This window comes from Paraburkholderia sp. RL17-347-BIC-D (genome assembly GCF_046027915.1).
Taxonomy (GTDB): domain Bacteria; phylum Pseudomonadota; class Gammaproteobacteria; order Burkholderiales; family Burkholderiaceae; genus Paraburkholderia.
The window spans coordinates 1-56064 of record NZ_JARESS010000044.1; the positions used below are offsets into that span (position 1 = coordinate 1).

The window sequence follows — 56064 nt, forward strand, 5'->3', positions numbered from 1 at the left end:
ATTCGACCGACGGTGACGGCACCGACATCAACGGCTCGATCAACACGAGCGGTAATGGTTCGACCAACATCGACGGCAACTCGACCAACGGTAACGGCACGGTCATCGACCCGAACGCGTCGATCAACACCACCGATAACGGCACCACGAATATTTCGGGTAACTCGACCAATGGCAGTGGCGTGATCAATGATGGCACGATCAACACCACCGACAATGGCACGACCAATATCTCGGGCAATTCGACCAACGGTACGGGCACCGACAACAACGGAACGATCGACAACTCGGGTAATGGCACGACCAACATCTCGGGTGATTCGACCAACGGTACGGGTATCGACAACAATGGCACGATCAACACGTCGGACAACGGCACGACGATCATCGACGGTAACTCGACCAATGCCTCGGGTGTGATCGACAACGGCACGATCAACACCACGGACAACGGTACGACTGTGATCATCGACAACGGCAACATTGCCGGTGGCGATAGCAACGGTACGGCCAATGGCTCGACCAATACCACCGGCGGTGGCGATAGCAACGGTACGGCCAATGGCTCGACCAATACCACCGGCGGCGGCGATAGCAACGGTACCGACAACGGTTCGACCAACATCTCGGGTGGCGGCGACAGCAACGGTACGGACAACGGTTCGACCAACATCTCGAATGGCGGTCAAACGGGCGGTACCGACAACGGCTCGACCAGCATCCCGGGCGGCGGCAGCGATGTCACCGCAGACAGCAGCGGCCACGGCGATTCGGTCGGTGCGGCTGGCGCAGCAATCGGTGCAATCGGTGCGGGCGGTCTGGCTGCATTCATCTGGGCCGATGTGGATGCGCACTGGTACCTCGACCAGGTGCAACCGCTGACGGTGGCGGCAGGTGATGCCGCGCTCTGGACCGACGCCGAAGTCGAGCATGTGAACGTCGACATGCTGATGCACTATGCCGATGTGCGTTTGCTCACGCACTCGGGGCCGGTGGACCGTCATCTGGTCTTGCGCGATGGCGCCGACGGCGTGAAGCATTTCACGTCCGAGGACAAGCAGTCGCAGATGAAGGCGGATCTGTCGGTCAATGCGCAGACGCATGAGTTCTTCTACACGGAGAGCGGCGTTAAGGATGGCAAGCCGTACGTCATCAACTCGCATGGCTGGTTGAAGCACGGCGTAGATCATGCGTTCCCGGTTCATGCCCCGGCAGCCGGCGTCTGATCCTGCGTCCGCACTACTGGCGCCCTGCGCCAGTAGTGCGACCAACGGGACTGCGGGGTAATCGGTCACCTACAGCACGATCTACTCCCGCGCGTTGATCTAGCTGATTGAAAGGCGGTGCTCTACGCACCGCCTTTTTTTGTTCGGGCTAAGGATTGGTACATATTTGAGATTATTCTTAACTGCAAAATCTAGGATTAATCCTATGCGCGAAAATTGAAATGGATGCGAATAACATTAATAAAAATATAAGAATCGTCATTTCAGACAGAATTTTAGGAATTGTCCCATCGCGCTATCGCCGCATAAACGGCAGTCGCATGCCGCCGATCGGCTTTTGCGGCGGAAACGCAGGGCTGGAAAGACCCAACCACGTCACCGACTCCTAAAAGTCGGGGCGCTTTTTTGGAATAGTCCTATTCGCTTCTGATCATCAAACTTTTACTCTTTCCAGTGTCGGCGGTACGAATCACTGGGATAAAAAACAATCCACAAAGAGCGTGTCGCCACCCTGTTTTAATCAAAGCAAGGATTGCTTCCATGTTGTGGCGTAGAAACTCAGTAAATCGGCAGATCACTCAAGCAATGTGGGTCTTGCCGTTGTTGATGACCGGCGTAGTCCACGCCGAGCCCGTCGCCGATGCGAGCGCGGTGGTGACGGCGCAAAAAGCCATCGTCGATTTCAAACTTCTCCCCGCAGGTGGTCAGGACGAAGCAGCGGTGATCCAGTTGCTGCGCACTCAAGCACAGCAACTGGGCGCCGCGCCCCACTCGCTCGACGAAGTCAACCGCTGGTCGGATCGACTGACGGATGCGTTGCGTCAAGGCGGATTCCCGATTGGCCAGGTGCTGATGACCGAGTCGGACTGGCATGCGCTGCAACAAGGCGGCCAGCCGATGTTTTCCGTCTTTCCTGGCCGCATCAGCGAGATCGAAATCCATAACAAATCGCGCGTCGCGGATTCCCGTCTGCGCAAGCTGATCACACACGCACTGTGCGGGAGCGATACGCTCCCGGGCGCCTGCTACCTGAAGACGTCGCGTCTTGAACGTTCGACGCAGCTTCTGCAAGACGTGCCGGGCGTCGCACTCGACAATGCGCCGCAATTCGGTCCCGGCGCCGGTACAGGCGACGTGAAGGTCGTGTACGGCGTCGCGCAGAAGGGCAAACCTCTCGCGGCCAATCTGATCTTCGACAACCAGGGCGTGCCGACGACGGGCACGTACCGCATGGGCGGCACCGTCTCCGGAAACAACTTTTTTGGCGCGGGCGAAAGCTACGCATTCACACTGCTCGCCACCGACAAAAAGATGTGGACCGGCGAACTGGACGGCAGCGTGCCGATCTTGAACGACGGATTACGTCTGACCGGTGGTATCAGCCGCCAGCAATACACGACGAACACGATTACGCCGATGGCCGGCGTGGCCACCACGGCCTCCGCGGGCGTACTGTATCCGTTCACCCGCGGACTCGATGCCAATGTCTGGGGCGGTGTCTCGCTGCTGCACAGCCAGACCTCGACGGACATGAAAGAGTACGACACCTCGACGCACAGCAAGCTCGACTCCGTTCGCTTCTCCGTGCAGGCCGACAACGGCGACCGCGCCCAGCAACTGCGTACGAACATCCTGACCGGTCAAGGCGCGATCACGCTCGGCCATCAGAGCAACGACTTTCCATACGGAGACTCGGTCGCCAACCCCGCCGGCAACTACGCGAAGTTCACGGGCAGCAGTTTCGGCACGTACGCCCTGACTCGCAGCGGCAATCTGTTCCTGTCGGGTCGCATCAACGGGCAGATGACAAACCGCAACCTCGACCCGAGTGAAAAGCTGGCCGCAGGCGGCCCCAATGCCGTGCGCGCGTACCGCTCCGACGAAATCTCGTTTGACGACGGCGTCGTCATCAACGCGGGCCTGTACCAGCGTTTCCCTGTCGCGACAGGTCACCAGATCCAACTCGGCGTGTTCTCGGATTTCGCTATCGGCCGCGTTAACCACACGCCTTGGGCCGGCTGGGAACAGAGCTATCCGGGCGTATCGGACGTCACCAACACGCGCACGCTCGCCGGCTACGGCGCCAGTGTCGACTGGCTCACGCCGATCGGCGCGACGGTCTCGGCGTCGGTATCGAAACCCTTTGGCTTCTCGTCGGCTTCCTGGGTTGAGCCCGGCAAAAAGCCGCTGCAGTACTGGCTGTCGGTCACCTGGAATCACTAACACGCATTGCATGAGACGGGGCCGCCGCGGTCCCGCCCATCACTCGCTCACGCTTTAACGATATTCAATCATCCGGAGAACATCATGAAATTCAGCATCAACAAGTTCGAACACCTCTGCTATCGCCGTGAACATGAGAAGGCGGGCCGCATGCTACTGGAGTTGCTCAACAAGATCGATCAAAACTATGGCGTATTGATGGACGTCGATACGTGGGCCCAGTCGGGCGAAGCGCACAACATCATGGACGAACACCTGCTCGCACGAATCACGTCTGCGATCACCGCACTGGCCACGGATCCGAAATTTACGATCTCGGACGTCGGGATCGGGCGTCTCATGCTGTTCCAGCGCTGGCTTGCCGCCATGTTTTCGGCAAGCCCATTCCGCAATGCGGACCACATTCTGCGTTCACTGGGCGTAGACGAAGAAGCGCGCAATGCGATTGAGCTTCGCAACAACGAATTCCGCAAGTTTCAGTTGTTCTATCTTCCGGAATCTGAGGTTCGCGTCGACTGGGACGTTCTGTGGAAAGCCAACAAGGTGATGGCCGCAAGCATGGCGACGACGATCATGTCTTCGCGCTTCCTCGGCACACCGTCCGCGCATCAGAAGCGCGAGATGCTGCTGCGCTGGTTGCCTGAGCGGCTTGCGGAAATCGAAAACATCGACGCGCTTCCGATGGGCGTGCTGCACGACATGTACATGCACTGCAGCTACGCGGACCTGCCGGGCAAGCACGACATCAAGAAGCCGATCAACACGCTGATCCGTCGCAAGCTCGTAAGCCTGGACATCCACGACGTGCAGCGTGCCGCCGCTCCGGCTGTCGCCGGCGAAAAGCCGGTGGTGATCGTGGTGCTGGAATGGTTCTCGAAGAACCACTCGATCTATCGCACGCACTCGCAAACGATGGTCGCGATGCGCGACAAGTTCCACCTCGTCGGTATGGGCTACAACGGCCGCGTGGACGATGCGGGCAAGGCTGTCTTCCATGAGTTCATTCCGCTCGAAGGCGCAAACCTGTGGGAAACCGCCCGGCAAGTCCGCGATACCAGCGAAGCACGCCAGGCACAGATGATGTACATGCCGAGCGTTGGCATGTTCCCGATCACGATGGTGCTTGCCTGCCTACGCGTCGCCCCGATGCAATTGATGGCGCTGGGTCACCCCGCCACGACGCACGGTCATGCAATGGACTATGTGGTGGTCGAAGAAGATTACGTCGGCGACGAGGCCTGCTTCAGTGAGAAGCTGCTGAAGCTGCCTTCGGACGGCATGCCGTATCGCGCCCCCGCCGCGCTGCTCGAGTTGAATCTGCCGGAGAAAGCGCCCTCGGACGGCGTCGTGAAGATCGCCATCGCCGGTACGACGATCAAGCAGAACCCGGGCTTCCTCAATACGTGCGCCCAGATTGCGCGCGAATCGAAAGTGCCGGTGAAGTTCCATTTCCTGATGGGCCAGGCGAACGGCCTGATCTATCCGCAAGTGCGCAATCTCATTCGCCGTCTGATGGGCGATGCGGCTGTCGTGCACAAGCATCAGAACTACGCGGGCTATATGAAGGTGATCGCGGGTTGCGATCTGTTCCTGAATCCGTTCCCGTTCGGCAATACGAATGGCATCGTCGATACGGTGTGGGCAGGTCTCGTCGGCGTGTGCAAGACCGGCCGCGAAGTGCACGAACATATCGACGAAGGCATGTTCCGCCGTCTCGGCTTCCCCGAGTGGATGGTCACGAAGACCAACGAAGAGTACAAGGCAGCGGCACTGCGTCTGATCGAAAACGCTGAAGAGCGTAACGAACTCTCGGCGAGGCTGGCGGGTCCTCAGGCTATCGAAAAGCTGATCTTCGCGGGCCGTCCGGAAATCCTCGGCGAGCGCATGCAGGCACTGTGGCAAGAACAGATCGACGTAGCAACGCCGGCAGCGGCTGCATGAGGCGAAGATGAACGAAACGAGCAAATCGGCACTGCGCCGCTCGCACGATCCGGCCTTCATACAACACTACTTCGTGGGCGAAGGCCTCGACATCGGCGCCGGGGAGGATCCACTGGCAGCGCACACGCATCTCTTTCCTCGGGCTCGCCGCATCCAGTCGTGGGGCGAGCAGCAAGGCGACGTGGTGCAGATGAAGGGCGCAGACGACGGGTCATTCGACTTCGTGCATGCCAGCCACGTCCTCGCCGAAGTCACCAATCCGGGCAAGGCGCTGGCAAGGTGGCTGGATCTGCTGAAGCCCGGTGGCTACGCGGTCCTGACTCTCCCCGACGAGGACCTGTACGGAAAGGGTGCTTGGCCGAACCGCTTCAACAAGCGGCACAAGGCGAGCTTCACGATCTGCAAGCCCGAAAAACAGTTGGCGCAATCGATCAACATCCTGGACCTGATACAGACGCTGTCGCACGTCGCATCTTGCGAACGTGTAAACCTGGTGCGCGATCACTACGATGAAGCGCGCAACGACGCGGATCAGACCGCACGCGGTCTCGCGGAATGCGCGATCGAAGTCGTGTTGCGCAAGCGTGCCGTGCCGACGGCGCAGAACATGCTCGACGCCATCGTGAAGGCGCGTAGCGCGGAGGCGAGCATCGACGCTGGCCGACGCGCGGTGAAGACTTATCCGTACCGGTTTATGGTCTACCATCGGTCAATGATGGAGTGGCTCCGCTGGGACCGGGAGAATGAGGTCGATCGTATTTTGGAACAATGTGTCGTGCGTCTTCCCAATGAGCATCTGCCGCGTTTATATCGCGCGTTGCATGCAATTTCGCGCGGTAAGCTACACCACGGCTTCCGGTTGCGCGAAGCGGCGATGGCGTCGTTCGGCTGGCAACGCCGCACGACGGCGCAACCGCCTGCCACGTTTCCCGAGTGGAAGGGCGAATCGCTTGAGGGCAAGTCGATCGTGATCTGGAGCGAGTTCGGGCTAGGCGACGAGATTTTCTTCTTGCGTTTCGCTCGCATGCTGCGCGAGCGCTGCGGCGCCGCGCGCGTGACAGTGATGTGCCAGACGCCGCTCGTGTCGCTTTTCGAAGTCTCCCGCGAAGCCGACGCCGTCATCGACGTGAAACATGCCGCACAACTGCCGGCGCACGATTGCTGGGTGTTCCCGCATGCCATTCCTGCGCATCTGCCGTTGGAACTAGACGCACTACCCGTATCGGTGCCCTTCCTGCGCGCGCCGTCCGACGAGGCGCCTGCTTTACTGCGGACCGAGTCGCATGCGCTGAAGGTCGGCGTGGTATTCAAAGGTGCGCCGACGCACGAAAACGACCACGCGCGCTCGCTGCCGTCATTGTCCGTGCTCGACGAACTGTTCCAGCTCGAAGGTGTCCAGTTCTTCAGTCTGCAAAAAGGCGCGGGTGCCGACGAGGCCGCGCAGTGCGCGCAACGATTGTCGAACTTTCATGATCTGGGCGCCGACATTCGCAGCATGGACGAGACTGCCAGTGCCATCGCGGCACTGGATCTCGTGCTGACGGTCGATACGTCGGTTGCGCACGTCGCGGGCGCGATGGGCAAGCCAACGTGGCTGATGTTGCCTTCGTACGGCGACTGGCGTTGGCACTACACGCGGGAAGACAGCCCTTGGTATCCAACGATGCGCCTCTTTCGCCGGCGCTTCGACGGCAACTGGCCCGAAGTCGTCGCGCGCATTCGCGGCCATCTGCTGACGCTGATCGCATCGAACCTGGACAGCGCAGGCTCGTCAGCCCTTCCTGCACCTGCGATTTCCAGGTGACCGTGCGGCGGTTGCGTCCCTCTCAGGTGACCGAGTGAAGCGCGCTGTCGGCGTGCGCGAAGACTCTGGTGCAAATAGGTGGATGGGTCGAAAGTTTCGTATAGACCTGGATAGGCTCTTCAACCTTCGCCGTCGATCCTCAACCGGCCAATCACCCCTTTCGCCTGTCCAACCCGCTCGACCAACTCGGGCCCGCGCTTGAGCGCGACGCCGACCGCCAGAATGTCGCCGATCGCCAGATGCGACATGCGCGACGTCATCGGCGAAAACACGTCGTTTTCCTCGACCACGTTCGAGAACAGGCAGATCGACGCGACGCGCGCAAGCGGTGAACTGCCATGCGTGATCGCGATCACCTTCGCGCCGCGAGCGAGCGCTGAGCGCGCCGCTTCGATGATGTCGCGGGTTCGGCCGGTATTCGACACCGTGACCACGACATCGCCGGGTCCGAGCAGCGCCGCCGACATCGAGTAAGTATGCGGATCGGAGTACGCGACGCTCGGCATGCCGAGCCGGAAAAACTTGTGCTGGATATCCTGCGCGGCAATGCCTGAGCCGCCCGCTCCATAGAACTCGATGCGCGCCGCGTTCGCCAGCAGATCGACAGCCGCTTCGATGCTATCCGGCGACAGGCTGTTACGCACCTCGATCAGCGTGCCAATGGTCCGGTCGAATACTTTGGCGATCAGTCCGGGCGCGCCCTCATCCGGCCGCACATCCCGATAGACGGTCGGCACGCCCGACGCAATCCCTTGCGCCAGCCGGATCTTGAACTCACGAAACCCCGAAAACCCGAGCGCATGACAGAACCGCGCGATGGTCGGCTGGCTCACGCCCGCGCGGGCGGCCACTTCCGTCATCGACAGATCGAGCACTTCGCGCGGCGCCTCGATCACGTAGTCGGCGAGTTTGCGCTCGGACGGCCGCAACTGCTCGCGCATCTCTTCCACCTGAGACAGCATCATTGGAAAACTCGCACTATGCTGAAGAATGCGTGGACTATAGCTGATTGCTGAGAAGGTACAAAAACTACATTTATGCCTGTAGGTGTAATCCCTAGGTTTTAGGCGTAACGCACGAAAGCTAAGCCGGTTGGGCGTTTCAGGCAATCAAAACATGCCGCAGCGCAGCACCAGAGAACATTGCGATCATGTAGTTTTTCTACTAAGATGGCGTCGTCAACTGATTCGACATCCCCGCGATACCTACCTGGCATAGTGCGCGCACGCTCACGCCAGCGACGAAGGAGCTCCGATGGTTTCCCCGCATTCGCAATTGTTGAAGGTCACGCAACGCGTGGTCGAGCGCAGCAAACCCACTCGTGAGGCGTATCTCGCCCGCATCCACCATGCGCAGGGCAAGTTTCCGGCGCGCGGCGCGCTCTCCTGCGCCAATCTCGCGCACGGTTTCGCGGGCCTCGAAGGCAACGACAAACTCGTCATCAAGCAGATTCGCGAGCCGAACATCGGCATCGTGTCCTCGTACAACGAGATGCTGTCGGCCCACGCGCCGTACAAAAACTACCCCGACATCATCAAGCAGGCCGCGCGTGAAAACGGCGGCGTCGCGCAATTCGCGGGCGGCGTGCCGGCCATGTGCGACGGCGTCACGCAAGGCAATGCCGGCATGGAACTGTCGCTGTTCTCGCGCGAAGTCATTGCGATGAGCACGGCGGTCGCGCTCACGCACAACATGTTCGACGCGGCACTGTGCCTCGGCATTTGCGACAAGATCGTGCCGGGCCTGTTGATCGGCGCGCTGCAATTCGGCCATATCCCGACCATCTTCGTGCCGGCCGGCCCGATGGGCAGCGGCCTGTCCAACGACGACAAAGCCAAGACCCGCCAGCTCTTCGCCACCGGCCAGTGCGACCGCGGCGCGCTGCTCGAAGCGGAAGCCGCCGCGTATCACAGCCACGGCACCTGCACGTTCTACGGCACCGCGAACAGCAACCAGATGCTGATGGAAGTGATGGGTTTGCATCTGCCCAGTTCAGCTTTTGTGCATCCGCATACGCCGCTGCGCGACGCGCTGACGGCGCAGGCCGCGCGCCGCGTGCTCGATCTGACGGTCGAGCGCGGCAACTACATGCCGATCGGCCATGTGGTCGACGAAAAGGCGATCGTCAACGGCATCGTCGCGTTGCTGGCGACGGGCGGCTCGACCAACCACACGCTGCATCTGGTCGCGATTGCACGCGCGGCGGGCATCGTGATCGATTGGGACGACTTCGACACGCTGTCGCAAGCGGTGCCTCTGCTCGCGAAGATTTACCCGAACGGCAAGGCCGACGTGAACCACTTCCACGCGGCAGGCGGCGTCGCGTTCCTGGTGCGCAATCTGCTGGAAGGCGGCTTGCTGCACGAAGACGTCAACACTGTCGCGGGCAAGGGCCTGAAGCACTACACGGAAGAGCCCAAGCTGATCGACGGCAAGCTGCAATGGGTGCCGGGCGCGCAAACGAGCGAAGACACGGCGGTGTTGCGCGGCATCAAGGAACCGTTCCAGCCGGACGGCGGTTTGCGCCTGATGCAGGGCAAGCTCGGCCGCGGCGTCATCAAGATTTCCGCGGTCGCGGCGCAGCATCGCAAGGTCAAGGCGCCGGCCATCGTGTTCGATTCGCAGGAAGCCGTGCAGGAAGCGTTCGACAAGCACGAACTGAAGCGCGACTTCATCGCGGTGGTGCGCTTCCAGGGCGCGCGGGCAAACGGCATGCCTGAACTGCATCGTTTGACGCCGCTGCTCGGTGTGTTGCAGGATCAAGGTTTCCATGTTGCATTGGTCACGGATGGCCGCATGTCCGGCGCGTCGGGCAAAGTGCCGGCGGTGATTCACCTGTCGCCGGAAGCGTTGCTGCAAGGGCCGATCGGCAAGGTGCGCACGGGCGACATGCTGGTGATCGACGCCGAAGCCGGCGTGCTCGACATCGAGATCGACGCGGCCGAATGGGCAGCGCGGCCGAACGCCGTGCCGCAGCATCAGGCCGAAAACGAAGTCGGTTTCGGCCGCGAACTGTTCGGGGTATTCCGCGCGGCGGCGGCGCCGGCGGAGCAGGGTGCGTCGGTATTCGGCGCGATGGTGGGCGAGCGTCCGGCGCATCACGGCGAAGCAGCCAAAGCTCATACCGCAAAACACACAAGCACCACTCACGCCAGCTAAGTGCTGCAGAACAAGGAGTCTGACTATGACCTCGAAAACAGTAAGCGATATCGTGCGCCTCGGGCCGGTGATTCCGGTGCTCGCGTTTGACTCGGTCGAACAGGGGGTACACGTGTCTCGCGCGCTGCACGCGGGCGGCGTGAAGGTGCTGGAAATCACCTTGCGCACTGCAGCAGGCCTCGAAGCGATCGAACGCGCAAGCCAGTTGGCCGAAGACATCGTGGTCGGTGTCGGCACGATTACGAAGCCCGAGCATTGCGCTCAGGCCAAGAAGGCGGGCGCGCAGTTCGGCGTCTCTCCTGGCCTGACGAGAGACATGCACAAGGCCGCGCAGGATGCGGGCTTGCCGCTGCTGCCGGGCGTGATGACGCCGTCGGACATCATCGCGGCGCTGGAACTCGGCTACGAAATCGTGAAGTTTTTCCCGGCGCAGCAAGCCGGTGGCGTGCCGATGCTGCAAGCTTTTCACGGTCCGTTCCCGAATCTGAAGTTCTGCCCGACCGGCGGTATCACGGCGGAAACGGCGACGCATTTCCTTTCGCTGCCGAACGTGGTTTGCGTGGGCGGCTCGTGGCTCACGCCGAAAGCCGCGCTCGCCGCGCAAAACTGGGACGAGGTCACGCGCCTCGCGCGGGCCGCGAGCCAGTTGGCCGCGCCCGCCCATTGAGTTGAAGCGGTCCGCACGCTAAGCGTTTATCAAGGTCCAGCGCAAAGGAGCCTCGTCGATACAGCCGCTCAGGCTGTCCTGGCGAGGCTCTTTTGCGATATGCGCGCGGAATTGGCGCACGTTTACAGACAACAAACAGTAAAATTCAGCGTCCGCGCGGTCAGCCCGGTTTCAAGGCGCCGCACAGGTCGCCGTGAGACGAAGTGCTGCCGTGTCCGCACGCACAAGAAAACGCCGGTCCGCCCGAAGTTTTCTTGTGACCCCCTCAGGGGGCTGGCGCGCAGCACCAGGTCGGATGCACTCAAATCAATAACGCAAAAGGAGGAGCTTCATGGAAGCTGTCCACGGCAGCACGCTGCTGGTCTTCGCGGTGATCGCCATCGCATTGCTGATCCTGCTGATCACGCGCTACAAGGTTTATCCGTTCCTCGTCCTGATCATCGTGTCGCTGCTGCTGGGTCTTGCATCCGGCATGCCGATGGCCACCATCGTCAAATCGTTCGAAACGGGTAACGGCAATACGCTCGGGCACATAGCCGTGGTGGTCGGTCTGGGCACGATGCTCGGCAAGATGATGGCCGAATCGGGCGGTGCCGAACGCATCGCCACCACGTTGATCAACTTCTTTGGCGAGAAGAACATTCACTGGGCCATGATGATCGTGGCGATCATCGTCGGCTTGCCGGTGTTCTTCGAAGTCGGTTTCGTGCTGCTGATTCCGATCGCGTTCAACGTCGCGAAGCGTACCAACAAGTCGCTGCTGCTGGTCGGCTTGCCGATGGTCGCGGGCCTGTCCGTCGTGCACGGGCTGCTTCCGCCGCATCCGGCCGCGATGCTCGCGGTGCAGGCGTATCACGCGGATATCGGCAGGACCATCGCCTATGGGCTGATCGTCGGTGTGCCGACCGCGATCGTCGCGGGTCCGCTGTTCGCGTTGCTGATCAGCCGCTATATCAAGCTGCCAAAAGACAACGCGCTCGCGGCGCAATTTCTCGGTCACGATGACGAAGCCAAAAACGGCGCGCAAAACGCCGCGCCCAAGCGCGAACTGCCGAGCTTCGGCATCACGCTGCTCACGATTCTGCTGCCGGTGATCCTGATGCTGGTGGGAAGCTGGGCCGATCTCATCTCCACGCCGAAAACCTTGCCGAACGATCTGCTGCGTTTCGTTGGCAACTCGGACGTCGCGCTGCTGATCGCGGTGCTGGTGAGCTTCTGGACCTTTGGTGCGAGCCGCGGTTTCACTCGCGAGCAGATCCAGAAGTTCTGCGGCGACTGTCTCGCGCCGATCGCGGGCATCACGCTGATCGTCGGCGCGGGCGGTGGGTTTGGGCGCGTGCTGATGGATAGCGGTATTTCGAAGGAAATCGTCAATGTGGCAACCGCCATGCATCTGTCGCCGCTGTTGTTCGGCTGGCTGGTGGCCGCATTGATTCGTCTGGCCACGGGTTCGGCGACGGTCGCAATGACTACGGCGTGCGGCATCGTCGCACCGATCGCTTCGGCTAGCGGCGTGCATGTCGAGCCGGAACTGCTGGTGCTCGCCACCGGCTCGGGCTCGCTGATCTTCTCGCACGTGAACGACGGCGGTTTCTGGCTGATCAAGGAATACTTCGGTATGACAGTGGGGCAGACCTTCAAGACATGGTCGCTCCTCGAAACCATCATTTCACTGATGGGCTTGGGTTTGACCTTCGCGCTCGCGACGGTCGTGTAAGGAGTTTTTGATGATTCTGATCGCAATGGGCGTGTCGGGCGCCGGCAAGACGAGAATTGGCGAAATGCTGGCGGAACGCCTGCATTGCGCGTTCACCGACGGCGACGCGTTTCACAGCGCCGCCAACAAGGAGAAGATGCACCACGGCATTCCGCTCACCGACGAAGACCGTTGGCCGTGGCTGCAAACCATCCGCGTGGCGATCGTCGAGAAGCAGAAGGCGGGCGAGACGGCGGTGTTCACGTGCTCGTCGCTGAAACGCTCGTATCGCGACGTCTTGCGCGACGGCGACCGGGACGTCTGCTTCGTGTATCTGAAGGGCTCGCGTGAAGTGCTGGAGCAGCGTCTGACCACGCGCACCGGCCATTTCTTCGATCCGTCGCTGCTGCAAAGCCAGCTCGATACGCTCGAAGAACCGGGCCCGGACGAAGCGATCACGGTGAGCATCGAACTGTCGCCGGAAGAGATCGTCGTCGAAGTGCTGAGGCAGGTGGAAGCGCGTCAGTGAGTGTGCTTAGTCGCTGCAAATAAAAAACCGCTCCGAGGAGCGGTTTTTTTACGCCTCGGGCTACGAGGCGATGTACGACTCAAGCCGGTTAGGCGATCCGCTTCGCCAGTTCGACTGCCTTGCCGATGTACGAGGCCGGCGTCATCGCCAGCAAACGGTCTTTCGCGTCCTGCGGAATCGCCAACCCGTTGACGAACGTTTGCAGCGCTTCCCGCGTGATGCCCTTGCCGCGCGTCAATTCCTTCAACTGCTCGTACGGATTCTCGATGCCGTAACGGCGCATCACCGTTTGCACCGGCTCGGCCAGCACTTCCCAGCAGTTGTCGAGGTCTTCGTTCAGACGCTGTGCATTCACTTCGAGCTTGTCCAGACCGCGGATCAGCGAGTCGTAGGCGAGCAGCGAGTAACCGAACGCGACGCCGATATTGCGCAGCACCGTCGAATCGGTCAGGTCGCGCTGCCAGCGCGAGACCGGCAGCTTGTCGGCGAGATGGCGCAGCGTGGCGTTCGCGAGGCCGAGGTTGCCTTCTGAGTTTTCGAAGTCGATCGGGTTGACCTTGTGCGGCATGGTCGACGAACCGATTTCGCCGGCCTTGGTGCGCTGCTTGAAGTAGCCGACCGAGATGTAGCCCCACACGTCGCGGTCCAGATCCAGCAGGATCGTGTTGGCGCGCGACACCGCGTCGAACAGTTCGGCCATGTAGTCGTGCGGCTCGATCTGGATCGTGTACGGATTGAACGTGAGCTTCAGACGCTGTTCGACCACTTCGCGCGAGAACGCTTCCCAGTCGAACTCCGGATACGCGGACAGGTGCGCGTTGAAGTTGCCGACCGCGCCGTTCATCTTGCCGAGCAGTTCGACCTTGGCGATACGGTCGATCGCGCGTTCCAAACGGGCCGCGACGTTGGCGAGTTCCTTGCCGAGTGTGGTCGGGCTGGCCGGCTGGCCGTGCGTGCGCGACAGCATCGGCTGTTCGGCGTGCGCGTGAGCCAGGGCGACGAGGCGCTGATGCACCGAGCGCAGCGCTGGCAGGATCACGTGTTCACGGGCACCCGCCAGCATCAGGCCGTGCGACGTGTTATTGATGTCTTCCGACGTGCAGGCGAAGTGGATGAACTCGCTCGCGCGTTCCAGTTCCGCCTGACCCTTCACCGATTCCTTCAGCCAGTACTCGACCGCCTTCACGTCGTGATTCGTCACACGTTCGATTTCCTTGATGCGCGCGGCGTCGTGCGCGGTGAAGCGCTCGGCCAGTTGCAGCAGGAATTGTTCGGACGCCTCGGAAAAGCGCGGCACTTCGGCGAAACCGGCGCGCGACAAGGCGATCAACCAGTGGATTTCGACCGTTACGCGATTGCGCATGAAAGCGGCTTCCGAGAGCCAGTCGCGCAGGGCTTCGGTTTTCGAGGCGTAGCGGCCGTCGAGCGGGGAGAGCGCGTTCAGCGCGAACAGGGTGTCGGGGCGAGTGTCGGACATGATGGGGGCCGGGTGAGGGCAAAACGCAAGGGTGAAAACGCGGGGGAAACTGCCGGAACCGCGAATTTTACCACCGGACGCCGCTTGCCCCGATTTCGCCGCGACGCGTACGGCGCCCGCATGGCGGCTGTGTGGCGGCTAGTCCGGATAGCCTTCGTAGCCGGGAAACAGGGTGGGCAGCGTGAAGGCCGGCATCGAGTAGCGCGAGAAGCAGCGTGAGGTGGACGCGGGATGGACCAGATGCAGGCAACTGGCTCGAGGATCGTCCACGGCGATCACGTTGCGGCCTGCCTCGACCACGCGCCGGATGAAGCTTTCGTCGTCGCACAGGTCGATATCGTCAAAGGCCGAGACCGCGGCAAGCGCTTTGCCGTACACGTACGAGAAACCATAGAACAGGATGAAATCCGCGCCGATCTGCATTTTCTCGTGGAACTCGATGTGGCTGACCGAACGCCCGCTCAGTTCGTAGTGCAGGCCCACCTTGGCGTTCAGGTCCATGTAGCCGAAGAATTGCGTGTGCGGCGCGTACATGAAGAAGCCCGACAGTTTGATGAGATCCGCGCGGTTCTCCTGCATCGTCCTGACCATGTGGGCGAGGTAATGCGGCGCGTAGTGGTCGTCGTCGTCGAAATGGGCGATCACCGAGCCGCGCGATTCGGCGATCAACGCGTTGCGCTTCGCGCCGATCGACATGCGCGCGGCGGAATGAAAGTAGCGAACGCGTACGTCCTGCGACGCCAGCGCTTGCATGGACGCGCTCGGCTCGGGGCTGTCATCGAGGATCAGCCATTCCCAGTCGATCTGCTGGCGAAGCACGCAGCGGGCGATGGCCGGCAGCAAACGCTCGCGATTGGCCGTCGGGGTGATGATGGAGACGAGTGGAGACATGGCGGGTTTTCGCGCCCTGAAAGGCGCGTTGTCGACGAAGCTTGGTGGAGGACGCGGCGCACTGGCCGCGGCGGCGTGAGCGCAGCAAGATAGCGGCTCGCCGACGGCCCGCCCATCGGCGCAATCCGATTTCGCATTGGCGGGCTATCACGCGCTCGCGCGCACCCTTGCCACAGACTGGCTCTCGACACCCACTAGAATGCTGACTTCCTCTCTCCCGTCGGCAGCAGGCCCCGCATGGAACTGAAATGGCTCGAAGACTTCGTTTCGCTAGCGGAAACGCGTAGTTTCAGCCGCTCGGCTGAATTGCGACACGTCACGCAGCCGGCGTTCTCCCGGCGGATTCAGGCGCTCGAAGCCTGGCTCGGCACGGAACTGATCGATCGCTCGGTCTATCCGACGCGGCTCACGGCGGCCGGCCAGGTATTCAACGAGCAAGCGCTCGCCATGCTCTCGCAGTTCCACGAAGCCCGTGCGCTGCTGCGCGGCCATACGGCGACGCCGCAGGCGACCATCGAGTTCGCCGTGCCGCATACGCTGTCGCTGACTTACTTCCCACGTTGGCTGCAGCGGATCGAAGCCCATCTGGGCCCGATCCACACACGCCTGCGGGCCCTGAACGTGCACGACGCGGCGTTGTCGCTGGTGGAAGGCGGCTGCGATCTGATGATGGGCTATCACCATCCTAGCCATCCGGTCGCGCTCGATCCGGGCCGCTACGACATGCTGACGCTCGGCAATGAGCCGATCAGTCCGTTCTCGGCACCGGGCCGCGCCGGCCGGCCGCGTCACACCTTGCCGGGCACGGCCGAGGCACCCACGCCTTACCTGTCCTACACGCCGAACGCCTATCTGGGACGCATGACCGAAGTGATCCTCGCCAACGCGCCGGAGCGCCTGTACCTCGACCGGCTCTACGAAACCGACATGGCCGAAGGACTCAAGGCGATGGCACTGGCCGGGCACGGCATCGCTTTCCTGCCGCACAGCGCGGTGGAAGACGCGGTCGCCGACGGCAAGCTGATCCGCCTCGACCGTGCCACGCGTGGCACGCCGGAAGGACAGCTCACACTGACCATGGAGATTCGTCTGTATCGCGACAAGCTCGCGGCGAAGAGCGACGATGCGCGACAGATACTCGTGCGTCAGTTGTGGGAGGTGGTGTCGGAGGAACTGGCCCAAGGCACGGCCTGAAATCCTGCTTCCCTACGACGCGAATTTGCGGCTTCTCGATGGTTATGCAAAAAAAACATAATCGGATAAGGAAACGGCATTGGATTTCAAAACGGCGTTTTTCCACAATGCTGTTACTCGATCAACGCCGGAGCGTTCATGTCATCCCAGCAACAAGCAGCACAATCCGCATTAACGTTGCAGTCGGTTCCTTCCTACCTGAATAAAGACGATCTCGGCCCGTGGGGCAACTACCTGCGTCAGGTCGATCGCGTCGCGCCGTACCTCGGCTCCCTGTCCCGCTGGCTCGAAACCCTGAAGCGCCCGAAGCGCATTCTGGTCGTCGACGTGCCTATCGAACTCGATAACGGCACGGTCGCTCACTTCGAAGGCTATCGCGTGCAGCACAACGTGTCGCGCGGTCCGGGCAAGGGTGGTGTGCGTTACCACCAGGACGTGACGTTGTCGGAAGTGATGGCCTTGTCGGCGTGGATGTCGGTGAAGAACGCTGCGGTGAACGTGCCGTACGGCGGCGCGAAAGGCGGCATCCGTGTCGACCCGCGCGCCTTGTCGCGTGGCGAGCTGGAGCGCGTGACGCGCCGCTACACCAGCGAAATCGGCATCATCATCGGACCGAATACCGACATTCCCGCGCCGGACGTGAACACGAACGAGCAGATCATGGCGTGGATGATGGACACGTACTCGATGAACCAGGGCCAAACGGCCACCGGCGTCGTGACGGGCAAGCCGATCACGCTGGGCGGTTCGCTCGGCCGTCGCGAAGCGACGGGCCGTGGCGTGTTCGTGGTGGCCTCCGAAGCGGCGCGCCGTATCGGCGTCGACATTGAAGGCGCGCGCATCGCGGTTCAAGGCTTCGGTAACGTGGGCGGCATCGCGGCGCGTCTGTTCCAGGAAGCGGGTTCGAAGCTGGTCGCGGTGCAGGATCACACCGGCTCGCTGTACAAGTCGACGGGTATCGACGCCGTCGCACTGCTCGAACACGTGGCCAAGACGGGCGGCGTGGGTGGTTTCCCTGAGGCGGACGCGGTCACGAACGAAGAATTCTGGACCGTCGAATCGGACATCCTGATTCCGGCGGCGCTGGAAAACCAGATTACCGAAAAGAACGCCGGCAAGATCAAGACGAAGATCGTCGTGGAAGGCGCGAACGGCCCGACCACCACGGCGGCGGACGACATCCTGCACGATCGCGGCATCCTCGTGATTCCGGACGTGGTGGCGAATGCCGGCGGGGTGACCGTGTCGTACTTCGAATGGGTGCAGGACTTCTCGAGCTTCTTCTGGACGGAAGACGAGATCAACCAGCGCCTCGAGCGTGTGATGCGTGAAGCATTTGCCGCGGTGTGGCAGGTGTCGAGCGAGCAGAAGGTGTCCGTGCGGACCGCGGCGTTTATCGTCGCGTGTAAGCGGATCCTGGAAGCGCGCGAACTGCGCGGCCTGTATCCCTGATCTTTCCGCGTCTTTCCGTTTCAAACGGCGGTTTCGCTATCCCGCGGATCCGCCGCCAATCCTTGCTTCAACGCGGTCCACAAGACGGCGTGTTCGACCCGGCGGGCGGCATCGTATCGATGCCGCCCGCCTTTGCATATGCGGAAAGGTTGACCGACCGGCCCGAAGCGCCGTAAACCTGTAGCGGCGCACACGCAACAACATGGTTTATAGCGATACTTTCAGAATAATTACTTTGCTAAACTGGCGCCGGTTCTTGCCAAGGAGATCACAAATGAAGGTTAAAAAAGCTGCGCTGCTGCTCGCGACTCTCGGACTGTTTACGGTTGGCGCGCATGCGCAAGACGCTGGTACGCTGAAAAAGATCAAGGACACGGGTGTCATTTCGCTGGGTCATCGCGAATCGTCGATCCCGTTTTCGTATTACGACGACAAGCAGAACGTCATCGGTTACTCACAGGAATTCGCCCTGAAAGTGGTGGAGGCGGTGAAGCAGAAGCTGAACATGCCGAACCTGAAGGTGAAGCTCACGCCGGTCACGTCGCAAAACCGTATTCCGCTGGTGCAAAACGGCACCGTCGACATGGAATGCGGCTCGACCACCAACAATGTTGAACGCCAGCAACAGGCTGCCTTCTCGAACACGATCTTCGTGATCGGCACGCGCCTGATGACCAAGAAAGACTCCGGCATCAAGGACTGGGCGGACCTGAAGGGCAAGACGGTCGTCACGACCGCCGGCACCACCTCCGAGCGCCTGCTTCGCAAGATGAACCAGGACAAGAGCATGGGCATGAACATCATCAGCGCGAAGGACCACGGCGAGTCGTTCTTGACGCTCTCCACGGGCCGCGCCGCTGCCTTCATGATGGACGACGCACTGCTCGCGGGCGAACGCGCGAAGTCGAACAATCCGGGCGATTTCGTGATCGTCGGCACGCCGCAATCGCATGAAGCCTACGGCTGCATGATTCGCAAGAACGATCCGGAATTCAAGAAGGTGGTCGACGACGCGATCGCCAAGGTCGAAACTTCGGGCGAAGCTGATCAGATCTACAAGAAGTGGTTCGAATCGCCGATTCCGCCGAAGGGCCTGAACCTGAACTTCCCGGAAAGCGACGACATGAAGGCGCTCTACAAGAGCCCGAATGACAAGGCAATCGATTAAACCTTAGCTGTTTTTTTGAAACGCCGAACGAAACGGAAGGGGCCACGCGCTTCTTCCGTTTCTTTTTGCTGGAGTCTTGGTCATGTCATATCACTGGAACTGGGGCATTCTGCTGAGTCCCGTCTCCACCGGCGAGCCGACCACGTATCTGGGCTGGCTGCTGTCGGGCTTCTGGGTGACGATTACGGTATCGCTGTCGGCGTGGGTGATCGCGCTGATCGTCGGTTCGTTGTTCGGCGTGCTGCGCACGGTGCCGAACAAATGGGCCTCGGGCATCGGCACGGTCTATGTCGCGATTTTCCGTAACATCCCGCTGATCGTGCAGTTCTTCATCTGGTATCTCGTGATACCGGAGTTGCTGCCTCCCTCAATGGGCAACTGGTTCAAGCAACTGCCGCCGAGCGCGCAGTTTTTCTCGTCGTCGATCATCTGTCTCGGGCTTTTCACGGCCGCGCGCGTGTGCGAGCAGGTGCGCTCGGGTATCAACGCGTTGCCGCGCGGCCAGCGCGCCGCGGGCCTGGCCATGGGCTTCACGCAATGGCAGACGTATCGCTATGTGCTGCTGCCGGTCGCGTACCGGATCATCGTGCCGCCGCTTACGTCCGAGTTTCTGAATATCTTCAAGAACTCGGCGGTGGCGTCGACGATCGGTCTGCTCGATCTGTCCGCTCAGGCGCGACAACTGGTCGACTACACGTCGCAGACGTATGAGTCGTTCATTGCGGTCACGCTGGCGTACATGCTGATCAATCTGGTCGTGATGCAACTGATGCGCTGGGTCGAAGCCAGGACCCGGTTGCCCGGCTATATCGGAGGCAAGTAATGCACCATTTCGACTGGAGCGGTATTCCGGGCGCATTGCCTACGCTGTGGACCGGCGCCATCGTCACCCTCAAGATCACGCTGATCGCAATCGTGTTCGGCATCGTCTGGGGCACGGTTCTCGCCATGTTGCGGCTGTCGTCGTTCAAACCCTTCGAGTGGTTCGCGAAGGGCTACGTGACGATCTTCCGTTCGATCCCGCTGGTGATGGTGCTGCTGTGGTTCTTCCTGATCGTGCCGCAAGTGCTGCAAAACGTGCTCGGTTTGTCGCCGGATATCGACATTCGCCTCGCGTCGGCCATGGTCGCTTTCTCGCTGTTCGAGGCGGCGTACTATTCGGAGATCATCCGCGCCGGCATTCAGTCGGTGCCGCGCGGGCAGGTCAACGCGGCGTTCGCGCTCGGCATGAGCTACTCGCAGGCCATGCGTCTGATCGTGCTGCCGCAGGCGTTCCGCGCGATGGTGCCGCTGCTGCTTACGCAGGGTATCGTGCTGTTTCAGGATACGTCGCTCGTCTACGTGATCAGCCTCGCCGACTTCTTCCGCACGGCCACGAATATTGGCGACCGTGACGGTACGAATGTCGAGATGGTACTGTTCGCGGGCGCGTGTTATTTCGTGATCTGTGTGGTCGCGTCGAGCCTCGTCAAAGGTCTTCAGAAAAAGGTCGCAAGATGATCTCTATCAAGAATGTTTCGAAGTGGTACGGCCAGTTTCAAGTGCTGACTGACTGCACGACGGAAGTCAAAAAGGGTGAAGTAGTGGTGGTGTGCGGGCCGTCGGGCTCGGGCAAGTCCACGCTGATCAAAACCGTCAACGGCCTCGAGCCGTTCCAGAAGGGCGAGATCGTCATCAACGGGCAGTCGCTCACCGACAAGAAAACCAATCTGTCGAAGCTGCGTGCCAAGGTCGGCATGGTGTTCCAGCACTTCGAGCTGTTCCCGCATCTGTCGATCGTGCAGAACCTCACGCTCGCCCAGGTGAAGGTGCTCGGCCGCTCGAACGACGAAGCCACGGCGAAAGGGCTGAAGCTGCTCGATCGCGTCGGCCTGCGTGCGCATGCGGACAAGTTTCCTGGCCAGTTGTCGGGCGGTCAGCAGCAGCGCGTGGCGATTGCGCGCGCGTTGTCGATGGACCCGATCGCCATGCTGTTCGACGAGCCGACCTCGGCGCTCGATCCGGAAATGATCAACGAAGTGCTCGACGTGATGGTCGAACTCGCTCAGGAAGGCATGACCATGATGTGCGTGACGCACGAAATGGGCTTCGCGAAGAAGGTCGCGCACCGCGTGATCTTCATGGACAAGGGCTTGATCGTGGAAGACGACCGCAAGGAAGACTTCTTCGCCAATCCGAAGTCGGATCGCGCGAAGGACTTTCTGGCGAAGATTCTGCACTGAGTTTGTTCCAGGGCGGCGCCGTTCAGACGGCGTCGCGCGGGCAGAAAAAAGCCGCTTCGGAAGAAGCGGCTTTTTCGTTTCTGGCGATTCGATTCGAGCGAATGCTCGCGTGATTCAATGACTCAGGATTCGAACGCAGCGGCGTCGTCTGCCGCTTCGAGGTCGACCTCGGCTTCTGCGTCGGGTAACGCTTCAATCGATGCCGCGATCGTGGTCGCCGAAGCCGACGCATCCAAAGCCGGATTGCGCAGCTTTTCCAGCACCGAAGCCGGCACCGGCACATTGACGCGCCCGATCACGTCGCCATGCTGGAACATCATCAGGTCGCCCGGCTCGAAGGCGGTCCAGACTTCGTTGTCGGTGAGGGGCTTGGTGGCGATCACCGCGACGCGGTCTTCGGGCGTCGTGTATTTGGCGAAATCGATCGACACGTCCGCGTCGACCAGATGCGCGGTGGAAAACGGCCAGCGCCGCACGATGTAATGCAGATGCGTGGAGCAATGCGCGAACAGCGCCTGGCCATTCGACATCAGGAAATTGAACACGCCGAACTGCGTGATTTCGCGCGTGAGGGTTTCGAGCGCGGCAAACAGTTCGTCGAGCGGCGGCTGTTGCGCGCCGGGAAAAGCCTTGCGCAAGCCTTCGAGCAGCGCGCAGAAAGCGAGCTCGCTGTCGGTCGTGCCGACCGGCTGATACACGCCCGTCAGTACCGGCGAATAATCCTTGAGGTCGCCGTTGTGCGCGAAGATCCAGTGGCGTCCCCACAGTTCGCGCATGAACGGGTGGCAGTTTTCCAGCAGGATGTGCCCTTGCGTCGCCTTGCGAATATGCGCGATCGTGTTCTTCGATTTGATCGGGTAGCGCTTGACCATCTCGGCGATCGGCGAGGTGGCCGACGATTGATGGTCGATGAACAGGCGGCAGGCTTTGTCTTCAAAGAAGGCGATGCCCCAGCCGTCGGCGTGGTGATCGGTGACGCCGCCGCGCGCCGCAAAGCCGGTGAACGAGAACGTGACGTCCGTTGGCGCGGCGCAGTTCATTCCGAGAAGTTGGCACATGTTGCGGGTAAGCCTGTGAACGGGGCGAGCCGTTACAATGATGATTTTCCAAGCATATCACCGAGCCAGAAACGCCAAATAGCAAAATTGACGTGTGTTTATGCCGCAACGTTGCGGTTTGACCGCATAGATTGGCTTTTGTCGTCGAATCTCGTCCCCCGCCGCCATGACCGCTTCCAACGCTTCTCTCGACTCCATCACGCTCGCCCGCCCGGACGACTGGCACCTGCACGTCCGCGACGGCGCGATGCTAGCCGCAGTGTTGCCGGACACCGCGCGCCAGTTCGGCCGCGCGATCATCATGCCGAACCTGAAGCCGCCGGTCACGACCACCGCGATGGCGCAGGCGTATCGCGAGCGGATCGTCGCCGCGATTCCCGCAGGCGCAAAATTCGAACCGCTGATGACGCTGTACCTGACCGACAACACGCCGCCCGACGAAATCCGCCGCGCGCGAGAAAGCGGCTTCGTGCATGGTGTGAAGCTGTATCCGGCGGGCGCGACGACCAACTCGGACGCGGGCGTCACCGACATCATGAAGTGCGCCAAGACGCTCGAGGTGATGCAGGAGTTGGGCATGCCGCTGCTCGTCCACGGCGAGGTGACGGATTCGTCGATCGATCTGTTCGATCGCGAGAAAGTGTTCATCGACCGGGTCATGACGCCGCTGCGCCGCGCGTTTCCGGCGCTGAAGGTAGTGTTCGAGCACATCACCACGAAAGATGCAGTCGACTATATCCGCGAGGCCGGCGTGGCGCCGGAACTGCTGGGTGCGACGATCACGGCGCATCACCTGCTGTACAACCGCAACGCGATTTTCCAGGGTGGCATTCGGCCGCATTACTACTGCCTGCCGGTGTTGAAGCGCGAGACGCATCGCGTGGCGCTGGTCGAGGCGGCGACCTCGGGCAATCCGCGCTTCTTCCTCGGCACGGACAGCGCGCCGCATCCGAAGGGGCTGAAAGAGCACGCGTGCGGCTGCGCGGGTTGCTACACGGCGCTGCACGCTTTGGAACTCTATACGGAAGCGTTCGACAAGGCCGACGCACTGGACAAGCTCGAAGGCTTCGCGAGCTTTTTCGGCGCCGATTTTTATGGCCTGCCGCGTAGTGCGGACAAGGTCACGCTGCGTCGTGAGGAATGGATTCTGCCGGCCGAACTGCCGGTCGGCGATACGCCGGTCGTGCCGTTGCGCGGCGGCGAGTCGATCGGCTGGCGCCTGGTTTAAGGCATCAGCAAGATGCAGGCGTATGAGGCGGAGCTGCCGGGCTTCGCTGCAATCGACTGGTCGAAGCCGTGGTTCGCGCCGTTCGCCCAACGCGGCAAGCGCTGGCAGCAAGCTGCGCTGACGAGCTATGAGGCGTTGCTCGCCGCAATGAACGCCGACGCCGGCGAGATGCGGCAGATCACCGGCCGCGGCCAGCGCCTTGCGTTCATCGCGCAGGACGATCTGCCGCCCGGCGCGGCGTACGAAGCGCATATCGCGTCGACCGGCTGCGTGCCGACGCGCCACAATCTGCACGACTTCTTCAATGCATCGATGTGGTTCGCCTTTCCACGCATCAAGGCGGCGTTGAACGCGCGGCAGTCGGCCGCCATTGATGTGTTGGGCATCGGTCCGACCCGCGGCGGCGTGCGCGATACGCTGACCTTGTTCGACGAGAACGCGCTGCTGTTCCCTTGCGCGGATCCCGCTTTGAGCGCGGCTTTGCGTGGCTTCGACTGGCACGCGCTGCTGGTGGCTCGGCGCGAAGCATGGGGCGCGAGTTGTGAGGTGCGCTGCTTCGGTCATGCGTTGATGGAAAAGCTGATCGCGCCGTTCAAGGCCTGCACGGGGCACGCGTGGATCGTCGATGTGCCCGCCGCGTATTTTGAGTGGGACGCTGTGAAGCGGGATGCGTGGCTGGACGAATCCGTCGCCGCCGCGCTGCTCAACACCGATGCGCTGACGAGCCGCATGTTCGCGCCGTTGCCCGTGCTGGGCATTCCGGGTTGGTGGCAGGAGAACGACTCGCCCGCGTTTTACGACGACACTTCCGTGTTTCGCACAGGACGGCGCGCGCGTTGAGCGCGCTGAGCTGCGTTCCAAGATCCCTTGGTCGTTCGGCTATTTGAACGGTAGATCCGGCTTGCAGCGCCCGCAGGTGTTAAAATCCGCACCAGCAAAGCGGGCCAGGCAGTCGCGGCCTTTGCGGCTTCGGCCAAAGAGGGCGAGGAAAGTCCGGACTCCACAGGGCAGGGTGATGGCTAACGGCCATCCGTGGCAACACGCGGAACAGGGCAACAGAAAGCAAACCGCCGATGGCCCGGCGCAAGCCGGGATCAGGTAAGGGTGAAACGGTGCGGTAAGAGCGCACCGCGGCTGCTGCGAGGCAGACCGGCACGGTAACCTCCACCCGGAGCAATTCCAAGTAGGCAGGCTAGCATCTTCGAGATGCAGGACGGGGCCCCTGTCACGTCTGCGGGTAGGAAGCTTGAGCGCGTCAGCAATGGCGCGCCTAGAGGAATGGCTGCCACGCGCGTCGCGTCTTCGGACGTTGCGCGTGCACAGAATCCGGCTTATCGGCTTGCTTTGCCACCCAACAAAAAATGCCGGCGTCCAGATGGACGCCGGCATTTTCTTTTTGTGCGTGACGCGCGCGCTGTGGGGAGCTCGGGCTCGCGCCGCAGCACGCGCAAGGCCGCGTTCAGCCCGCGACGATGTCGAACGAGTGCGTCAGCTCAGCCGTCTTGGCGATCATGATCGACGCCGAGCAGTATTTGTCGTGTGACAGGTTGATCGCGCGTTCCACGGTGGCCGGGTTCAGATTCTTGCCCGTCACGGTGAAGTGAAAGTGGATCTTGGTGAACACTTTCGGATCTTCGCTGGCGCGTTCGGCCTTCAGCGTCACCGAGCAATCGCTGATTTCCTGACGGCTTTTCTTCAGGATCATCACGACGTCGTAGGCGGTGCAGCCGCCCGTGCCGAGCAAAACCATTTCCATCGGACGCGGCGCGAGGTTGCGGCCGCCGCCTTCAGGCGCGCCGTCCATTGCCACCAGATGGCCGCTGCCCGTCTCGGCTGCGAACGCCATCCCGTCTTGCCCCATCCAGCTCACTTTGCATTCCATGCTGTGCTCCACCGCGCTTTGCCATATCGAGACGGCATTGTAGCCCGGTGTTTGAGTGTCCGCCCGAGGCGACTTTTGCCGCAAGTTATGCGTGATGTCGGCTTGCGTGTTGCGCTGCGGCATGTTCAGCCGATTCGGGAATGCCCTGACGGATTTAGGGGTTTTACTCTAGATGATGTCTTGGCGTGCTGCCGTTCCTGCAAGCTTTAGCCATTGATTAAAAAGGATATTTTACATTTCAAGGTCGATAAGTGCGGTTGCCACATTATGAAATCGCATTTCGCAATGCAAATGTTCTTGCGTCGCACAAGGTGGACTCATATAATCCGTTTTGTCTCCTCCACCTCCTCCTTTGGTGGATTAAACCCGAACCGCTCGTTCGGGTTTTTTTTCGCCCGCGCTCCGTCGGCGCCCGGCCGATTCACGTGCGAAAGACCGCCAGATCACGCTCCCGACTGCCGGATTGCCGCGAAATCTCGCGCAGCTCCCGTACGTTTTGACTTGCCGTAGCAAATTCCTTTATAATTCAGGGCTTTTCCGCATCCGCGCCCGCGGAGGAAGAACCAGGGAGAGCCTGCACGCGCCTCGATGCGCACACTACAAGCAGGAAAAAACACATTGGGCGCAGCAATTTTTTTGGATCGATCATGAAGACGTTTTCCGCAAAAGCCCATGAGGTTACGCGTGAATGGTACGTGATTGACGCGACGGATAAGGTTCTCGGGCGTGTCGCCAGCGAAGTGGCACACCGTCTTCGCGGCAAGCACAAGCCTGAATTCACTCCGCACGTCGACACCGGTGATTTCATCATCGTTATCAACGCCGGCAAGCTGAAGGTCACGGGCAACAAGGCTACTGACAAGAAGTACTATCGCCACTCGGGCTACCCGGGCGGTATCTATGAAACGACGTTCGGCAAGATGCAAGAACGCTTCCCGGGCCGTGCGCTCGAGAAAGCGGTCAAGGGCATGCTGCCGAAGGGCCCGCTCGGCTACGCGATGATCAAGAAGCTGAAGGTCTACGCTGAAGCAACGCATCCGCATTCGGCGCAACAGCCGAAAGCGCTCGAGATCTAAGGGGAGCCCACATGATCGGTAACTGGAATTACGGCACGGGCCGCCGCAAGAGCGCCGTCGCACGCGTCTTCATCAAGGCAGGCAAGGGCGATATCGTTGTGAACGGTAAGCCTATCGCCGATTACTTCTCGCGCGAAACGTCGCTGATGATCGTGCGTCAGCCGCTGGAACTCACGAACCACGGCGTCACGTTCGACATCAAAGTCAACGTGACGGGTGGCGGTGAAACGGGTCAAGCCGGTGCGGTTCGCCACGGCATCACCCGCGCGCTGATGGACTACGACGCAACGCTGAAGCCGGAACTGTCGAAGGCTGGCTTCGTTACGCGTGACGCTCGTGAAGTCGAACGTAAGAAGGTCGGCTTCCACAAGGCACGTCGCAGGAAGCAATTCTCGAAGCGTTAATCGCTTCGGGTGCGAGCCGGCTTTCGGGCCGGAGCGCTGCAAAAGCCGCCAACGCTTTCGCGAAGGCGGCTTTTTTCATGGGTTCGCGCCTCGGTGCGGTTCAGTGTTGCCGCAACGAACTCGTCGTCAAAGCGGCGAGATATCCCGCTCAGCCGGGCTGGTGGCGGCAGAACGCGCCGTCCATCGATTTTCAGGAAGAACCCATTGATTTTGTGGGCTTCAGCACGATATCGAGATCAGCCCTACAATAGCGGTTAGAAGCTTTTTGGAGAGTTCGAATGAACGCAGTCACCGATACACCCGTGACCGAGATGCCCGCCCCCTTCGTTTTTACCGACGCAGCGGCTGACAAGGTCAAGCAACTGATCGAAGAAGAAGGCAATGCGGACCTCAAACTGCGCGTTTTCGTGCAGGGCGGCGGCTGCTCGGGCTTTCAGTACGGTTTTACCTTCGACGAAGCCGTCAACGAAGACGACACCGTCATGAACAAGAGCGGCGTCCAGCTGCTGATCGATTCGATGAGCTACCAGTATCTGGTGGGCGCTGAGATCGATTACAAGGACGACATCAACGGCGCGCAGTTCGTCATCAAGAACCCGAATGCTACGACCACCTGTGGTTGCGGCTCGTCGTTCTCGGTGTGATGGCCGGTTGAGCGAAAGCATGTGAGAAACGGGGCTTCGGCCCCGTTTTTTATTGCCTGCGCCTTGGATCTCCCAAGGTGATCAGCGTGGATAGATCGCCCCGAGTACGCGCTCGGCCGACGCGCCCGTGACCGCGGGCAGATTGCCCGGCAGACGCGCCACGCAGCGCATTGCAAGCCAAGCGAACGCCAGCGGCTCGACCTGGCTCGGCGGCACGCCGAGCGCATCGGTCGTCATCACGGGAACGCCGCTGACGCCGCTGTCCTCCAGTGCCTGCTGCAGCGCCTTCAGGATCTCCGGATTACGCGCGCCGCCGCCGCAGACATAGACCGCTCTCGCATCCGACGCGTGCCGCTCGATTTCGCGCGCGACTGTCACTGCGGTGAGCGCAACCAGCGTCGCTTGCACGTCGGCGGGGTCGAGCCCGGCGAACGGCTGTAGCTTCGCATCGAGCCATTCCGCATTGAACAGGTCGCGGCCAGTGCTCTTCGGCGGCTGTTGGGCGAAAAAGGGCTCGTCGAGCAAGGCGTTCAGCAGCGTGCGATCCACCTGGCCGCCCGCCGCGAAATGGCCGTTCTCGTCGAAGGGTTTGCCGAGATGGCGCTGCGCCCATTCGTCGAGGAGCGCGTTGGCCGGCCCGCAGTCGAAGCCGCGCACGCTGCCGGTCGCGTTCAGGATCGTGATATTGCTGATCCCGCCGAGATTGCAGACCACCCGCGTTTCGTTCTTCGCGCCGAACACCGTGGCGTGAAAAGCCGGCACGAGCGGTGCGCCCTGGCCGCCGGCCGCGACGTCGCGGCTGCGGAAATCGGCGATTACGTCGATATGCATCATTTCCGCGAGCAGCGCCGGGTTGTTGATCTGCCGCGTATAACCCTTTTCCGGCCGATGTCGCACCGTCTGCCCATGCACGCCGATCGCACGCACTTCAGCGGCGGGCACGCGGCTGCCGTGCAGCAGTTCGTGGCAGCACACCGCGTAACGCGTGGCGAGCGCGTTGGCGGCCAGCGCCTCGCGCTCGATCTCGTTGTCGCCCGGTTGCTGGAGCGCGAACAATGCGTCGCGCAGGCCCGCGGCAAAGCCGACAAACGCCTCGGCCAGCACTACCGGTGGCTTCCCTTGCGCGAACTTGACGGCCACGCCATCCACGCCGTCCATGCTGGTGCCGGACATTAATCCAAAGTAGACGCCGTCTGCGGGGTCTTGCGCCACGTTGCTGCTCCTCTCGATGGTTCGTTGCGATCCGTTGTAGCAGATTATCGGGCGAAGCGCGGTCGAATATAAAGCGTCGCGACGCCGGCGGCGGGCCGCCGAACGCGGAAAATCGCGCGTCGGCGGGGCGCTTGCGGCTGCGTCAGTGGGCGCGGCGGCGCGCATCTATGGGACAATCTCCTTTTTTCGCGACTTCACGTTTCCAGCATGAGCACCGAGTCCACTAAGCCCAGCCCCGCCTTCCCGATCACCGACGAAGTCCGTCACGCCCTCGCGGTCACCAAACGCGGTGTCGACGAACTGCTGATCGAAGACGAATTCGCGCAAAAACTCGCGAGGAGCGCGGCGACTGGCAAGCCGCTGCGCATCAAGCTCGGGCTCGATCCGACCGCGCCGGATATCCACATCGGCCATACGGTCGTGTTGAACAAGATGCGCCAGTTGCAGGATCTCGGCCATACCGTGATCTTTTTGATCGGCGATTTCACGTCGCTGATCGGCGATCCGTCGGGCCGTAACGCCACCCGGCCGCCGCTCACGCGCGAACAGATCGAATCGAACGCGAAGACGTATTTCGAGCAGGCCGCGCTCGTGCTCGATCGCGACAAGACCGAGATCCGCTACAACAGTGAATGGTCGATGCCGCTCGGCGCCGACGGTATGATCAAGCTCGCGTCGCGCTACACGGTGGCGCGGATTCTCGAGCGCGAAGATTTCACCAAGCGTTTTCAAGGTGGCGTGCCGATCTCGATTCACGAGTTCCTGTACCCGCTGATGCAGGGCTACGACTCGGTCGCGTTGAACGCGGACCTCGAACTCGGCGGTACGGACCAGAAGTTCAACCTGCTGGTGGGCCGCGAGCTGCAGAAGCAATACGGCCAGGAACAGCAGTGCATCTTGACGATGCCGCTGCTCGAAGGGCTGGACGGCGTTGAGAAGATGTCGAAGTCGAAGAACAACTACATCGGCATCAGCGAAAAGCCGACCGACATGTTCGGCAAGCTGATGAGCATTTCCGACCTGCTGATGTGGCGTTACTTCGAACTGTTGTCGTTCCGTCCGATGGACGAAATCGCGGGCTTCAAGAAGGAAATCGAAGCGGGCCGCAATCCGCGCGATTTCAAGGTGATGCTCGGCCAGGAAATCGTCGCGCGCTTCCACTCGCAAGCTGATGCCGAGCGCGCGCTGGATGACTTCAACCATCGCGCAAAGGGCGGCGTGCCGGACGATATTCCGGTCGTGACGCTTGCGGGCGCGCCGCTCGCGATCGGCCAGTTGCTCAAGCAGGCTAACCTCGTGCCGTCGACCAGCGAAGCGCTGCGCAACATCGAGCAGGGTGGCGTGAAGATCGATGGCGCGACCGTGTCCGACAAGGGCCTGAAAGTCGAAGCCGGCGAATATGTCGTGCAGGTCGGCAAGCGCCGTTTTGCGCGCGTCACGTTGACGGCCTGATGCGCCGCACGTCGCAACCGGAGTCGCGCCGATGATCGCGCTGATCCAGCGCGTGCGGCGCGCGGAAGTGCGCGTGGCGGACCGCGTAACCGGCGCGATCGAAGCTGGCCTGCTCGCGCTCGTCTGCGCCGAACGCGGCGACACGGATGCGGCCGCCGACCGGTTGCTCGCCAAGGTGCTCGGCTATCGCGTCTTCAGCGATGCCGCCGGCAAGATGAATCTCTCCGTGCAAAATCTCGACGGCGCCAGCCGCGCGGGCGGTTTGCTGCTCGTGTCGCAGTTCACGCTGGCCGCGGACACCAACAGCGGCCTGCGTCCGAGCTTTACGCCGGCCGCGCCGCCCGATGAAGGCAAGCGCCTCTTCGATTACTTCGTCGCGGCCGCGCGGGCGAAGCATCCGATCGTCGAGACCGGCGAATTCGGCGCGGACATGCAGGTGTCGCTCGTCAACGACGGGCCGGTCACGTTCTGGCTGCAAACGAACGCCTGATTTTTGTCCTTCCATGCGCGCCGTGGTGCGCGCATCCATCCTCCAGCCGCTTTTGCGACAATAACGGCTCGGCATAACCGGCTAATGGCGCCCACTTTCATTCCATGACGACGCAGATTCTGTTCATCCGACACGGCGAGACCGACTGGAACCGCATCAAGCGCATTCAAGGTCACATCGACATTCCGCTCGCCACGACAGGGCTGGCTCAGGCGCAGCGCCTTGCGCGCCGCATGGCCGACGAGGCGAAGCAGGGCGCACGGCTCGACGCGATCTATTCGAGCGATCTGCAACGCGCGCAGCAAACCGCCCAGCCGATCGCCGATGCGCTCGGCTTGCCGCTGCAGTTGCGCGAAGGCCTGCGCGAGCGTTCCTACGGAGCGTTCCAGGGCCACGACAGCGACGAGATCGCCCTGCGTTTCCCCGATGAATACGCGCACTGGCAAACGCGTGACGCGGGCTTCGCGCCGCCGGAGGGCGAGTCGCAACGCACGCTCTACCATCGCGTGCTGCACGCGATCGAACCGCTGGTCGCCGCGCATCCCGGTGGACGGATTGCCTGCGTCGCGCACGGCGGCGTGCTTGATTGCGTGCGACGTTTTGCCTGTGGCTTGCCGCTCGATGCGCCGCGTGACTATCCGCTGCTGAACACGAGCGTGAACACGGTGAATTTCGACAATGGCAAGGCGACGATCGTGTCGTGGGCGGATGTTTCGCATCTCGATGCGCCGAGTGCGGATGATAGTTTCAAGAAGGTGCCGGAGCCGGGGCGTTGATTGGCGCGAGCCGACTACGGGCGTGAACACGCTAGATGCCGATAGTGGCAAAGCGACGTTCGTATTGTGGGCGAACGTCTCGCACCTCGATGCGGCGGGTGCCGGCGACAGTTTCAAGACGGTGCCGGAACCGGGGCGTTGGTTGACGCGGACCGATAGTGCGGCGCGAGTTTGAGCGGTTGACTCGGACCCTTCGCCCGCGTTCCGCGCATTCGCGCCGCCGACGTTTGGCGTGACAGTTTGTGTACGAGCCCTGAGCGGTTCGCGTACCTGACGACTGACGCGGCGATTTGCACGCATACTCGCGCGGCTCGAATAACTGACGTTTGATTGGGCGGCTTGCGCGCGTACGAGCGCCGTCGCTCGCGTTACTCCGGCTCGCGTACACCTGCAGCCACACGGCGCCGGGCCCGTTTCGACACACCATTCACCAGCGCCCAACGAATGACAGGCGCCACCAACCGCACACCCGGCCTCGCCATCGCACGGCGAAGCGCCGCGTAGCGCTGAAATCCCAACATCGCCTGTGCCCAATCGGGCAGCAGATCGACACCTGCGTTGAACATCAACACGCCGGCCGGTCGCATCGAAACGCTCGGGGCGGGCGCTGTCATCAGAACCCTCACGACTTCGCGCGTGCGTTCGCTGGCCACAAGCCCGGGCTTCATCGCGAGCAGGTAAGCGTCGATCTCGGCTCGCGAGCGCGGAATGTCCGACGCGCCGAGCATCTCGGCAATGCGCGCGGTCTCCGCGAAATACTGATCCTGCGCGGCAACGGGCAGCGACGGATTCACATAGCGCAAGTGCGCGGTCATGAAGCTCGACACTTCGGCGACATGCACCCACGTCAACAGCGCGGGTTCGCTTGCGCGATAGGGCTGGCCGTCAGGCGCGACGCCGCTGACACCGAGATGAATGCGCTTCACACGTTCGACCAGCGCTAGCGCGTCGTGCCGGCTGCCGTACGTCGTGCCCGCGATGAAAGTCGCGGTGCGGCGCAGGCGGCCGAGAATGTCGGTGCGAAACGTCGAATGGTCCCACACGCCGGCGAGCGCCAGCGGATGCAACGCTTGCAGCAATAGCGCGCTGATGCCGCCCGTCATCATCGACGTGAAATCGGCGTGGACTTTCCAGCACACCGAGTCCGGCCCGAACAGGCCGGGGTCGCCCGGAGGCGACAAGTAGTCGAGCGTGGGACCGCTGCCGCTTGTCAGATGCGTAACCCCGGCGGCCAGCTTCGAGCGAAGCCTGTGGGTGAGAAGCTGCGAGAGACTGCTGGAAGAGTTGGGTTGCCTGGTTTGGTCGGACATCCTGATTCGGTCTCGCGCTGTGTGTATCGGCTCAGGTTGCGGCCGTATCCCACAGACCGGGCAGGCCGCTCGACGAGTCGGGCGCGGCGAGGCCGAAATGCCGGTACGTCAGCATCGTGGCGACGCGGCCGCGTGGCGTGCGTTGCAGGAAGCCTTGCTGGATCAAATAAGGCTCGAGCACGTCTTCAATCGTGTCGCGTTCTTCGCCGATCGCCGCGGCCAGATTGTCGACGCCGACCGGGCCGCCGTCGAACTTGTGCAGGATCGCCTCGAGCAGTTTGCGGTCCATCAGGTCGAAGCCGACCGCATCCACGTCGAGCATCTTGAGCGCGGCGTCGGCCACTTGCGCGGTGATGTTGCCGTCGGCCTTCACTTCGGCGAAGTCGCGCACGCGCCGCAGCAAGCGGTTCGCGATCCGCGGCGTGCCGCGCGCGCGCTTGGCGATCTCGAACGCGCCGTCCGGATGGATCTGCGCATGGAGCAGCGACGCCGAACGCGTGACGATGCGCGCCAGTTCCTCGGCGTTATAAAACTCGAGCCGCGCCACAATGCCGAAGCGGTCGCGCAACGGGTTGGTCAGCATGCCCGCGCGCGTGGTCGCGCCCACCAGCGTGAACGGTTGCAGGTCCAGCTTCACGCTACGCGCGGCCGGACCTTCGCCGATCATGATGTCGATCTGATAATCCTCCAACGCCGGGTACAGAATTTCTTCGACGACCGGCGAGAGCCGGTGAATTTCGTCGATGAACAGCACGTCGTTGGCTTCGAGATTGGTGAGCAGCGCGGCGAGGTCGCCGGCGCGCTCGAGCACCGGCCCCGACGTTTGCCGCAGATTGACACCCATTTCCCGCGCGATGATGTGCGCGAGCGTGGTTTTGCCGAGGCCTGGCGGCCCGAACAGCAAGACATGGTCGAGCGATTCGGAACGGCGCTTGGCGGCCTCGATAAAGATTTCCAGCTGGCCGCGCACTTTTTCCTGCCCGACATATTCTTCGAGCTGGCGCGGACGCAACGCGCGCTCGAACGCTTCTTCGTTCGGCGAGACGGGCGTGGCCGCGATGATGCGCTCGGCGGCGAGTTTGTCGGTTTCGATCATGCGTTCATTGTACCGCGAGCCGCCCGCCGCGAAACTCGGCCGAATGGCCAGGGTGCGCGGCTCGCAGCCGTGTGCGAAGCTTCAGCCATCGCATGCACGTCGAAACGAGGGACGAGCGTCAGCCCTTGGACAGCGCCTTCAACGCGAGCTTGATGCCCTCGGAAACGCCGGTTCCCGCCGGCACGTTTTTGACGGCGGCCAACGCTTCCTTTTCGGAGTAACCCAATGCGAGCAGTGCGTTCAGGATGTCGGAGGCGTGGTCGGATGCCGACGCCGCGCCCGCCATCGCGCCCAGATCGGCGCCGATCTTGCCCTTCAATTCGAGGAGCAGGCGCTCCGCCGTCTTCTTGCCGATGCCCGGCACGCGCGTCAGACGCGCCGCGTCCTGCATCGTGACGGTCTGCGCGAGTTCGTGCACGCTCATGCCCGACAGCACCGCCAACGCCATGCGCGCACCGATGCCGGAAATTTTCAGCAGTTCGCGGAACGTCGAGCGTTCCTCGGCGGTGCCGAAGCCGTATAGCAGGTGCGCGTCTTCACGCACGATCATCTGCGTGAGCAACACGACGCGTTCGCCGGTGGAGGGCAGGTTGTAGAACGTGCTCATCGGCACATCGACTTCGTAACCGACGCCGTTGCAGTCGACGAGCAGATGCGGCGGGTTTTTTTCCAGCAGAACGCCGGCAATGCGACCGATCATGGCGAATTCAATCCTGAGAGAAAGGGCGAGTGTAGCGCAGCAAATGAGTGACGAGTGGCCCGCGAGTTACGCGTAATCGCGGTTGACCCGCGCGAGGCTGCCCCATAGACTGAGATCCCTTTTGGCGGGTTCTCATCCCACTCACCCAGAAGGAGCTTTCATGCTGAGCCTCACCACTCTCGCGCTGTTTGCCGGCGCGTGTCTCGCGTTGACCGCCACGCCCGGCCCCGACATGTTGCTGATTGCCTCGCGCAGTGTGAGCCAGGGGCGTTCCGCGGGCTTTGCGTCGCTGGCGGGCATTCTGGTCGGCACGTATTGTCATGCGTTGGCCGCGGCGTTGGGGTTGTCCCAGCTCTTTCTGGCAGTCCCCGTGGCATACGACGTCGTGCGTTTTGCCGGCGCCGCGTATCTGCTCTATCTCGCCTGGAAAACATTCCGCACGCAGGGCACGGTGCTCGCGCCGAATGCGTCGATGAGCCGTTATCCGGTTGGCCGCATTTTCCGCCAGGGCCTCTTCACCAATCTGCTGAATCCGAAAGTCGCGCTGTTCGTGCTCGCGCTGTTTCCGCAATTCGTGCGGCCCGAAGCGGGGTCGGTCGCGTTGCAGATCATGGTGCTGGCCACCGTGCTGAACCTGATCGGCTTCTGCGTGAATGGCGCGGTGATCCTGATGGCGAGCAAGCTGAGCCGCAAGCTGTCGGCTGGGCAGCGGCCGTCGCGGCTGCCGCAGTATCTGCTGGGGACGGTGTTCGCGGGATTGGCCTGCCGGCTTGCGCTGGCTGGTCGAAATTGATCGGGGCGGCTGCGCCGTTGCGTACCAGCTTGCGTGAGCCGTGAGCCGTGAGCCACGAACCACGAACCACGAACCACGAACCACGAACCACGAACCACGAACCACGAACCACGAACCACGAACCACGAACCACGAACCACGAACCACGAGTCGCGAGCCATGAGGCATGACACGCACGCGCGGCACAAAGGCGGCCAACGGGCCGCGTTTGCCACGCTATCCGACCAACCGTCCTCGCCTCACGCGTAGCCCCTTCTTCGCCAGCGAAGGCGCGATGCCGCCCAACGTACTCAGCGTCGTGCCGCCGTGCGCGTGGCAGATCGCCATGCCGAGCGCGTCGGCGGCGTCGGTGCTGGGTACGCCGGAGAGATTGAGCAGGCGCACCACCATCTGCTGCATCTGCTCCTTGGTTGCGCGACCGTAACCCACCACGGCCTGCTTCAATTGCAGGGCCGTATATTCGGCGACCGGCACGCCGCCCGCGACCAGTCCGCAAATTGCCGCCCCGCGTGCCTGGCCGAGCAGCAAGGTGGATTGTGGGTTGACGTTGACGAACACTTTTTCAATCGCCGACTGATCCGGCGAATGCTGGCGGATCAATGTGGAGATGCCTTCGAAGATGGTGCCGAGGCGCGACGGCAGATCGGCGTCGGCGGTCTTGATGACGCCGCTCGCGACATAGCTGAGCGTGTGACCGCTTTGGTCGATCACGCCGAAGCCGGTCACACGCAGGCCGGGGTCGATGCCGAGAATTCTCATGAGGTGCCGCAAATGCGGTAAAAACCAGGTGCTTGCGATACTACAACACACGCGCCGCGTGGCGGTCGGCGCGCAGCGCTGTCGGCGGAATAAAAACTGCTGCGTGTGCTGCAAGGAGGCAAGCACACATGGAGCGCTATCGGAATCTCAGCGGCGACTCAGGCGTCGAGGCTTATGAAATCGGCGACGATTTTGTCGCGGTCCGCTTCAGGCACGGCGTGGTGTATTGGTACACCGAGGCGAGCGTCGGCGCACGGCATGTCGCCGCGCTCAAGCGTCTTGCGCGACGCGGGCAGGGACTCAGTACTTATATCAGCCAGCACGCGGACGTGAGCGGTGGCTACGCGAGAAAGGAACCGGACGACTGAGCGGCGCGAAAAGCGTGGCGTGGGCACGGCACAACCGGCACAAGCTGCACAACTGGCACGAACGGCACGAACGGCACACGCGGAACAAGCGCGACACCAAAGAAAACGGCCCGACGGAAAATTCCGCCGGGCCGTTTCTGTAAAGCTCAAATCTCACCAGCAGCCCGGTTTCACCAGGAAACAGACGCCGCTATTGAAACCCAAACCCCAACTCAATGCCGGAAGTGCCGCACCCCAGTCAGCACCATCGCGATATTGTGCTCATCCGCCGCGCTGACCACTTCATCATCGCGCATCGAACCGCCCGGCTGAATCACGCAGGTCGCGCCTGCCGCCACCACCACGTCGAGGCCGTCGCGGAACGGGAAGAACGCATCCGACGCCACCGCCGAACCGGCCAGCGTCAAACCGGCGTTCTGCGCCTTGATGCTGGCGATGCGCGCCGAGTCCACGCGACTCATCTGACCCGCGCCTACGCCGAGCGTCATGCCGTTGCCGCAGAACACGATGGCGTTCGACTTCACGTACTTCGCCACGCGCCACGCGAACAGCAGATCGTTCATTTCCTTCGGCGTCGGATGACGCTTCGTGACCACGCGCAATTCGCGCGGCTGCACGTTCTTCGAGTCGAGCGACTGCACCAGCAGGCCGCCGCCCACGCGCTTCAGATCAAACGCGTTGTGGCCTTCGCCCAGCGCGATTTCCAGCAGACGCACATTCTGCTTCGCCGCGAACACCTTGCGCGCTTCGGCGCTGAACGACGGCGCGATCAGCACTTCAACGAACTGCTTGGCCACGGCTTGCGCCGCTGCTTCGTCCACTTCGCGGTTGAACGCGATGATGCCGCCGAACGCCGAGGTCGGGTCGGTCTGGAACGCCTTCGCGTACGCTTCGTTGGCGTCCGCCCCGACTGCCACGCCGCACGGATTCGCGTGCTTGACGATCACGCAGGCCGGCACGTCGAAGGTTTTCACGCATTCCCACGCCGCATCGGAATCCGCGATGTTGTTGTACGACAGTTCCTTGCCTTGCAACTGGTGGTAGTTCGCCAGTGCGCCGGCCGGCACGCTCAGATCGCGGTAGAACGCGGCGCTCTGATGCGGGTTTTCGCCGTAGCGCAGGTCCTGCACCTTGTCGAACGCCAGGTTGAACGTCGCTGGATAAGCGTTGCGCGACGCGTGCTGCAGTTCGTCGGTCAGGCTTGTCAGGTAGTTCGTGATCGCGCCGTCGTATTGCGCGGTGTGGGCGAACACCTTGGTGGCGAGGCGGAAGTTCGTCTTGTACGACACGGCATTGCTGTGCGCGCGCATCTCGTCGAGCACGACCGCGTAGTCGGCCGGATCGACCACCACCGTCACGTCGCGATGATTCTTCGCGGCCGAACGCAGCATGGTCGGCCCGCCGATGTCGATGTTCTCGATCGCGTCTTCCAGCGAGCATTCTTCCTTCGACACGGTCTGCACGAACGGGTACAGATTCACGACCAGCAGATCGATGGTCGGAATGTCGTGCTTTTCAAGCGCCGCCATATGTTCCGGCAGGTCGCGGCGCGCGAGGATGCCGCCGTGCACCTTCGGATGCAGCGTTTTCACGCGCCCGTCCAGCATTTCCGGGAAGCCCGTGTAATCGGCGACTTCGGTGACGGAGAGACCCGCGTCCGCGAGCAGTTTCGCGGTGCCGCCGGTCGACAGGATCTTGACGCCGAGGTCCGACAGCGACTTGGCGAAGTCGACGATGCCGGACTTGTCGGAAACGGAGATGAGCGCTTGCTTGATCATGATGAAGACGAAAAGCCGAAGGGAAACGTGGCAGGGCGCGAGAAACTACAACGAATTACAACGGGCTACAGCAAACCGTGCTGTTGCAGCTTCTTGCGCAGCGTATTGCGGTTGATGCCGAGATACTCGGCGGCCAGCGACTGATTGCCGCCGGCCTGCTCGAGCACCACTTCGAGCAGAGGTTTTTCTACGCAGGAAATCACCATGTCGTAGACGTCGTGCGGATTGGAGCCGTCGAGATCCTGGAAATACATCCCCAGGCTGTCGCGGACAGATTGTTCGATATTGTTCTTGCTCATGCTGCTAGTCGGTCGGTATGGTCCGGCTCGCCGTTATTGTTGAGCGTTTCGTCGACGTAGACGAGGCGGTCGGAGATCGCCTTTTGTGCGTCGAAGAACTCGTTGACGGCGAGGAGTTGTTCGCGCGTGGTGTCCAGCGTATTCATGCGATGCCGGAACACGTTGGCGCCAGAAAGGCCGCGAGTGTACCAGCCGATGTGCTTACGCGCAGTGCGGACACCCGTAAATTCGCCGTAGAAAGCGTAGTGGTCTTCCAGATGCTCGTTCATCACCTGCTGGATTTCGTCGATGCGCGGCGGCGGCAGCAACTCGCCCGTTTGCAGGAAATGCTCGATCTCGCGGAACAGCCACGGGCGCCCCTGCGCCGCGCGGCCGATCATGATGGCGTCGGCGCCGGTGGCGGCCAACACCTCGCGTGCTTTTTGCGGCGAGGTGATGTCGCCGTTGGCGACCACCGGAATGCGCACCGCCGCTTTCACCGCGGCGATGGTCTCGTATTCGGCGTCGCCGTGATACAGGTCGGCGCGCGTGCGGCCGTGCACGGTCAGCATCGAAATGCCGGCCGATTCGGCCAGACGCGCGACGTTCAGCGCATTCTTGTTCTCGCGATCCCAGCCCGTGCGGATCTTCAGCGTGACGGGCACCGCGTCGGGGCCGACGCCGACCGCGCTCACCACCGCCTCGACGATGCGCTGCACCAGCGGCTCGTTCTGCAACAGGGCTGAACCCGCCGCCACGTTGCACACCTTCTTGGCCGGGCAGCCCATGTTGATGTCGATGATCTGCGCGCCGTTCGCCACGTTGTAGCGGGCCGCTTCGGCCATCATGGCCGGATCGGCGCCGGCGATCTGCACGGCGATCGGCTCGACCTCGCCCGCGTGATTGGCGCGGCGCATGGTCTTCTCGCTTTTCCACAACTGCGCGTTCGAGGCGACCATTTCCGACACCGCATAGCCCGCGCCCAGCCGTTTGCACAGTTGCCGGAACGGCCGGTCGGTCACGCCGGCCATGGGCGCGACGAACAGGTTATTACGCAGATTGTGGGAGCCGAGAGTAGGCATAACGTGGGACGCGGTGGACGCGCGCGCGGCCGATTGGTCAATTTCTGTCAATCGGAGCGTTGGCGAAATGCGAGAGAAAACCGCTATTTTAGCGTTAACGGATAGCCGGCACCCGACATGTGCCTGTCGTAACCCATTAAATCTTCTATGAAAGTGCGCCGATTCATAGAACCGGCGCTGCTCGCGAGGCACCTTCCGCGTGAGGCAAAAAGTCCGTGCGGCGCGAGCGGGCGGCGCGCCTAGCGGCGCTGTCCGAACATCATTTGCCGTGCCAGCGCGGTTTTCACGGGCGGCAGGAATTCGAGCGCGGTGAGGGCGAGGCCGCGCATGATCGCGAGCGGCGCGAAGTCGATGGTGAAAAGGCGCGCGAGCGTGTCGGTGGCGCCGATCGTCATGCGCCGGTCGAGTGCGCGGCGTTGCGCGAAAGTGGCCAGCGCGAGCGGGGTCGGACCTTCCGCCGACAAGGCGTCGGCGAGCGCGTGGGCGTCGCGCAGACCCAGGTTCAGGCCCTGACCCGCCACCGGATGCAGCGTCTGCGCCGCGTTGCCGATCGCGACGACGTGGCCATTCACCAGCGTTTCCACGGCGTTCAGTCCCAACGGGAACGACGCGCGTCCCTTGATGTGCGTAAAGCGGCCCATGCGGTCGCCGAACGCGGCGCCGAGTTCGCGCAGGAAGTCTTCGTCGGAAAGTTGCGCGCGGCGCGCGGCTTCCTCGGGCGCGCAGCACCAGACCAGCGCGTAGTCGGCGCCGCGCACGCCGCCCATCGGCAGCAACGCGATCGGACCTTGCGACGTGAAGCGCTCCCACGCCACGTGCGGTTGCGGTGCGGATACAGTCACCGTGCCGACGAGTGCGGTCTGTCCATAGTCGCGCGTGCCGGGGTCGGCGACGCCTCTGCCAGCACGCCGTGCGGCGTCGCCGTCCCGGCCGGCTTGCCGATCGGCGCTTTTCGCCGCGCTGTCGGCGGCTTGACTGTGGGCATCGTCGGCGCCGTGGCCGACTTGCCTGTCCGCACTCGTGCTGGCGCCTTTGACGGCGCGTTTGCCCGCCACTCGACCTGACGACTTCTGATCACCGAACAAACCGCCTTCGGCATTCACCAGAATGCGTGTGCGCAACTGACGCGTGACGCCCGCGGTTTCGATCGGCAGCGTGACGCCGTCGAGTTCCTGCGTCGGCGCCGCGGCGGAGGTGGAGCGGAACCAGTGCACCGAGGTCGCGTGCACCGCCTCGGCGAGGCCATGCACGATCGAGCCGTAGCGCAGCACGTAGCCGAGCGCCGGCAATCCGTGCTCGCCGTGATCGATCAGCGTGCGGCCGAAGTGGCCGCGCTGCGAGACGTGAATGCGGTGGATCGCGGTGGCGTCGGCAGGCCAGCGCAGCGGTTCCAGGATCATCCGGCTGCCGTGCGACACGGCGATGGCGCGCGGATCGGCGATCGAATCTTCCGGCTCGCGCGCGTCGACGAGCGCGATCTTCAGCGCCCGCGTCGCGCTGCGGCGCGCCAGCCAGCCGGCCAGCGCCAGCCCGACCGGACCGGCGCCGACGATCGTCACGTCGAAATCGAAGGGTTGGCCGGCCTTGGCGGGCTTCAGGATCACCGTCGACTGGGAAACGTCGTTCATTACGTGTTACTTCCTTGCGAGTTACTTCGCTGCTTCGTGGGCCGCGCGGGCTTCCTGCATCAGCGCCTCGATCTCGTCGGCGGCGACCGGCACGTCGCGCGTCATCAGTTCGCAACCGGTCGGCGTGACAATCGCGTCGTCCTCGATGCGGATGCCGATGTTCCAGTAGCGCTCGGGCACGCCTTCGGTCGGCCGGATATACAGGCCGGGCTCGATGGTCAGTGTCATCGACGCCTGCAGCGTGCGCCACGGCAGCGCGCCCGCTTCGTCGCGCGGCGCGCCGCGTTCGCGGTAGTCGCCGACGTCGTGCACGTCCATGCCGAGCCAGTGGCCCGTGCGGTGCATATAGAAGGGCGCGTAGGCGCGCTCGGCGATTACGTCGTCGACCGAGGCGAACTTTGCGCGCTCGATGATGCCGGTGTCGAGCAAGCCCTGCGACAGCACGCGCACGGCGGCCTGGTGCGGGTCGTCGAAGGTGGCGCCGGCGCGGGTGGCGTCGATCGCGGCCTGCTGCGCGGCCAGCACGATGTCGTACAGCTCGCGCTGCGCCGGCGTGAAGCGGCCGCTCGCGGGGAAGGTGCGGGTGATGTCGGAGGCGTAGCCGTCGAGTTCGCAGGCCGCGTCGATCAGGATCAGGTCGCCGTCCTGAGCAATCGCGTTGCCGGCCGGGTAGTGCAGCACGCAGGCGTTCGCGCCGGCCGCGACGATCGACGTGTAAGCCGGCGCCTGCGCGCCGAACTTGCGGAATGTGTAGAGCAGTTCGGCTTCGAGTTCGTACTCGCGCACGCCCGGACGGCAAGCGGCCATGGCGCGGCGATGCGCCTGGGCGGAAATCTGCCCGGCCCGGCGCATGATGGCGAGTTCGTGATCGTCCTTGATGAGCCGCATCTCGTCGAGCAACGGGATGAGATCGCACGCGGCCGCGGGCGCGGCGACACCGCCGCGGCTTTGCGCCCGCACCGCGTCGAGCCAGCCGCGCACCCGTTCGTCCAGTTGCGCCGAGGCGCCGAGCGCGTAATGCAGCGACGGCTTGTCGGCGAGCAAACGCGGCAATTGCGTGTCGATTTCGCCGATGGCGAACGCGGCATCGAACCCGAAGGCCGCGCGCGCGCCATCCGGGCCGAAGCGGAAGCCTTCCCACGTCTCGCGCTCGACGTTTTTCTCGCGGCAGAACAGCACCGAAGCCGGCTCGCCGGGCGCGGCGCTGGCGTCGAGCACAAGCAGCGCTTCGGGTTCGGTGAAACCGGTCAGGTAGTAAAAGTAGCTGTCGTGCCGGTAGGGATAGTCCGCGTCCCGATTGCGCAACGCCTCCGGCGCGGTGGGGACGATGGCGACGCCGCCACCCGCTGCCCGCAGCGCGGCGAGTACGCGCTCACGGCGCGTGCGGTAGACGTCGATGGCGATGGTGGGTTCGGTCAGCTGGTTCATCGTGAGATTGTAGCGCCCATGCGCGGAGTTATTTTGCGCGGGATACTGGCGAAAGTGGCGGCAGACACGCGCGCGGCGCTGTTGCAATCCGTCCACAGCGAGTCCCCGTGCGGCTCGCGAAGCGTCGGCGTGACGCTTCTGAGCGCTCGTGAACGGCGCCAAGCACTTATACTTTCGCCGGATTCAGGAAAAGGCAGACGGTAATGATGAAACTCATCGGTTCGCTCGCCAGTCCCTTCGTGCGTAAAGCGCGGATCGTGCTGGCCGACAAGAAGATCGACTACGAACTGGTGCCCGAGAATGTCTGGGCGCCGGACACCCGCATTCACACCTTCAATCCGCTCGGCAAAGTGCCGTGCCTCGTAATGGAAGATGGCGAAGCGGTGTTCGACTCGCGGGTGATCTGTGAATACGTGGATACGCTGTCGCCGGTCGGCAAGCTGATTCCGCAGTCGGGACGCGAGCGTGTCGAGGTGCGCTGCTGGGAAGCGCTCGCCGACGGCGTGCTGGACGCGGCGGTGCTGATTCGCCTCGAAGGCACGCAGCGCGCGCCGGAGCAACGCGTGGACGCCTGGGTCGCGCGTCAGCAGCGCAAGATCGACGAAGCCCTGATCGCAATGGCACAGGGATTGGGCAGCAAGCCGTGGTGCGCGGGCAATCACTACACGCTCGCGGATATCGCGATGGGTTGCGCATTGGGTTATCTGGATTTCCGCATGCCGGAATTGAACTGGCGCGAACCGTATCCGAATCTGGACAAACATTTCCAGAAGCTCTCACTGCGTCAGTCGTTCATCGATACGATGCCGGCCGACTGAATAAGCGGCTAATTGGCCGCGAGGTGATGATGTTTTGAATAGCGTGGTCAGTAATATCGGGCAGTTTGCAAAATTGTGTCATTAAAGCTTCCAGAAACATGAATTAAAGCTTACGTTGTGGTAAAAATGCGCCTGCCCGTCAGGCGCATTTTTTTTGTCTGTCGCGTGGCGCAAATGTGTTCATGCAGGTTTATGCAATTTACATATCCGGCTTCTTTTGCCGACGGTATGAAACCGTTGCGAACGGGTGGTGCATTAAAAGCGCGCCGCTGAATTAATAACATCGCAGAGAGACTTCCACATGAAATCGTACCGCTTTGCCATTGCCGCTTCCGCCTGTGCTTTATTTGCGGCATGCTCGAATGTCAGCAACGTCGATCCGTCGGCGTTGATCAAGTCCGGCCAGATGGCTACTCAGGCTGCCACGCTGAGCGACGCCGACGTGCGCGCCCTGACCGACAAGTCGTGCGCGCAGCTGGACAGTGAAAACAAGATTGCCGCCGCGAACAGCAAGTACCAGAAGCGCCTGAACAAGATCGCCGCGCAACTGGGCGACAACATCAACGGCACGCCGGTGAATTACAAGGTGTACATGACCAAGGACGTCAACGCCTGGGCCATGGCCAACGGCTGCGTGCGCGTCTACAGCGGTCTGATGGACATGATGAACGACAACGAAGTGCGCGGCGTGGTCGGTCATGAAATGGGCCACGTGGCGCTCGGCCACACGAAGAAGGCGATGCAGGTCGCGTATGCGACTTCGGCGGCGCGTTCGGTGGCGTCGTCAGCGGGTGGCGTGGCGGGCGCGCTGTCCGGTTCGCAGCTCGGTGATTTTTCGGAGAAGCTGATTAACGCGCAATTCTCGCAAACGCAGGAAAGCGCAGCCGACGATTATTCGTTCGACGTGCAGAAAAAGAAGAATCTCGATCCGTCGGGATTGGTGACGGCATTCAACAAGCTCTCGGCATTGGACGGTGGTAAATCGAGCATGTTGAGTTCGCATCCGGCGTCGCCGGCGCGTGCGCAGCATATTCAGCAGCGTATTGCTTCGAACCAGTAAAGTTTGATAGGTACTAAAACGCGCGCTCGCGGTAATCCGCGGCGCGCGGTTTTTATTGCGGCGTTTTTTGTTGACTCGATTCACGCGCGCCGCTTTTCATATTGGCGACGCGCGATCGAGGCGGTTTAATCGCGGCTTATCGCTTGCCGTTGCGGCGCCGCGTAATGCCGGGGCCGAACGCAAAGCCGAACGCCAGCAGCAGCAAGGAAACCGCCAGCACGGTGTTATTGCCGCTCGTGATGTAAGGCGTCCTGCCCGCGGTGCCTTGCACGGTGACGTCGAGCGAGCCGATCGTGTACGGAGTGAGGCGTCCGAGCACCTTGCCGTTCGCATCGATCGCGGCCGTCATGCCGGTGTTGGTCGCGCGCAGCATCGGACGGCCGGTTTCCAGCGAACGCATGCGCGCGATCTGCAGATGCTGGTCGAGCGCAATCGTGTCGCCGAACCAGGCCAGATTGGTCGAATTGATCAGCACGCCGGCCGGCGTATCGCTTTCGCGGATGGTCCGCGCAATCTCTTCGCCGAAAATGTCCTCGTAGCAGATGTCCACGGCGACCGGCTGGTTATGCACGATGAACGGCTTCTGCACCGGCGCGCCACGGAAGAAATCGCCGAGCGGAATGCTCATCAGGTTGACGAACCAGCGGAAGCCCCACGGCACGAATTCGCCGAACGGCACGAGATGGTGTTTGTCGTAGCGGTACACATCGCGCGTGCCGGGCGTGACGCCGAACAGGCTGTTCGTATAGTCGATCACCTGGCCTTCCGGCGTGATGGTGCCCCCGATCGCGCCGAACAGGATCGCGGTGCCCGTCGAGTCCGAGAAGTTGCGCACCGCCGAGGCGAAGGGCGCCGGCAATTGCTGCGCAAGCACCGGTATGGCGGTTTCCGGCGTGACGATCAGATCGGCCGGCTTCGAGGTGATCATTTGCTGATACTGATCGATCGCGGCGCGCATGCCGGATTCCTCGAACTTCATTTCCTGTTTGACGTTCCCTTGCAGCAGGCGCACGGTCAGCGGCGCGTTGGCCGGCACGGTCCATTGCACGAGCGGCAGCAGCAGGCCGGCTGCGACCAGCGCCAGCGCGATTGCGCCCGGCACGACGACGCGCGCCACGCCGGGTTTCGCGCCGTTGCCGTTGCGGCTGGCATCGGCGCTCTGGTCCGGTTTGCGCGAGGACAGCAACGCTAGCACCGCTTGCACAATTAGCGCGGCCACCAGCGCCAACATCCAGCCGACGCCGTACACGCCTGCCACCGGCGCAAAACCGGCGAACGGGCCGTCCACTTGAGCGTAACCGCTCGCGAGCCACGGGAAGCCCGTGAACACCGTGCCGCGCAACCATTCGCCGATCGCCCACGCGCTCGCGAACGCCAGCGCGCCATGCCAGGTCGGCGAAAACGGCGTGTCGTCGGCGGCGGCGCCGTTGCGCGCGTGACCCGCGCAGAACGACCAGACGCCCGCCGCCAGCGCCGGATAAACCGCCAGATACAGCGAGAACAGCACGACGGCCGCGGCGGCGAGCGGCGCGGCCATGCCGCCGTAGAAATGCATGCTGACGTAGAGCCACCATACGCCGGTCACAAAGTTGCCAAAGCCGAACGCGCCGCCTGTCAGCGCCGCGCTTTTCCAGCCGGTGGTGCGCGTGAGCCAAGCGAAGAAGAACGCGAAGATCGCGAGTTCGAGCCAGCCGCCGTGCGGCGTCGGCGCGAACGAGAGCGTATTGGCCGCGCCCGCGGCCAGCGCGACGAGATAGTGCCAGCGAGGCAGCGTGCGGCTGCGGGTTTGCTCGGCGGTAGAAGCGTTCACGCCGCGGCGCGAACGGGAAGTCATCGGGTCGGCCATTGTTGCGCGGTCGGCGTGAGAGGTTGAAAAGCGGGTTGAAAAGCGAGTTGAAGAAGCGAAGAAAGAACCGGCCGGGACCGGCTCAGGTCTGCACGTGCTGCGCTTCGCGCTCGCGCTGGCCGGCGAGCGGATCGCGGCGCACCAGCAGCATGTGAATCTGGCGGGCGTCGCCGCGCAGAATCTCGAAGATCAGATCGTCGAGGCGGACTTTTTCGCCACGATGCGGCACCCGTCCGAAGTGATGCGTGACAAGTCCGCCGATCGTGTCGACTTCATCGTCCGAGTAGTGGGTGCCGAAGGCCTCGTTGAACTGTTCGATTTCGGTCAGCGCGCGCACGCGGAAGCGTCCGTCGGGCGAGGCGATGATGTTGCCGCTTTCCTCGTCGAAATCGTATTCGTCTTCGATATCGCCGACGATCTGCTCCAGCACGTCTTCAATCGTGATCAGGCCGGCCACGCCGCCGTATTCGTCGACCACCACCGCGAGGTGATTGCGATTCACACGGAAGTCGTGCAGCAGCACGTTCAGGCGCTTCGATTCGGGGATGAACACGGCGGGGCGCAACATGCCGCGCACGTCGAACTCTTCTTCGGCGTAGTAGCGCAGCAGATCTTTGGCCAGCAGCACGCCGATGATGTTGTCGCGGTTGCCCTCGTAGACCGGATAGCGCGAGTGCGCTTTTTCCAGCACGTAGGGGATGAATTCGGCGGGATTGTCGGCGATGTTGATCGCGTCCATTTGCGCACGCGGCACCATGATGTCGCGCGCGCTCAATTCGGACACCTGGAATACGCCTTCGATCATCGACAGCGAGTCGGCGTCGATCAGGTTGCGCTCGTGCGCGTCCTGCAGAATTTCCAGAAGTTCGGCGCGCGAGTCGGGCTCAGGCGAGATGAAGTCGGTCAGACGCTCGAGGAGTGAGCGTTTTTCCTGCGGTTTGTCGGTTTGGCGTCGACTGGGATACGTGTCGTTCATGGTAGTGCGCCCGGCAAGACTGGGCGCGCTGTTGCAGAGCATTAAGGATACACCAGGCACATGGCAGGACCGTGTCCCGCCCGGCTGGGCGATGAGTGAAGCTGGGGTGAAGCGGCTCCGCCGTGAGGGCAGGCGTAGGTCAATCCTAACTGATTACGCGCGGAAAAGCGTTTCCAGGAAAAAAAGCGCCGTTCGTGACAGTTATTTCCGGTCTGCTTTCTGGGCTGCTTTTAAGTCTGCTTCACGCCTCTCCTCGCGACACCGTTCGAGCAGCGCTTCGAGCGCGCGGTCAGGCATGCCGCTCTCACGCAGCGCATGGACCGTGCGGCTGACGTAGTCGAGCGTGGTGCCGTAGCGACCGCTCGCACAGCCGAACACGGTTTTGACGACGTCGTCGCGCAGCTTGCCGGTGTAGCTCGGCACGTCGCGGCGCATCACGAAGGCGAGCGCATCGACGCGCCGGCCGTCGGCGAGCACGCACGGCAGCCACGCCGGGCGGTATGAACCCATCGCCATTTCGCGACGCCAGAGTGCTTCGAGATGCGGCATCGAGCCTTCGGCCGCGAGCCGGAATGCGATGCCGGTGCACGAACCGCCGCGATCGAGCGCCAGCACGAGACCCGGCTGCTCGGGCGTGCCGCGATTCACGCGCGACCACAGGTAGAGCCCGCGGTGATAACCGTGGACCCTCGATCGGGTGGCTTCGACGGTGGGCAGGCCGGGATTCCAGATCAGCGAACCATAGCCGAACAGCCACAGGTCGCTCTTGCGGTCCCAGTCGCGCAACGTGCATTCGAGCGACGCGCGCAGTTCCTCGTCCGTCAGGAGCCGCGATTCGCCGAGTGCCGGCGGATAGTCCGGGCAGGGCGTTCGGGTGTCGGCTTCGGGGGAAGAGGTGCTCACGATGGGTTTTGAACAGGTTGGACGTTTGCGACGTGCGGGTGATCGACGCCTACTGGTAGGGATCGGGAAAACCGAGCTTGGCGAGGATTTCCGTTTCGATCGCTTCCATTTCCTCGGCTTCTTCCTCGACTTCGTGGTCGTAGCCCTGGGCGTGGAGCGTGCCGTGCACGAGCAGATGCGCGTAGTGCGCGATGAGCGGCTTGCCCTGCTCGGCGGCTTCTTTCTCGACCACCGGACAGCACAGGATCAGGTCGCCCGTCACCGGATCGTCTTCCGATTCGGCGTACGCGAAGGTCAGCACGTTGGTCGAATAATCCTTGCCGCGATAGGTGCGGTTCAGCGTGCGGCCTTCTTCGGCATCGACGAAACGCACCGTCAGTTCGCCGTCCGCGAAGAGGGCCGCCTTGATCCAGCCGGCCACCGTGGCGCGCGGCAGCAGCGCCTTGTGTTCCGGCCAGGTCTTGGCGGCGGGGAATTGCAGATTCAACGTCAATTTCGGGGCGCGGCTCATGCGGTTTCGTTGTAGTGCGTTCGTTGCGGCTGCGGGCGCTTAGCGCGAATCCGCCGGACTGGCGGTTTTCTGCGAATGCGCATCGTACGCCTCCACAATTCGCGCGACCAGCGGATGCCGCACCACGTCCGCGCTGGTAAAGCGCGTGAGCGCAATGCCGCGCACGTCGGCCAGCACCTGTTGCGCTTCGATCAGCCCGCTCTTGTGGCCGCGCGGCAAGTCGACCTGAGTCGTGTCGCCGGTGACCACCGCCTTCGAGCCGAAGCCGATCCGCGTGAGGAACATCTTCATCTGTTCGGGCGTGGTGTTCTGCGCCTCGTCGAGGATGATGAACGCGTGGTTCAGCGTGCGGCCGCGCATGTACGCGAGCGGCGCGATTTCGATCATCTGCCGCTCGAACATCTTGGCGGTCTTGTCGAAGCCGAGCAGGTCGTACAGCGCGTCGTACAAAGGACGCAGATACGGATCGACTTTTTGCGCCAGATCGCCCGGCAGAAAGCCGAGACGCTCGCCCGCTTCGACAGCCGGACGGGTCAGCACGATGCGCTTGACCTGATCGCGTTCGAGCGCGTCCACCGCGCAAGCCACCGCGAGATAGGTCTTGCCGGTGCCGGCCGGGCCGATGCCGAAGGTCACGTCGTGCGAGATGATCTGCTTCAGATACTCGCGCTGCGCCGGCGTGCGGCCGCGCAGGTCGGCGCGCCGCGTGTACAGCTTCGGGCCGAGTTCTTCGAGGTCGTCGTCGCCGGCGTCGGCGGGCTGGTCGAACGGATGATCCGGATTGCCGGGGAAACGCGCGTCGCCCGCCGCGTCGCTATGACCATTGCCATTGCCGTTCGTGCGATGGCGCGCCGGGTGGCGCACTTCGACGAGCGCGAGCTGGATGTCGTCGACCGACAGCGGCTCGCGGGCATTGTTGTAGAAGTTCTCGAGCGCGGTGAGCGCGAGTTTCGCGCCGCGCCCGCGAATCGTGATGCGGTGGCCACGGCGTTGCAGCGTCACGTCGAGCGCCTGCTCGATCTGGCGCAAATTTTCGTCGAGCGGGCCGCAGAGGTTGGCGAGCCGCGCGTTGTCTTCGCGCGGTGCGGTGAATTCCAGATGCTGCTGAGTGGTCTTCAAGGCGGTGGGTCGATCCTGTCGGTTTCGCTACGCGCGTTGGCGTCGCTTTAATGGGTCGTGGCCGGAGCGTCGTCATGAACCAGCACGAGCTCGCCACGTAGCGAATGTGGGTACGCATGGACGATTTTCACGTCGACCATCTGGCCGATCAGCCTTGCGTGCGACGCCACCGGTGCCGGGAAATTCACCACCCGGTTGTTCTCGGTGCGGCCGGCGAGTTCGTTCGGATCTTTGCGCGCCGGGCGCTCGACCAGTATGCGCTCGATCTTGCCGACCATCGAATCGCTGATGCGCTGCACGTTTTCCTCGATGGTGGCCTGCAAATGTTGCAGACGCTTGAGCTTCACTTCACGCGGCGTGTCGTCGTGCAGATTCGCGGCCGGCGTGCCGGGGCGCGGGCTGTAGATGAACGAGAAGCTGGTGTCGTACTTCATCTCGTGCACGAGCGCCATCATCTTGTCGAAGTCTTCTTCCGTCTCGCCGGGGAAGCCGACGATCATGTCGGTGGAGAGCGACAGGTCAGGGCGGATCGCGCGCAGCTTGCGGATCACGGATTTGTATTCGAGCACGGTGTAGCCGCGCTTCATGGCCATCAGGATGCGGTCCGAGCCGTGCTGCACCGGCAGATGCAGGTGGCTGACGAGCTTGGGCACCTTCGCGTAGGTGTCGATCAGGCGCTGCGTGAATTCCTTCGGATGCGACGTGGTGTAGCGAATCCGTTCGATGCCCGGAATGTCCGCGACATATTCGATCAGCGTGGCGAAATCGGCGATGTCCGACGAACCCAGCGTGAGACCGGCGCGGTAGGCGTTCACGTTCTGGCCGAGCAGCGTGACTTCGCGCACGCCCTGGTCGGCGAGGCCGGCGATTTCGGTCAGCACGTCGTCGAGCGGCCGCGATACTTCTTCACCGCGCGTGTACGGCACGACGCAATAGCTGCAGTACTTGCTGCAGCCTTCCATGATCGACACGAACGCGCTCGGGCCGTCGACGCGAGCCGGCGGCAGGTGATCGAACTTTTCGATTTCCGGGAACGAGATGTCGACTTGCGCGCGGCCGCTTTCGCGGCGCTTGTCGATCATTTGCGGCAGTCGGTGCAGCGTTTGCGGACCGAACACCAGATCGACGTACGGTGCGCGCGCCACGATCGCCGCGCCTTCCTGACTCGCCACGCAACCGCCCACGCCGATGATCAGATTCGGATTCGCTTCCTTCAGCTCGCGCACGCGGCCGAGGTCGGAGAACACTTTTTCCTGCGCTTTTTCGCGCACCGAGCACGTGTTGAACAGAATGACGTCCGCGTCTTCCGGCGTGTCGGTCTTCACGAGCCCTTCAGCCGCGCCGAGTACGTCGACCATCTTGTCGGAGTCGTACTCGTTCATCTGGCAGCCAAAGGTCTTTACATAAACTTTCTTGGTCATCGAATTTCGCCGGTCGCAGTGGTTAACCTGGGGGCGTCGTTTAAAAGGTGAACAGGGGCGAAACGTGCGAGCGGGCCGCGGGGCGGCGCTTCAGGCCACTATCGGGCAGCGTCGGGGCACGTTTGCAGCGTAGCTCGTTATTATAGCCCTTCGCGCGACGCGGTTTCCCCGGTTGCCTGGCCGTGTGGCCCGTCCGGCGGCAAGCCCAACAGACCTTCCAGTTCGTCCGACACCTGCGCAAAACGCTCGCTCAGGAAATCCAGCAGCACGCGCACGCGCGGCGCCATGAAGCGGTTGCGATGGTAGAGCGCGTGCAGCGGCGCGTCCGGATAACGCCATTCCGGCAGCAGGATCTTCAGGCCGTCGGCACGCAGATCCGCCTCCACGTCCCACATCGACTTGATCGCGATGCCGTAGCCGCGCAGCGCCCATTCGCGGGCGACGGCACCGTCATTGGTCTCGCGGGCGGCTTCGAACGGCACGGTGTAGTGCTGCACCTCGTCGCCGCGCGTGAAGCGCCACTCGTTCGCCAGCCCGGAGGCGGTGCCCAGCACGATGCAGTCGAAATTGGCGAGGTCGTGCGGATCCTTTGGTTCGCCCTTGCGAGCGATGTAGTCCGGCGACGCGCACAGCACGCGCCGGTTCGGCGCCAGCTTGCGGGCGACCAGCGAGCTGTCCTGCGGCACACCGAAGCGGATCGCCAGATCGATGTCCTCCTGCACCAGATTCGACAGCGAGTCCGACAACGTCAGCGCGAAGGTCACTTCCGGATACAGCGCGTTGAATTCGTCGAGCCAGTGCATCAGCAGATTGCGGCCGAAATCCGAGGTCGCCGAGACCCGCACCTTGCCACGCACCACGCCCTGGCCGGCTTGCAGGGCGGCTTCGGCGTCGTCGAGCGATTGCAGCGCCTGACGGCAGCAATTCAGGTAGAGACGGCCTTCGTCGGTGAGCCTGAGTTGGCGGGTGGTGCGCTCGAACAGGCGCGCTTTGAGGCCGGCTTCGAGTTTGGCCAGGCGGGCGCTGGCGGCGGCCGGCGTCAGACCCATCTTGCGGCCGGCCGCAGACAGGCTGCCCTGCTGCGCGGCCTCAACAAACAGACGGATGTCACCGAGGTTGTCCATGGCGAATCTTTCAAAAGAGATTTGAAAATGCTTCAAATGCTACGCCAATTATCAAATCGACACTCAGCCTCGACAATTGCGGTCATGGAAAACCCTGATTCCGCCCAAGCCATGCAACTCGATCACGCGACGATCGTCACCGCCGAGCTCGACTCCGCCCGACGCTTTTTCGTCGATGTCGCCGGGCTGACCCAAGGCGCGCGTCCGCCGTTTTCGATCGACGGCTACTGGCTATACGCGAACGGCCGCCCGCTGATTCACCTGATCGACGCAACGGTGCCCGCCGCGACCGGTCGGACGGCGCCGCGTATCGACCACATCGCCTTCCGGCTGGAGAGCGCCGCCGAATGGCGGGCGCTGCTCGGTCGCCTGCATGCGCACGGCGTCGATTACCAAACCGCCTATGTGCCGCAGATGGGGCCGCAGGAGGCTCAGGCGCAACTATTCGTGGCGCTCGCGCCGGGCGTCGTCGTCGAATTCGTGACGGCGCTGCATCACGCTCAACCTTAAATCCTGGAGTAGAAAAATGCCCATTCCATTACTGGCGTTGGCGATCAGCGCCTTCGCGATCGGCACGACGGAATTCGTCATCATGGGCCTGCTGCCCGAGGTCGCGCACGATCTGGCGGTGTCGATTCCGTCGGCGGGCTTGCTGGTGAGCGGCTACGCGCTCGGCGTCGCGGTCGGCGCGCCGCTGCTCGCGGTGCTGACCAGCAAGATGCCGCGCAAGCTGGCGTTGCAGTTGCTGATGGGCGTGTTCATCGTCGGCAATACGCTGTGCGCGATTGCGTCCAGCTATTCCGTGCTGATGATCGCGCGCGTGGTGACGTCGTTCGCGCACGGGTCGTTCTTCGGCATCGGCGCGGTGGTGGCGGCTTCGCTCGTGCCGGCCGAAAAGCGCGCCAGCGCGATTGCGCTCATGTTCACCGGCCTGACACTGGCGAACGTGCTCGGCGTGCCGTTTGGCACGTTCGTCGGCCAGGAGTTCGGCTGGCGCGCGGCGTTCTGGATCGTCAGCGCGTTCGGCGTGCTGTCGCTCGTGGGCGTTACGGCGCTTGTGCCGAATCGTCATGACGCCGCTCCGGTCGGCCTCGGTCACGAAGTGCGTGTGTTGAAGGACCCGCAAGTCTGGACCGCGCTCGCGATGACGGTGCTCGGCTTCGGCGGCGTGTTCGTGGTGTTCACCTATATCGCGCCGATTCTGGAGCAGGTGAGCGGCTTCTCGCCGCGCGGCGTCACGCTAATTCTGGTGTTGTTCGGCGTGGGCCTGACGATCGGTAATACGGTGGGCGGCAAGCTGGCGGACCGCGCGCTGATGCCTTCGCTGATGGGCATTCTGGTCGCGCTCGCGGTGGTGATGGCGATCTTTGCGCGCACCAGCCATTCGCAGATTGCAGCGGCGGTCACTATCTTCGTGTGGGGCATTGCTGCGTTCGCCACCGTGCCGCCCTTGCAGATGCGTGTGGTCGAAAAAGCGGCTGCGGCGCCGAATCTGGCTTCGACGTTGAACATCGGTGCGTTCAACGTTGGCAATGCGGGCGGCGCGTGGCTCGGCGGTCTGGTGATCAATCACGGTCATTCGCTCGATACCTTGCCGTGGGTGGCGGCCGGAGTCAGCGTGGCGGCGTTGCTATTGACGTGGTTCGCTGCGCGTATGGATGCGCCGGCAGCGACGGTGGCGCAGCGGGCGTGAGGGCAAATGAGGCCGTGAATCGCCCGCGCCCGTGCCCTTATGAAAAATTCGCACAAGCATTGCGGAAAACGTCCTCCGCAATGCTGATAACAGTGTGAAGATAACTTCGTTGGGCGCGGCGGGGCGCGATGCTATCTTGCTTCCACTAACCGTTTGCCCGCCGTCCGGCGGCGCTCCTGGAGGCAATCATGCATTCCCCGCTTGCGCTGGTTCGCGATCCCACGGCTGACACCGATGCGTCGCCGCGTGCCGCTGAACCCTTCGATGCACTCGAACATCTCGTCGGCGTGAATCTCGCCCGTTTGCGCGCCGAGCGGCAACTGTCGCTCGACGCTTTGGCCCGCGCGTCAGGCGTGTCGCGCGCGATGCTCGCGCAGATCGAGTCGGCGCGCAGCGTGCCGTCCATCAAGGTGCTATGCAAAGTGGCGGCCGCGTTGAAGGTGTCGGTGGCGGCCTTTTTGCGGCGCCATGCCACCAACGGCTTCGAGCATTTGCCGGCGGAGCGCTCGTCGCGCGTCGTCAGTTCGAATGGACGCTATTCCGCCCGGCCGCTTTATCCTGACGCCGAGCCGACCGCCGCCGAGTTTCACGAGTTGCGGATCGCGCCGTTGCACACCGAAGCCGGGACGCGCCGCGCGCCGGGCACGACGGTGAATCTGGTGGTGAGCGAGGGCACGCTGGAAGTCAGCGTGCACGATCAACGCCAGTTGCTGGCCACCGGCGACGCGATCGTGTTCGACGCCGACCAGCCGCATAGCCTGCGCAATCCCGGCGACACGGAAGCGCGCGCGTTTCGCGTCACGCTGAAGGCGGAAACGCCGCCGCGCTGGGACGTGCCCGCGCACCACGAGCCGCAGCGCGAGGCCGCGCCGGTTTGACCGGCATCGTTTGCGGACCGATGTGGTCGGAGTCAGAGATTTCCGTCTGATCAGTAGGGTTGCGCTGCACGTGCGGCGCGACTGTTGTATGCTTTGCCAGCCGGTCGATCCGGCAATCAGTGCGTCTTCAGGGCGGGGTGAAATTCCCCACCGGCGGTAGGCCGGCAACGCGAAAGCGTGAGCCGGTGAGCCCGCGAGCGCCCACGTAGTGCGGTCTTCCGAACAGGAAAGACTGAAGTGGGGTCAGCAGATCTGGTGAGAAGCCAGAGCCGACGGTTAGAGTCCGGATGGAAGAAGATGTGCAGATAGTCATGTTCGTTTCCGTGGCGCCGCTTGCAGGTTGAGGCGGTGCGCGAGCGTCGCTTTGCGCGGCGTTCAACGGCGCGTCTTTGTCTGTTTGCAATGCCCTGAAACGTTTCTCGCCCAACTTTTGCGATGAGCGTTTCAATCATGACCTTTGCTACTTTTCCTGCTCCGTCGACGATTGCGGATAGCGCATTCCTCGATCTCCCGTTGCTCGACACCGAAGCCGTTCCGCCGCGTATCGCCGCCGCGTTGCAAGCCATGCGCGATGGCCGCGCCGTCGTTCTGCAAGACGACCACGACCGTGAGAACGAAGCCGAT

The 56064-nt window shown here is 62.8% G+C and carries 52 protein-coding genes, 1 other RNA gene and 1 riboswitch (1 of these 54 only partly in view); of the genes, 31 read left to right on the forward strand and 22 right to left on the reverse strand.

Going from position 1 to position 56064, the window contains the following annotated elements:
• The 4 genes from P0D96_RS36765 to P0D96_RS36780 all read left to right on the forward strand — a co-directional run.
• A partial coding sequence (locus P0D96_RS36765; protein ID WP_408318560.1) for a beta strand repeat-containing protein occupies positions 1 to 1226 on the forward strand: 1226 nt, incomplete at its 5' end.
• A gap of 540 nt (positions 1227 to 1766) precedes the next feature.
• A complete protein-coding gene (locus tag P0D96_RS36770) occupies positions 1767 to 3449 on the forward strand; it encodes a ShlB/FhaC/HecB family hemolysin secretion/activation protein (RefSeq protein ID WP_408318563.1) in 1683 nt (560 codons plus the stop codon).
• Between the two features lie 84 nt (positions 3450 to 3533).
• Complete coding sequence (locus tag P0D96_RS36775) at positions 3534 to 5390, forward strand: peptide transporter (protein ID WP_408318565.1); 1857 nt, start codon at positions 3534 to 3536, stop codon at positions 5388 to 5390.
• A 7-nt stretch (positions 5391 to 5397) separates the two neighbouring features.
• Positions 5398 to 7194, forward strand: a complete 1797-nt coding sequence (locus P0D96_RS36780; RefSeq protein ID WP_408318566.1) for a methyltransferase domain-containing protein — start codon at positions 5398 to 5400, stop codon at positions 7192 to 7194.
• 119 nt (positions 7195 to 7313) lie between these two features.
• Here the strand turns inward: P0D96_RS36780 and P0D96_RS36785 are convergent, their stop codons facing one another.
• Positions 7314 to 8159 carry a MurR/RpiR family transcriptional regulator gene (locus tag P0D96_RS36785; RefSeq protein WP_132373093.1) on the reverse strand — a complete coding sequence of 282 codons (846 nt, stop codon included), beginning with the start codon at positions 8157 to 8159 and terminating at the stop codon, positions 7314 to 7316.
• A 289-nt stretch (positions 8160 to 8448) separates the two neighbouring features.
• Between P0D96_RS36785 and edd the strand changes: the two genes are divergently transcribed.
• The 4 genes from edd to P0D96_RS36805 all read left to right on the forward strand — a co-directional run bounded on the left by edd (position 8449) and on the right by P0D96_RS36805 (position 13245).
• Entirely contained in the window at positions 8449 to 10353 is a 1905-nt protein-coding gene (edd, locus tag P0D96_RS36790) for a phosphogluconate dehydratase (protein ID WP_408318568.1), read from the forward strand.
• Between the two features lie 25 nt (positions 10354 to 10378).
• Complete coding sequence (gene eda / locus P0D96_RS36795) at positions 10379 to 11020, forward strand: bifunctional 4-hydroxy-2-oxoglutarate aldolase/2-dehydro-3-deoxy-phosphogluconate aldolase (RefSeq protein ID WP_132373097.1); 642 nt, start codon at positions 10379 to 10381, stop codon at positions 11018 to 11020.
• Between the two features lie 331 nt (positions 11021 to 11351).
• Positions 11352 to 12737: a GntP family permease gene (locus P0D96_RS36800; protein WP_408181132.1), complete on the forward strand. Its 1386-nt coding sequence runs from the start codon at positions 11352 to 11354 to the stop codon at positions 12735 to 12737.
• 10 nt (positions 12738 to 12747) lie between these two features.
• Positions 12748 to 13245, forward strand: coding sequence for a gluconokinase (locus P0D96_RS36805; RefSeq protein WP_132373101.1), 498 nt, complete (start codon positions 12748 to 12750; stop codon positions 13243 to 13245).
• Between the two features lie 88 nt (positions 13246 to 13333).
• On the opposite strand, the gene purB is transcribed toward P0D96_RS36805, so the two are convergent.
• Together purB and P0D96_RS36815 are read right to left on the reverse strand one after the other, a co-directional pair.
• Positions 13334 to 14722, reverse strand: coding sequence for an adenylosuccinate lyase (gene purB, locus P0D96_RS36810; RefSeq protein WP_310813928.1), 1389 nt, complete (start codon positions 14720 to 14722; stop codon positions 13334 to 13336).
• Between the two features lie 138 nt (positions 14723 to 14860).
• A complete protein-coding gene (locus P0D96_RS36815; RefSeq protein WP_408318570.1) occupies positions 14861 to 15613 on the reverse strand; it encodes a glycosyltransferase family 2 protein in 753 nt (250 codons plus the stop codon).
• A gap of 237 nt (positions 15614 to 15850) precedes the next feature.
• Here P0D96_RS36815 and P0D96_RS36820 point away from each other — a divergent pair, with 237 nt between their 5' ends.
• The 6 genes from P0D96_RS36820 (at position 15851) to P0D96_RS36845 (ending at position 21649) form a co-directional block, all read left to right on the forward strand.
• A complete protein-coding gene (locus P0D96_RS36820; RefSeq protein WP_132373107.1) occupies positions 15851 to 16807 on the forward strand; it encodes a LysR family transcriptional regulator in 957 nt (318 codons plus the stop codon).
• Positions 16808 to 16945: 138 nt separating this feature from the next.
• Positions 16946 to 18259 carry a Glu/Leu/Phe/Val family dehydrogenase gene (locus P0D96_RS36825; protein ID WP_408318572.1) on the forward strand — a complete coding sequence of 438 codons (1314 nt, stop codon included), beginning with the start codon at positions 16946 to 16948 and terminating at the stop codon, positions 18257 to 18259.
• Between the two features lie 274 nt (positions 18260 to 18533).
• The gene (locus tag P0D96_RS36830) at positions 18534 to 19427 is read left to right on the forward strand and encodes a glutamate/aspartate ABC transporter substrate-binding protein (RefSeq protein ID WP_408181129.1); all 894 of its coding nucleotides are present in this window, start codon (positions 18534 to 18536) and stop codon (positions 19425 to 19427) included.
• Between the two features lie 82 nt (positions 19428 to 19509).
• On the forward strand, positions 19510 to 20250 hold the full coding sequence (locus tag P0D96_RS36835; protein ID WP_408318575.1) for an amino acid ABC transporter permease: 741 nt from the start codon (positions 19510 to 19512) through the stop codon (positions 20248 to 20250).
• Positions 20250 to 20927 (forward strand): glutamate/aspartate ABC transporter permease GltK, encoded by a 678-nt coding sequence (gene gltK, locus P0D96_RS36840; RefSeq protein ID WP_132373115.1) that lies wholly within the window; start codon positions 20250 to 20252, stop codon positions 20925 to 20927. Before P0D96_RS36835 ends, gltK begins: the two co-directional genes overlap by 1 nt.
• Entirely contained in the window at positions 20924 to 21649 is a 726-nt protein-coding gene (locus tag P0D96_RS36845) for an amino acid ABC transporter ATP-binding protein (RefSeq protein ID WP_012434314.1), read from the forward strand. The genes gltK and P0D96_RS36845 overlap by 4 nt, the downstream gene beginning before the upstream one ends.
• A 122-nt stretch (positions 21650 to 21771) precedes the next feature.
• Here the strand turns inward: P0D96_RS36845 and P0D96_RS36850 are convergent, their stop codons facing one another.
• Positions 21772 to 22707: a class II glutamine amidotransferase gene (locus P0D96_RS36850; protein ID WP_408181127.1), complete on the reverse strand. Its 936-nt coding sequence runs from the start codon at positions 22705 to 22707 to the stop codon at positions 21772 to 21774.
• Positions 22708 to 22873: 166 nt separating this feature from the next.
• Between P0D96_RS36850 and pyrC the strand changes: the two genes are divergently transcribed.
• The 3 genes from pyrC (at position 22874) to rnpB (ending at position 25285) form a co-directional block, all read left to right on the forward strand.
• Positions 22874 to 23935 (forward strand): dihydroorotase, encoded by a 1062-nt coding sequence (gene pyrC, locus P0D96_RS36855; protein WP_408318577.1) that lies wholly within the window; start codon positions 22874 to 22876, stop codon positions 23933 to 23935.
• Positions 23936 to 23947: 12 nt separating this feature from the next.
• Positions 23948 to 24775 (forward strand): DUF3025 domain-containing protein, encoded by an 828-nt coding sequence (locus P0D96_RS36860; protein ID WP_408181125.1) that lies wholly within the window; start codon positions 23948 to 23950, stop codon positions 24773 to 24775.
• A 96-nt stretch (positions 24776 to 24871) separates the two neighbouring features.
• An RNA gene (gene rnpB, locus P0D96_RS36865) (RNase P RNA component class A) lies at positions 24872 to 25285 on the forward strand.
• Positions 25286 to 25394: 109 nt separating this feature from the next.
• Here rnpB and P0D96_RS36870 read toward each other — a convergent pair.
• Complete coding sequence (locus P0D96_RS36870) at positions 25395 to 25817, reverse strand: OsmC family protein (RefSeq protein WP_064268831.1); 423 nt, start codon at positions 25815 to 25817, stop codon at positions 25395 to 25397.
• Between the two features lie 647 nt (positions 25818 to 26464).
• Between P0D96_RS36870 and rplM the strand changes: the two genes are divergently transcribed.
• The 3 genes from rplM to erpA all read left to right on the forward strand — a co-directional run bounded on the left by rplM (position 26465) and on the right by erpA (position 27941).
• Complete coding sequence (rplM, locus tag P0D96_RS36875) at positions 26465 to 26893, forward strand: 50S ribosomal protein L13 (RefSeq protein WP_020069304.1); 429 nt, start codon at positions 26465 to 26467, stop codon at positions 26891 to 26893.
• Between the two features lie 11 nt (positions 26894 to 26904).
• The gene (gene rpsI / locus P0D96_RS36880; protein WP_011489810.1) at positions 26905 to 27297 is read left to right on the forward strand and encodes a 30S ribosomal protein S9; all 393 of its coding nucleotides are present in this window, start codon (positions 26905 to 26907) and stop codon (positions 27295 to 27297) included.
• Between the two features lie 278 nt (positions 27298 to 27575).
• Positions 27576 to 27941, forward strand: coding sequence for an iron-sulfur cluster insertion protein ErpA (erpA, locus tag P0D96_RS36885; protein WP_007180424.1), 366 nt, complete (start codon positions 27576 to 27578; stop codon positions 27939 to 27941).
• An 81-nt stretch (positions 27942 to 28022) separates the two neighbouring features.
• Here the strand turns inward: erpA and P0D96_RS36890 are convergent, their stop codons facing one another.
• The gene (locus P0D96_RS36890) at positions 28023 to 29153 is read right to left on the reverse strand and encodes an anhydro-N-acetylmuramic acid kinase (RefSeq protein ID WP_408287810.1); all 1131 of its coding nucleotides are present in this window, start codon (positions 29151 to 29153) and stop codon (positions 28023 to 28025) included.
• 207 nt (positions 29154 to 29360) lie between these two features.
• Between P0D96_RS36890 and tyrS the strand changes: the two genes are divergently transcribed.
• From tyrS to P0D96_RS36905, 3 genes are all read left to right on the forward strand, one after another.
• Positions 29361 to 30605, forward strand: coding sequence for a tyrosine--tRNA ligase (gene tyrS, locus P0D96_RS36895; protein ID WP_408318579.1), 1245 nt, complete (start codon positions 29361 to 29363; stop codon positions 30603 to 30605).
• A 31-nt stretch (positions 30606 to 30636) separates the two neighbouring features.
• On the forward strand, positions 30637 to 31095 hold the full coding sequence (gene dtd, locus P0D96_RS36900) for a D-aminoacyl-tRNA deacylase (protein WP_408287804.1): 459 nt from the start codon (positions 30637 to 30639) through the stop codon (positions 31093 to 31095).
• 104 nt (positions 31096 to 31199) lie between these two features.
• Entirely contained in the window at positions 31200 to 31871 is a 672-nt protein-coding gene (locus tag P0D96_RS36905; RefSeq protein WP_408287801.1) for a histidine phosphatase family protein, read from the forward strand.
• A gap of 368 nt (positions 31872 to 32239) precedes the next feature.
• On the opposite strand, the gene P0D96_RS36910 is transcribed toward P0D96_RS36905, so the two are convergent.
• The 3 genes from P0D96_RS36910 to ruvA all read right to left on the reverse strand — a co-directional run bounded on the left by P0D96_RS36910 (position 32240) and on the right by ruvA (position 34977).
• Entirely contained in the window at positions 32240 to 33181 is a 942-nt protein-coding gene (locus P0D96_RS36910) for an oxygenase MpaB family protein (protein ID WP_408287798.1), read from the reverse strand.
• A gap of 31 nt (positions 33182 to 33212) precedes the next feature.
• Complete coding sequence (ruvB, locus tag P0D96_RS36915) at positions 33213 to 34277, reverse strand: Holliday junction branch migration DNA helicase RuvB (RefSeq protein ID WP_408287795.1); 1065 nt, start codon at positions 34275 to 34277, stop codon at positions 33213 to 33215.
• Positions 34278 to 34395: 118 nt separating this feature from the next.
• Entirely contained in the window at positions 34396 to 34977 is a 582-nt protein-coding gene (gene ruvA / locus P0D96_RS36920) for a Holliday junction branch migration protein RuvA (RefSeq protein ID WP_007180436.1), read from the reverse strand.
• 160 nt (positions 34978 to 35137) lie between these two features.
• Between ruvA and P0D96_RS36925 the strand changes: the two genes are divergently transcribed.
• The gene (locus tag P0D96_RS36925; protein ID WP_408318581.1) at positions 35138 to 35770 is read left to right on the forward strand and encodes a LysE family translocator; all 633 of its coding nucleotides are present in this window, start codon (positions 35138 to 35140) and stop codon (positions 35768 to 35770) included.
• A 216-nt stretch (positions 35771 to 35986) separates the two neighbouring features.
• Here P0D96_RS36925 and ruvC read toward each other — a convergent pair whose 3' ends face one another.
• Positions 35987 to 36529, reverse strand: coding sequence for a crossover junction endodeoxyribonuclease RuvC (gene ruvC, locus P0D96_RS36930; protein ID WP_132373137.1), 543 nt, complete (start codon positions 36527 to 36529; stop codon positions 35987 to 35989).
• 128 nt (positions 36530 to 36657) lie between these two features.
• On the opposite strand from ruvC, the gene P0D96_RS36935 reads away from it, so the two are divergent.
• The gene (locus P0D96_RS36935; protein ID WP_132373139.1) at positions 36658 to 36897 is read left to right on the forward strand and encodes a hypothetical protein; all 240 of its coding nucleotides are present in this window, start codon (positions 36658 to 36660) and stop codon (positions 36895 to 36897) included.
• Positions 36898 to 37109: 212 nt separating this feature from the next.
• Here the strand turns inward: P0D96_RS36935 and purH are convergent, their stop codons facing one another.
• The 5 genes from purH to P0D96_RS36960 form a co-directional block, all read right to left on the reverse strand.
• Positions 37110 to 38675, reverse strand: a complete 1566-nt coding sequence (gene purH, locus P0D96_RS36940) for a bifunctional phosphoribosylaminoimidazolecarboxamide formyltransferase/IMP cyclohydrolase (RefSeq protein ID WP_408287780.1) — start codon at positions 38673 to 38675, stop codon at positions 37110 to 37112.
• A gap of 65 nt (positions 38676 to 38740) precedes the next feature.
• On the reverse strand, positions 38741 to 38974 hold the full coding sequence (locus tag P0D96_RS36945) for a Fis family transcriptional regulator (RefSeq protein WP_007180440.1): 234 nt from the start codon (positions 38972 to 38974) through the stop codon (positions 38741 to 38743).
• Complete coding sequence (dusB, locus tag P0D96_RS36950; protein ID WP_408318583.1) at positions 38971 to 40035, reverse strand: tRNA dihydrouridine synthase DusB; 1065 nt, start codon at positions 40033 to 40035, stop codon at positions 38971 to 38973. The genes P0D96_RS36945 and dusB overlap by 4 nt, the downstream gene beginning before the upstream one ends.
• A 239-nt stretch (positions 40036 to 40274) precedes the next feature.
• Complete coding sequence (locus P0D96_RS36955; RefSeq protein ID WP_408318585.1) at positions 40275 to 41663, reverse strand: UbiH/UbiF/VisC/COQ6 family ubiquinone biosynthesis hydroxylase; 1389 nt, start codon at positions 41661 to 41663, stop codon at positions 40275 to 40277.
• 21 nt (positions 41664 to 41684) lie between these two features.
• Entirely contained in the window at positions 41685 to 43091 is a 1407-nt protein-coding gene (locus P0D96_RS36960; protein WP_408287774.1) for an aminopeptidase P N-terminal domain-containing protein, read from the reverse strand.
• 203 nt (positions 43092 to 43294) lie between these two features.
• Between P0D96_RS36960 and P0D96_RS36965 the strand changes: the two genes are divergently transcribed.
• Together P0D96_RS36965 and loiP are read left to right on the forward strand one after the other, a co-directional pair.
• Positions 43295 to 43909, forward strand: coding sequence for a glutathione S-transferase C-terminal domain-containing protein (locus tag P0D96_RS36965; RefSeq protein ID WP_132373149.1), 615 nt, complete (start codon positions 43295 to 43297; stop codon positions 43907 to 43909).
• Positions 43910 to 44210: 301 nt separating this feature from the next.
• Entirely contained in the window at positions 44211 to 44969 is a 759-nt protein-coding gene (gene loiP / locus P0D96_RS36970) for a metalloprotease LoiP (protein WP_408287769.1), read from the forward strand.
• 136 nt (positions 44970 to 45105) lie between these two features.
• On the opposite strand, the gene lnt is transcribed toward loiP, so the two are convergent.
• The 7 genes from lnt to P0D96_RS37005 form a co-directional block, all read right to left on the reverse strand.
• Positions 45106 to 46815, reverse strand: coding sequence for an apolipoprotein N-acyltransferase (gene lnt, locus P0D96_RS36975; protein WP_408287766.1), 1710 nt, complete (start codon positions 46813 to 46815; stop codon positions 45106 to 45108).
• 82 nt (positions 46816 to 46897) lie between these two features.
• Positions 46898 to 47791, reverse strand: a complete 894-nt coding sequence (locus P0D96_RS36980) for a CorC family transporter (RefSeq protein WP_091799238.1) — start codon at positions 47789 to 47791, stop codon at positions 46898 to 46900.
• A gap of 201 nt (positions 47792 to 47992) precedes the next feature.
• A complete protein-coding gene (locus P0D96_RS36985; RefSeq protein ID WP_132373155.1) occupies positions 47993 to 48694 on the reverse strand; it encodes a gamma-glutamylcyclotransferase in 702 nt (233 codons plus the stop codon).
• Between the two features lie 49 nt (positions 48695 to 48743).
• Positions 48744 to 49205, reverse strand: a complete 462-nt coding sequence (gene ybeY, locus P0D96_RS36990) for an rRNA maturation RNase YbeY (protein ID WP_408318587.1) — start codon at positions 49203 to 49205, stop codon at positions 48744 to 48746.
• A 39-nt stretch (positions 49206 to 49244) separates the two neighbouring features.
• A complete protein-coding gene (locus tag P0D96_RS36995; protein ID WP_132373158.1) occupies positions 49245 to 50324 on the reverse strand; it encodes a PhoH family protein in 1080 nt (359 codons plus the stop codon).
• A 47-nt stretch (positions 50325 to 50371) separates the two neighbouring features.
• Positions 50372 to 51745, reverse strand: coding sequence for a tRNA (N6-isopentenyl adenosine(37)-C2)-methylthiotransferase MiaB (miaB, locus tag P0D96_RS37000; protein ID WP_132373160.1), 1374 nt, complete (start codon positions 51743 to 51745; stop codon positions 50372 to 50374).
• Positions 51746 to 51885: 140 nt separating this feature from the next.
• Positions 51886 to 52869, reverse strand: a complete 984-nt coding sequence (locus P0D96_RS37005) for a LysR family transcriptional regulator (RefSeq protein ID WP_132373162.1) — start codon at positions 52867 to 52869, stop codon at positions 51886 to 51888.
• Between the two features lie 111 nt (positions 52870 to 52980).
• On the opposite strand from P0D96_RS37005, the gene P0D96_RS37010 reads away from it, so the two are divergent.
• The 4 genes from P0D96_RS37010 to ribB form a co-directional block, all read left to right on the forward strand.
• Positions 52981 to 53379, forward strand: a complete 399-nt coding sequence (locus tag P0D96_RS37010; protein WP_408318599.1) for a VOC family protein — start codon at positions 52981 to 52983, stop codon at positions 53377 to 53379.
• A 16-nt stretch (positions 53380 to 53395) separates the two neighbouring features.
• On the forward strand, positions 53396 to 54562 hold the full coding sequence (locus P0D96_RS37015; protein ID WP_408318589.1) for an MFS transporter: 1167 nt from the start codon (positions 53396 to 53398) through the stop codon (positions 54560 to 54562).
• 188 nt (positions 54563 to 54750) lie between these two features.
• Positions 54751 to 55440, forward strand: a complete 690-nt coding sequence (locus tag P0D96_RS37020) for a helix-turn-helix domain-containing protein (RefSeq protein WP_132373166.1) — start codon at positions 54751 to 54753, stop codon at positions 55438 to 55440.
• Positions 55441 to 55559: 119 nt separating this feature from the next.
• Positions 55560 to 55743, forward strand: a riboswitch (FMN riboswitch).
• A gap of 147 nt (positions 55744 to 55890) precedes the next feature.
• Positions 55891 to 56064 carry the beginning of a 3,4-dihydroxy-2-butanone-4-phosphate synthase gene (gene ribB / locus P0D96_RS37025; RefSeq protein ID WP_408318591.1) on the forward strand. Its footprint extends 546 nt past the window's final position, so only the first 174 of its 720 coding nucleotides appear in the window; it begins with the start codon at positions 55891 to 55893; its stop codon lies off the right edge, out of view.

Bases quoted from the DNA above. Each gene is read 5' to 3' on its own strand.
- dusB (WP_408318583.1), bottom strand. From the start codon at position 40,035: ATGCCTACTCTCGGCTCCCACAATCTGCGTAATAACCTGTTCGTCGCG.
- ybeY (WP_408318587.1), bottom strand. From the start codon at position 49,205: ATGAGCCGCGCCCCGAAATTGACGTTGAATCTGCAATTCCCCGCCGCC.
- P0D96_RS36960 (WP_408287774.1), bottom strand. From the start codon at position 43,091: ATGAACCAGCTGACCGAACCCACCATCGCCATCGACGTCTACCGCACG.
- P0D96_RS36845 (WP_012434314.1), top strand. From the start codon at position 20,924: ATGATCTCTATCAAGAATGTTTCGAAGTGGTACGGCCAGTTTCAAGTG.
- P0D96_RS36955 (WP_408318585.1), bottom strand. From the start codon at position 41,663: ATGAACGACGTTTCCCAGTCGACGGTGATCCTGAAGCCCGCCAAGGCC.
- loiP (WP_408287769.1), top strand. From the start codon at position 44,211: ATGAAATCGTACCGCTTTGCCATTGCCGCTTCCGCCTGTGCTTTATTT.
- P0D96_RS36775 (WP_408318565.1), top strand. From the start codon at position 3,534: ATGAAATTCAGCATCAACAAGTTCGAACACCTCTGCTATCGCCGTGAA.
- lnt (WP_408287766.1), bottom strand. From the start codon at position 46,815: ATGGCCGACCCGATGACTTCCCGTTCGCGCCGCGGCGTGAACGCTTCT.
- P0D96_RS37010 (WP_408318599.1), top strand. From the start codon at position 52,981: ATGCAACTCGATCACGCGACGATCGTCACCGCCGAGCTCGACTCCGCC.
- P0D96_RS36770 (WP_408318563.1), top strand. From the start codon at position 1,767: ATGTTGTGGCGTAGAAACTCAGTAAATCGGCAGATCACTCAAGCAATG.
- miaB (WP_132373160.1), bottom strand. From the start codon at position 51,745: ATGACCAAGAAAGTTTATGTAAAGACCTTTGGCTGCCAGATGAACGAG.
- P0D96_RS36870 (WP_064268831.1), bottom strand. From the start codon at position 25,817: ATGGAATGCAAAGTGAGCTGGATGGGGCAAGACGGGATGGCGTTCGCA.
- P0D96_RS36905 (WP_408287801.1), top strand. From the start codon at position 31,200: ATGACGACGCAGATTCTGTTCATCCGACACGGCGAGACCGACTGGAAC.
- tyrS (WP_408318579.1), top strand. From the start codon at position 29,361: ATGAGCACCGAGTCCACTAAGCCCAGCCCCGCCTTCCCGATCACCGAC.
- P0D96_RS36980 (WP_091799238.1), bottom strand. From the start codon at position 47,791: ATGAACGACACGTATCCCAGTCGACGCCAAACCGACAAACCGCAGGAA.
- P0D96_RS36825 (WP_408318572.1), top strand. From the start codon at position 16,946: ATGTCATCCCAGCAACAAGCAGCACAATCCGCATTAACGTTGCAGTCG.
- P0D96_RS36820 (WP_132373107.1), top strand. From the start codon at position 15,851: ATGGAACTGAAATGGCTCGAAGACTTCGTTTCGCTAGCGGAAACGCGT.
- rpsI (WP_011489810.1), top strand. From the start codon at position 26,905: ATGATCGGTAACTGGAATTACGGCACGGGCCGCCGCAAGAGCGCCGTC.
- P0D96_RS36925 (WP_408318581.1), top strand. From the start codon at position 35,138: ATGCTGAGCCTCACCACTCTCGCGCTGTTTGCCGGCGCGTGTCTCGCG.
- dtd (WP_408287804.1), top strand. From the start codon at position 30,637: ATGATCGCGCTGATCCAGCGCGTGCGGCGCGCGGAAGTGCGCGTGGCG.
- gltK (WP_132373115.1), top strand. From the start codon at position 20,250: ATGCACCATTTCGACTGGAGCGGTATTCCGGGCGCATTGCCTACGCTG.
- P0D96_RS36785 (WP_132373093.1), bottom strand. From the start codon at position 8,159: ATGATGCTGTCTCAGGTGGAAGAGATGCGCGAGCAGTTGCGGCCGTCC.
- P0D96_RS36830 (WP_408181129.1), top strand. From the start codon at position 18,534: ATGAAGGTTAAAAAAGCTGCGCTGCTGCTCGCGACTCTCGGACTGTTT.
- ruvA (WP_007180436.1), bottom strand. From the start codon at position 34,977: ATGATCGGTCGCATTGCCGGCGTTCTGCTGGAAAAAAACCCGCCGCAT.
- P0D96_RS36860 (WP_408181125.1), top strand. From the start codon at position 23,948: ATGCAGGCGTATGAGGCGGAGCTGCCGGGCTTCGCTGCAATCGACTGG.
- P0D96_RS36800 (WP_408181132.1), top strand. From the start codon at position 11,352: ATGGAAGCTGTCCACGGCAGCACGCTGCTGGTCTTCGCGGTGATCGCC.
- rplM (WP_020069304.1), top strand. From the start codon at position 26,465: ATGAAGACGTTTTCCGCAAAAGCCCATGAGGTTACGCGTGAATGGTAC.
- P0D96_RS36945 (WP_007180440.1), bottom strand. From the start codon at position 38,974: ATGAGCAAGAACAATATCGAACAATCTGTCCGCGACAGCCTGGGGATG.
- P0D96_RS36815 (WP_408318570.1), bottom strand. From the start codon at position 15,613: ATGTCTCCACTCGTCTCCATCATCACCCCGACGGCCAATCGCGAGCGT.
- erpA (WP_007180424.1), top strand. From the start codon at position 27,576: ATGAACGCAGTCACCGATACACCCGTGACCGAGATGCCCGCCCCCTTC.
- P0D96_RS36965 (WP_132373149.1), top strand. From the start codon at position 43,295: ATGATGAAACTCATCGGTTCGCTCGCCAGTCCCTTCGTGCGTAAAGCG.
- pyrC (WP_408318577.1), top strand. From the start codon at position 22,874: ATGACCGCTTCCAACGCTTCTCTCGACTCCATCACGCTCGCCCGCCCG.
- P0D96_RS36805 (WP_132373101.1), top strand. From the start codon at position 12,748: ATGATTCTGATCGCAATGGGCGTGTCGGGCGCCGGCAAGACGAGAATT.
- P0D96_RS36850 (WP_408181127.1), bottom strand. From the start codon at position 22,707: ATGTGCCAACTTCTCGGAATGAACTGCGCCGCGCCAACGGACGTCACG.
- P0D96_RS37015 (WP_408318589.1), top strand. From the start codon at position 53,396: ATGCCCATTCCATTACTGGCGTTGGCGATCAGCGCCTTCGCGATCGGC.
- P0D96_RS36780 (WP_408318566.1), top strand. From the start codon at position 5,398: ATGAACGAAACGAGCAAATCGGCACTGCGCCGCTCGCACGATCCGGCC.
- ruvC (WP_132373137.1), bottom strand. From the start codon at position 36,529: ATGAGAATTCTCGGCATCGACCCCGGCCTGCGTGTGACCGGCTTCGGC.
- edd (WP_408318568.1), top strand. From the start codon at position 8,449: ATGGTTTCCCCGCATTCGCAATTGTTGAAGGTCACGCAACGCGTGGTC.
- P0D96_RS36910 (WP_408287798.1), bottom strand. From the start codon at position 33,181: ATGTCCGACCAAACCAGGCAACCCAACTCTTCCAGCAGTCTCTCGCAG.
- purH (WP_408287780.1), bottom strand. From the start codon at position 38,675: ATGATCAAGCAAGCGCTCATCTCCGTTTCCGACAAGTCCGGCATCGTC.
- purB (WP_310813928.1), bottom strand. From the start codon at position 14,722: ATGTCCGACACTCGCCCCGACACCCTGTTCGCGCTGAACGCGCTCTCC.
- P0D96_RS37020 (WP_132373166.1), top strand. From the start codon at position 54,751: ATGCATTCCCCGCTTGCGCTGGTTCGCGATCCCACGGCTGACACCGAT.
- P0D96_RS36835 (WP_408318575.1), top strand. From the start codon at position 19,510: ATGTCATATCACTGGAACTGGGGCATTCTGCTGAGTCCCGTCTCCACC.
- ruvB (WP_408287795.1), bottom strand. From the start codon at position 34,277: ATGATCGAAACCGACAAACTCGCCGCCGAGCGCATCATCGCGGCCACG.
- P0D96_RS37005 (WP_132373162.1), bottom strand. From the start codon at position 52,869: ATGGACAACCTCGGTGACATCCGTCTGTTTGTTGAGGCCGCGCAGCAG.
- P0D96_RS36935 (WP_132373139.1), top strand. From the start codon at position 36,658: ATGGAGCGCTATCGGAATCTCAGCGGCGACTCAGGCGTCGAGGCTTAT.
- eda (WP_132373097.1), top strand. From the start codon at position 10,379: ATGACCTCGAAAACAGTAAGCGATATCGTGCGCCTCGGGCCGGTGATT.